Source organism: Pseudomonas syringae group sp. J248-6 (genome assembly GCF_032586995.1).
Taxonomy (GTDB): domain Bacteria; phylum Pseudomonadota; class Gammaproteobacteria; order Pseudomonadales; family Pseudomonadaceae; genus Aquipseudomonas; species Aquipseudomonas amygdali.
Genome location: NZ_JAWHOP010000016.1, coordinates 54,737 through 111,127, shown reverse-complemented (window position 1 = coordinate 111,127; position 56,391 = coordinate 54,737). Strand labels below are relative to the sequence as shown.

The following is a 56,391-nucleotide window of genomic DNA, read 5'->3' as shown; positions in this document are numbered from 1 at the left end:
TTTGTAAAGTCTGTTATGAGTGCACGGGTTGTGATCCACTCTGGCGGTCCGTAGAATTCGTGTCATCTGGCTTACCCCCCATATCCACAATAATCCACTTTGCACACTGCGCCCGATTCAGAAGGTCGAGCGGAGCGTTTTTGCGTTGGTTTTTCAGTGGGGCGAGCCGCGGTTTTCCATACAGGTGTCAGGCGTGCGTATTCACGCGTGGCGATCGGCCTTCGGGTCGGAACATTTTCAGGGCGTTGTGATTCTTGATAACTTCACCTCCAAACGAGCAGGCAGGTAGCTGGCTTGGCGTATTCGCGCTGGCCTTGGCGGCCTTCATTTTCAATACCACCGAGTTCGTGCCGATCGGTCTGCTGAGTAACATCGGCCAGAGCTTCGAGATGACCCCGGCCCAGGTCGGGCTGATGCTCACGATCTATGCCTGGGTCGTGTCGCTGATGTCGTTGCCGATGATGCTGGCGACGCGCAACATCGAGCGCCGCAAGTTGCTGATGTTCGTGTTCGGCCTGTTTGTGGTCAGCCATGTACTCTCCGCAATCTCCCCCAGCTTCGCAATCCTGCTGGTGAGCCGGGTCGGTATCGCCTTTGCACATGCGGTGTTCTGGTCGGTCACGGCGTCGCTGGCCGTGCGTATCGCACCGCCCGGCAAGCAGGTTCAGGCGCTTGGCCTGCTGGCAACCGGTACGTCGCTGGCGATGGTGCTGGGTATTCCGCTGGGCCGCGTGCTGGGTGAAGCCCTGGGCTGGCGGACTACCTTTCTGGGCATCGCCGGCATTGCTGCGCTGGTAGTCTTCCTGTTGGCTCGCGCTCTGCCTTTGCTGCCCAGCCAGAACTCCGGCTCGTTGCGCAGTCTGCCGATCCTGTTCAAACGCCCACGGTTAATGGCGATCTACCTGCTGACCGCGATTGTGGTGACCGCTCATTTCACCGCCTACAGCTATATCGAGCCGTTCACCCAGACTGTGTCCCGACTCAGCGGCGAAATGACCACGATTCTGCTGCTGGTCTTTGGCGGTGCAGGAATCATGGGCTCGATCATCTTCAGCCTGTTCAGCGACCGCTTTCCTAACGGGCTATTGATCACCGCCATTGGCACGCTGACCGTTTGCCTGCTGATGCTGTTGCCCCTTTCCGGTGACGCGGCGACGCTCGGCACGCTGACCATTATCTGGGGCATGGCGATCATGTGCTTCGGGCTGACCTTGCAGGCGCGCGTGCTCTCGCTGGCACCGGATGCGACCGACGTGGCGATGGCGCTGTTCTCGGGCATCTTCAATATCGGTATTGGTGGCGGTGCGCTGCTCGGCAGCGTGGTCAGCAGCCATCTCGGGGTTGCCAATGTCGGTATCGTCGGTGGCCTGTTGGCCCTTGGCGGGTTGGGGCTTTGCTGCTTTACAACGTACCACTTCGGCAAAATCCCGCCTGCTGCCGAGGTGCAGGCCGAGAGTAAATAGAGCACACATAAAAAAGCTCGCTGACCGTGCAAGGCGATCAGCGAGCTTTTTGTTCTGGCCTCGGCGTCAGGCTTTAAGCCGGCCCAGCCATTCCAGCGACGTTCTCCAGATACAAATTCCGAGAAAATACGCCGACATCGCCAGCCACAGGCCCATGACTACAGGGCCATTGTGCGGGTGGTTGATGATCAGCAGCGCGCTGGACAACAACCACACGGTGGTAACTGCGATGTTGATCGGCATGAAACGACGCACACGAAACGGGTGCAGAAACTTCATGCGGGTCAGGGTCAGCAATGCCAGGGCGATGATGGTGATGAACGTCAGCCACGGCGCGGGCGAAAGAATGTAGAGGCACAGGGCGACTACGTTCCATGCGGCGGGAAAGCCCTGAAAGTAGTTGTCCTTGCTTTTCATGTCGACGTTGCAGAAGCAGAACAGCGACGACACCAGGATCACCGATACGCTGAGCAGCAACGTGTAATCCGGCACCGGTATGTAGCGATAGATGAACAGTGCCGGAATGAACACGTAGGTCAGATAGTCGATGACCAGGTCTAGCACCGAGCCATCGAAGTGCGGCAGTACCGACGTGGTATTGACCTTGCGAGCCAGTGAGCCGTCTACGCCATCCACGATCAGGGCAGCGCCCAGCCACAGCAGGCAGGCTTTGGGTTCGTTGTTGAATAGTGCAATGGTAGCCAGGAACGCAAGGACGACGCCGGTGGCGGTGAAGCCATGCGCGCCCCAGGCGTTGAGTCTGGCTATGCGTTGATTGGTTATCACGGGGGCGCTCTCCAGGAAATAATGCTTGCCAGGGTGTGCCGCAAACCTGACCGGTAGCAACTATCGACCCGGCAATTGCCGATAAGTTTAGCGGTGACTATCCCTTGTTTCCCGGTTGCTTTCCAGAAAACCGCGATCTGTGTCAGACCGCTCGTCTCTGTAGTCTTGCGGTTTGACGAAACAGGTAGGCGCGTCACCGTTGGCATTGAGTTGGTTGATCAGGGTCGGCTGGCCTTGTTCATTGAACATTACCTGCCCGACACCTGCCGAGTTCCATAAGCGTTCACCGGCCTTGCTGTGCTCGGGCGTGCGCGGGACAACCTTCATCAGGCGGCGCTTGGTGAACCAGTTAAGAGGTGAGCGGGGAGAGTATAACCAGCGATTCAGTCGATCAAAAGTGTCCAGCAGACGACGGGGGAATTCATTCTTGATGCCACTGCTGGTTATTTGCCAGATGTGAGGCCCGCCACTGCGTTGACGGATCAGGATTTCGTAGACGAACGAGTAATGCACATCACCCGACAGAATCACGTAATTGCCCGGAGTTCTGGAGTGGCGAAAGATGTTCAGAATGACGTTGGCTGCGCCACGATGCGCCATCCAGTTTTCCGCGTCGACCAGCAACGGATAGCCGCACCAACTGAAGACACGCTGTATCGCCTCAATTAACTTGACGCCGAACACGGGGGCAGCTGACACGATAATCGCCGATTTGTGATCGATCAGCTCCTGTTGCAGTTCACTGAGTGCTTCCCAGTCCAGCAGGCCGGACGGGTGATTGAAATTCGATTCGCTGCGCCAGCGTCGGGTGCGCGTATCCAGTACCACCAGCGCCGGGCTGGTCGGCAGAACGTAATGCCACTGTTGAAACTTCAGCAACTGATCGATCAGCGCGTCCTGGGACGGGCTGTCTAGCCAGTTATCCTTGCGCACAGCCGCTGCACTCAGTTCATGTGCCTGCCGGACCAGGTCATTGAGTGCGTCAGGATTGTTGCCCCAGCCCTGACAGAGCAGATAGGCGAGCAGGGCATTGCCGATGATGCGTTTCGAGAAAGGATGGCCGTACGCGGTTTCTTCCCAGTTTGCCGACAGGTTCCAGTCATCGGTGATGTCATGGTCGTCAAAAATCATCATGCACGGCAGGTGAGCCATCGCACGCGCCACGCCTTCAAGCCCCGCAGTGAAATCCTCGACCAGTTGCTGCTCTCTGGCATAACGCTCGACTTCGTCGGTTTCCAGATGCGGCGTGCCGGGTTCGATCAGGGTCCAGGGCGTGGGTGACCAGACCAGCAGGTACATCGCCACCACTTCCGCCAGAGTGACCAGATGGTTATCCGCGGTGCTGCTGGTAAATACCGGCTTGCTGGTGCCACCAAAGAACCGCTCACGCAGCGTGTCGTTGCTTTTCAGGGCGGGTAGCAGGTCGGCACGCTGGTAATAGCTGGCCGGGTGCGCATAAAGGCTGGTGCTGTCGTCGACAACAGCACCGTCGAGTTGCTCATCGAACAACCCCAGCCGTTCGATCAGCACATGAATGGCGCGCAGCATCGGCCCGGCGACATCGTCGGCGTAGATCTGATCGCCGCTCATCATCAACAGCGCAGGGCGTTGCAACGGGTCCTGGTTGTCGGCCAACAGGCGATCCACGCAGAGCAGACCCTCGGCCGCGCTGTGATGTGGCTTGCGACACGAGCCATGCAAGAGCTGATCAATGCTGCTGCGCACTACGAAATTCGGATAACGGGCACCGTCGTACAGCAGGTGCGGCGCCCACTCGGCGATACCGCCCGGTTCGCCATCTACCAACAGGTCGTAATCGATCCAGGTGTCCAGGGGCAGCTCGGCCTCCAGTTGCAGGTCGATCAGATGAATGAATGCGTGGCGACCTACCGCGACGATCTGGCATTGCTGATCAGTCAGTGAATGGTCGTTGAAGTCATCTGCTGCATTCTCAACGTCATGACGCAGACGCAGTGTCAGCTTGAGCGGGCGCGAGCCCACCAGCCACAGTACCAGGCGGCCGGCTTCCTGGCGGCGTAACAGCGGACCGGCAAGGATGGACGGTAATGGACGTTTTTCGGCGGGCGAAGACGGCATCCTGATTCATGGCTCTGACTGATCGTAGGCGGGAAATACTAACGCAGTCAGTGCGGAAAGTTCTTGTTACACCGCTGGGCCGTTACCTTCAGCCTGTTTCAAAGCATTGCGCCAGTCGCCCTGAGCCCTTGGCGGCCAATCGGATGAGCGTCACTTCAGTGGTGCTTGATGCTGCCGATAGCCACTTTTATACAGAGCCTGAAGCTGCCGGTCCTCGAGCATCGCAGCTCAGCCTCAGCCAGCTGTTAAAACTAGAGATTTCTCCATGAACTGGTTCTACAACGCCAAGCTTTCCACCAAGCTGTTTATCTCATTTGCACTCTGCGCGGTTATCACCCTCGCGGTGGGCATGGTTGCCAGCCGGGGGATCGGTGAGCTCGCCAGCAACCTGAAACTTGCGTTCTCCAACAACCTGGTGTCGGTGTCGAAAACCAACGAGGCCACCATCAATGTTGTCGAGCAGAATCGTGATTTGTATCGCTTGCTTTCGGTCGCCGCCAGCGATGCGTCGCAAAGCGCGAAGGATGAAGTTCTCGCCAGCATGAAAAACAATCGCGCAGAAGCAGAAAAAGCTTACGCGACCTATCGTGCGACACCGCTTGAAGATGACGAGCGCGCTGCAGGTGATCAGATGGACAAGGACTGGCCCGTCTATCAGACGCTGGTCGATCGGGCTGTGGCTGTTGCCTTTTCCGGAGACGTTGCAGCCGCGAGGGCGCTGGTCGAAGGCGACGTTCGCAAGGCCTATCTGACCGTAATGGGTGAGCTGAACATCATAGTCGGCTCCAACAACCGTCAGATAGGCGAAGGTGCAATCGCCGCTGGAAAAACAGAATCATCGGCCAATCTCAATCTGTATATGGGTATCGGTATCGCCTTCGTAGCCGCCTTCCTTTTGGCACTGTTTATCAGTCGTGTGATCAGTTCGCCCATTTCCTCTGCCCTTGTCAGTGCGCAGCGCATTGCCGGTGGCGATCTGACCCAGCCGATCGTCAGCACTCACCGTGATGAAGCAGGCCTGATGCTTACGGCGCTCAGTGATATGCAGAACAGCCTGAAGAGCACCATCGGACAGATCTCCAGCGCCGCCGACCAGCTTGCTTCGGCTGCTGAAGAACTCAATGCCGTTACTGAAGAAGGCAGCCGTGGCCTGACGCGACAGAACGACGAGATTCAATTGGCTGCCACGGCGGTCACCGAAATGACCGCTGCGGTCGAAGAAGTGGCGCGTAACGCCATGTCTACCTCTGACGCCTCAAAGCGGACCAGTACCGAAGCGGCTACCGGGCGTGATCAGGCGCGTGATGCGGTCAGTGCGATCAACAACGTCAGCGCCGAGATCAGCAGCTCCACCTCAATGGTTGAAGAGCTTGCCGGGCGGGTTCGTGAGATTGGTCAGGTGCTGGACGTGATCCGTGGTATCGCCGAACAGACCAACCTGCTGGCCCTCAACGCCGCCATCGAGGCTGCGCGCGCCGGTGAACAGGGCCGCGGCTTTGCCGTGGTGGCCGACGAAGTACGTGCGCTTGCCGCTCGTACTCAGGCGTCCACAGGTGAAATCGAAACCATGATAGGCAGCGTGCAGGCCAGTGCCGATCAGGCTGTGCGAGCCATGGGCAACAGCCGTACCCTCGCCAGCAATACTCAATCCCTGGCTCAGGCCACTGGTCAGTCGCTGGAGCGCATTGCGCAGAGCATTGCCGAAATCAACGATCGCAACATGCTGATTGCTACCGCGTCCGAAGAGCAGTCCCACGTTGCGCGCGAGGTGGATCGCAACCTGATCAACATTCAGGACCTCTCCACCCAGACCGCTGCTGGCGCTCACCAGACCAGCGCTTCAAGTCAGGAGCTGTCTCGTCTGGCGATTTCCTTCAACAACCTGGTAGGCAAGTTCAAGGTCTGACGCAAGCGTCAGGACGCTGATACCGGCAGGCGCTTCTGGAAAAAGAAGCGCTTGCTGCCGGGCGGATAGTCGTCAATCTGCCCGAACTCGGTGTAACCGTGGCGGCGATAGAAATCCGGAGCCTGGAAGTCGAAGGTATCCAGCCAGATTCCCGCACAGCCTTTCTCGACCGCAAGGTCCTCAGCCATCTGCATCAAACGCGAGCCCATACCTTGCCCCCGGGTTTGCTCCGGCACCACCAGCAGCTCGATGAACAACCATTGATAGAGAATGCGTGCGTGCAGGCCACCGAGAATTTCCCGGGTCTGATCATCGCGAATGAACATCGCCACTTTCTCGGCCTTGCCGTCACCCGCCTGCTCGGCGTTAAAGCGCTTCAGGGGTTCCAGAATCGCCAGGCGATCTTCTTCTGTAGGGTTGTTATTGACATCAATGTGAACGCTCATGCGCTGGCTCCTAGCCTTGGTTTGCGCGACGAGCTTAAAGCGGCAAGGATGTGGGGTAAAGCCAGGCCCTGCAAAGCGTCATTTCACGCAAAGCACACGCAGTTACGCCCTGCGCGTTTAGCGGCGTAGAGGGCATTGTCAGCAGCGCTGATCAGATGGTCGGCAGTGGTCTGCGGCGCGGTTGCACAAGCGACCCCCAGGCTGACAGTCACGAACGCGCTTTCGCCCAGCACCGGATGCGGTAACTTGAGCGCCGCGACAGCGGTCTGCAGGGCGTCGGCCATTTCTCTGGCCTGTCCGGCATCGCCATTCATCAGAACCAGAACCTCTTCACCGCCGAAGCGAAACGCCACGGCTCCATTTTCATGCGCGCTTTGCTGGATTTTCTGACAGAGCAACTTGAGGCAGGTATCGCCTTGTGGGTGTCCATAGTTGTCGTTGTAGGATTTGAAGTGATCGATGTCCAGCAGGATGATGGCCACGTTCGCCGGTGTTTTACGCGCGCGTTCCCAGACCGAGGTCATCACTTCGTCCTGATAGCGTCGATTGAACAGGCGGGTCAAACCATCGGTGCGTGCGAACTCCATCAACTGCACTTGCAGCAGGCGTCCGCGAAGCGCGAACAGGTAGCTCATGCGGCTGGCGCGCTCCAGAAAATACGAAGCCATCAACAGCAGCGCTACCGTGGAGACGAACAGCACTGCATTGGCCTGCCAGATCACAAAGTCCGCGAAATTGGCAATGTAGGTTGTCACCAGCTGGATGATCAGCATGCATGACATCGCGACGGCTGCATGGCGCAGGGGCAATTGCTGGATCATGGTGCAATAGACCATGATCAACAGCATGCCCAGTTGATAAAAGATTTGATACGGGCTCTGGCTGTGAATCATCACCAGCATGGGCATGAGCGAGCACAGTACCGTCGCGGTCGCAGCTGTCGTTTCCATTGCCCAGCGAGTGGAAAAGCGCTGCGCCAGCACTAACAGCACAATAAACATCGGCGTGATCAGGCACAGACGCCCCAGCGCCACATAGACAAATACATCCCGCAGAATCAACCAGTCACTGATCAGAAACAGGTTGTAGATCAGGCTGCCACCAATCCCCACCGCCGTCAGAAATTCGCGCCGCTGTGGCCTGGTTTCCGCCTGGTAGCGTCGCTCAAGCACACGGCTGAAGCGCAGCGCACCCACACCTGAAGTAATCGTCTGCTCAACCTCCGCAAGGAGTTGTGCATCTTCAGGGCTGGGGCGTTCAAGGGCGGAAACGAGCATGTGACACCGGTACATTAACATCGAGAGATATTAGGACATCATGAATGATGTCTTAGTGCTATCAGTGTGTGGTGTGTGGGTCTTGAAGTCGACCGGCGGTTCCTGTTGTTGCTGACTGAGCGATGGCAGCAGGCTCAAGCCGCTTTAGGCATTCATTGGCAAGCCGCATGAGGGGGCCTGGAGGCGGGTATATGTGCTGGGCAACCCACATCAATTCAATCTGCCATCATCAGACGAAACGCATTAATCCCGTCTACGCTTATGCCGATACACAAGTACAACTCACTACTGGTGCCGCCATGTTCAACACTCGCTTGAAAAAGGAATTACAGGCACAACACGCCGAATTATCGATGTATCGGCAAATGCAGAAAGGGATGGACGCGCGTATGGTGTCGTTGAGTCTGGACGCCAACAATCGCATTGCCCATGCCAATGACAACTTCCTCAGGGCACTCGGCTACACTGCCGAGCAGTTGCTGGGCAAGGATCTGGACCAGATGGTGCCGTCCTACGTCAAACAACTCGATTGCTACCGTAACCTCAAGCTGGCGGTGCAGAAAGGCGAGTCGGTGATCGACAACTACCGTTTTCTGCACGCCAACGGCAGTCTGGTGTGGATTCGTGCCATGTGGCAGCCGGTTCTGGATGACCAGGGCAAATTGGTGACGTTGCAATGCTACGGGTCGGACATCACCCAGACCGTCGAGACCGCTGCCGAGAACTCTGCGTTCATTCAGGCATTGCTGCGCTCAACCGCAGTGATCGAGTTCGATCTTGGCGGCCACGTGCTCACGGCCAATGACCAGTTTCTGCGTGGCATGGGTTACAACCTGGCGCAGATCAAGGGCAAGCACCACAGCATGTTCTGTGATCCGGCAGAAACTTCACTGGCTCCGTACAGGGAGTTCTGGGCGATGCTCAACCGCGGCGAGTTCGTCGCAGGGCGCTTCAAGCGTATCGACAGCAGCGGGCGTGAGGTCTGGCTGGAGGCTACTTACAACCCGGTTCATGATGCTCAGGGCAAACTCTACAAGGTCGTCAAGTTCGCCACGCTGGTGACCGATCAAGTGGCCCGCGAAGATGAAGTCAGCCAGGCCGCGAGCGTGGCGTTCGAAATCTCCCAGCAGACCGACGTCAGCGCCCAGCGCGGCGCGGATGTGGTGCAGAACACTGTGCAGACCATGCGCAAGATATCCGAAGAGATGCAGTCGGCATCGTCGGGCATCGAAGCACTGGGCAAGCAGTCCCTGTTGATCAGCTCCATCGTGCAGACCATCGGCGGCATCGCCCAGCAGACCAATCTGCTGGCACTCAACGCCGCCATCGAGGCCGCACGTGCCGGTGAGCAGGGCAGGGGCTTTGCCGTGGTTGCTGATGAAGTCCGCCAACTGGCCGGCCGCACCAGCGCTGCGACCGAAGAGATCGTCAGCGTCGTGCAGCAAAACCAGTCGCTGGCCGATGAGGCGGTACGCGGCATGGCCAACAGCCGCACTCAAGCGGAACAGGGTCTTTTGCTGGCCAATGAGGCAGGCGCTGTGATCGTCGAGATTCAGGAGGGGGCCAAACAGGTGGTGGGCGCCGTGGGTCGGTTTGCCAATCAGTTGAAGTAGCGGCTGACGTCACTGGCGGTATTTCAGGTGTTGCAGGGCACGGACGACCGGCAACACCTGATAGCTCTGGCATCATTTTTGGACGGCAGGCAGAATGCCCCGCAGTTGGTCAGTGGTCACCTTCGCACTCAAGTGTTGTGAATCACTGGTTCCACTCTGACAAGGATTGGTTGGATGCTGCTTGCTGTACTTACGGTTCTCAATGCCCTTTGCCTGATCGGTGGCTTGCTGTTCAACGCAGAGTTGTTGAACAAGGCCGGCGCCGATATTCCCCTCAAAAACCTGCAGGCGCTGGAAATATACGGGCAGAGCCTTGCTGCTGTGAGCGTGTGCCTGGCCGCTTGGCGCCTGTGTATCTGGGCTCATGGGAAATGGGGACATCAGCAGCATCTCATGCGCTCCATCCTGCTCAGTACCCTGGTACTGGCCCCGCTGACCTGGTGGGTCCAGGGTGTGGTCCCGGACGCGATTGCTGAAGCGTTTCCAGCCGATCTGCGGGTTTACAGCCTTTACGCCTACGTGACGAAAAAAGGTCTGCTCTACGATTCGGTGCAGATACCCGGCATTCCCTATCAGGAATATCGCGACAAGGGCGAGGGCAAGGCCTTCATCGCCAACCTTGGCGTACTCATGAGTGTTCAGGGCTCGTACGTCGAGCAGATTGGCCACAATTTCCAGGGCTTCGCCCAAACCGTTTTCAAGGGCTATACCCGACGCAATGCCGATAGGCTCTACAGCCGTTTGCAAGCGGAAGTCATCCCGGTCTTTGACGATATCGCCCGAGAGTACGCAAAGGTAGAAGCTTTGCGGCGCTCTGGCGTAGCGGGCAATAAACGCAAGCCGCTTGCCGTCCCGAACGCAGCCCTGCAACAGGATCAGCCGAGCGCCGAAGACTACGCGTTGGCGATGCCTTCAGGCCTGCGTAGCCGTCAGGCGATGGCCAACACTGCGCAGGTGCGCGGCATGGCGCGTCAGGTCCTGGGCCCGCTCTACGTCGAGGGAATGGACCTGCTTGCCACGCCCAGTCAGTTCAACACGTACCTCAATGGCATCGCCAGCAACATGGCCAGCGACGTCGCGCGCACTGATGTGCATGGCGCTCAGAGCCTGAGCGTCCTCAAAAACATGTGGTTCGTACCCTGGTCGTTGCTGAGCGGTCTTTTCATGGGAGCGCTCAATATTGTCGGGCTGCTGTTGTCGACCGTCGAGCGGCGCGCCTTCATGCAGAAGAGGCTTTTCGCCGTCAGAGCAGCATCGGTGGTCCTGATCGTGGTGGTTCCACTGCTCGCCGGCAACGCAATCATTCAATCGCCAGGCTATCGCACTGCGTTCAAGGACATCGAGGCCGGCACGACACTTATGGCCGGTGTCTTTCATTGGGCAATGTCTGCAGAAGCCATGTTGTACAACTTGACCAGACCTCTGCTCAACGCCGAGTGAAACGTTTCAAAAGGGAGTAAGCCCCGTGCGCAAGAAGCTCGTTGCATCAATTCTGGCGGTAAGCATCGCCACCTCAGTCACCGGATGCGCGCAGATGGGCATCAGCAAGGAACAGGCGGGTACTGTGATCGGCGGTATTGCCGGTCTGGCGGTCGGTGCAACGATGGGCAAGGGCAACGGCCAGATCGCAGCCGCGCTGATCGTTGCAGGCATCGGCGGCTATATCGGTAACCGCATCGGTCAGTTACTCGATGACAGGGATAAGCAGGCACTGGCACTGCGCACTCAGGAAATTCTGAGTCAGCCCGCAACCCCTGTGGCACAGCCCACTGCCATCTGGCGTTCAGATCACTCCAATGCCAGCGCCCGGATCACGCCAGGCCCGGAGTTCAAGGCGGTCCGGACCATCGATGTCAAACGTACGCCCAACATTCAGGGCGTGCCGTCGATGAAGCTGATCAATCAACCCTATGTCACCCGGTCTACCCTCAACGTGCGCTCTGCACCGAACATGAACGCTGACAAGGTAGGCAGCCTGCCGGGCAATACGCAATTCACTGCCGTGGGCTCTACCGGTGACTGGATTCTGGTAGGGCGCAAGGGCGTGACCGTGGGCTACGTGCACAAGGACTACGTGATGACGCAGTCCGATGCCGACACCAGAAAGAGGCTTGCTGCAGTCAGGTTCGATGATATGAATGTGTCGGCCAGCAAAGAGACTGAAGCATTCGATCTGGGCTCAATCTCTTCCTTGCCCTCCGGCAAAACAGCGGCCGAGACTACTTGTCGACCGCTTTCTGTAAGCCTGGAAGCCAACGGTGGCACCACTGAAAAGCAGGAGAACACATTCTGCAGGCAGGCCAATGATACGTGGGAGTTGATTTGACGCAGGGCCTCTACCGAGCAGTCAGTGCCGAATAACTGTTCATCAGGTTACGGTAGTTCGGGATCCGCTCGGACAGCAGGTTGCCCAGCCCTTCGATATCGTTGCGCCAGTCACCTTGCAGCTCACAGGCCACCGAGAACCAGTTCATCAACTGCGCACCTGCCTGGGTCATACGCGACCAGGCGGCTTGCTGGACAGTGGTGTTGAAGGTGCCGGATGCATCGGTGACCACGAACACTTCAAAGCCTTCAGCCAGTGCCGACAGGGTCGGAAAGGTCACGCACACATCAGTCACGACCCCGGCGATGATCAACTGCTTGCGGCCGGTCGCCTTGATCGCCTTTACAAAATCTTCGTTATCCCAGGCGTTGATCTGGCCCGGACGGGCGATGTATGGCGCATCGGGGAACATGGCCTTGAGTTCCGGCACCAGAGGGCCGTTGGGGCCTTGTTCGAAACTGGTGGTGAGGATCGTCGGCAGTTCGAAGAAGCGGGCCAGGTCAGCCAGGGCCAGGACGTTATTCTTGAACTCGTTCGGCGAGAAGTCCTGTACCAGCGAGATCAGGCCTGTCTGATGATCGATCAGCAGCACGATGGCGTCATCTTTGTTCAGGCGGCTGTAAGGGGCGTTTTTCATGGTCAAGTCCTTTCGTTTGGGTAGGTAAGGTGTGGCGTTCAACGTGGGCTCAGATTAGTAGTTCACCGGAAACGGAAAAAGCGCCTGAAGTGCGTTTTACTGTCTCTTCACAGTGGACAATACTGTCCCAAGTGCTGCCCTCCCTACGAATCGCCTACCCAGAAACCGCCCCGGCCTTGCCAGCCTCCACCGCAAAGCGTTTGAGCGTCGACACACTGGCAGCGGGGTCGAGCACATCCGACACCACCTGGAAGCGGGTCAGCATCTGCTGCTCGCTGAGGTCCACCGCCACGTAGCCACGCTGGCGGCTGTCAAAGAACTTCACATGGGGGTTGAGCCCCAGAATGCTGTTGAAGGCGTCGAATGGCGGTCCGCCGGATGTCACCGAGGTGCCGACGAATTCAGTGGCGACGACGACGGAATCCGGATTGCCCGCATCGGCGTGCAGGTCGGTGGTCCAGAACGAATGGATATCGCCACCCCAGAACACCGGGTTGCGGGTCTGCTGGCGTTGCAGGGATGCCAGCATGCGCTCGCGGGTCGCCGCGTAGCCGTCCCAGCCGTCGGTCCAGTGGCCCAGCGCCTGAGTTTTGAGATTGCGCTGTTCCAGTGGAGCGACCAGCAAGTCCTGGGCAATGACATTCCATTGTCCAGGTGATTCAGCGAAGCTGCGGTCCAGCCAGGCTTCCTGTTCCCAGCCGAGCATGGTGCGTTTCGGGTCACTCAGATCCGGGCAATCGCTGGGCGCTACGTAGCCTCGACGGCTGCCGTTGGCCTGGATGCACGCCTGTTCGGAGCGGTATTGCCGACCGTCCAGCACATGAAAGCGTGCCAGGCGGCCATAATCCAGGTTCCGGTAAATACGCATGTCCGGTCCTTTGGGCAGGCTGCTGGCGCGCAAGGGCATGTGCTCGTAAAACGCCTGATAAGCGGCGGCTCTGCGACGTAGAAAGCTGTCCACCGGAACGTTCGGGTCCTGCGACCACTGCGCGGCGTAGTCATTCTGTACTTCGTGATCGTCCCAGGTGGCGACGCTCGGCGCGCAGGCATGCAGCGCTTGCAGGTCCGGGTCGGTCTTGTACTGCGCGTATCGGTTGCGATAGCCCGCCAGGTCCATCGGGTCTGAGGTGGCATGGCGGCGCGGGAACTGTATGTTTGTGGGAGAGACGTTCATTTCATAGATGTAGTCGCCGAGAAAGAACACCATGTCAGGTCGCTCTGCAGCCAGGTGCCTGTAAGCGCTGAAATATCCCGCCTCCCAATGCGAACATGACACGAAGCCGAACCGTGCCGAGACCATGGCGGTTGCCAGAGGCGCAGTGCAGGCCTGACCCACGGCGCTTTGCGCGCCCAGACCTTCGAACTGATACCAATAGGGGCGTCCAGGCTGCAAACCGCCTACTTCAACATGCACCGAATGGGCAAAGCGCGGTTGGGCGGTTACTTGTCCTGTACGTACTACACGAGTCATCGCTGCATCGCTGGCGATTTTCCAGCGCACTTCGACGGGTTTTTTCAGTCCGCCATCGCCCGTGGCTGTCATCACCTGTGGCGCCAGGCGTGTCCAGATCACGAAGCCGTCAGGTAGCGGGTCGCCGGATGCCACGCCCAGCGTGAACGGATAATCGACACCCGCGCTGCGGGCAAACGGGCTGAGGATCGATAACAGCGTGGCACCGGCTACGCCGGTAATGATGCGTCGGCGATCCGGGTTGAAGTCAGTCATTGCGCGGCCTCTGATCGTTCGTACTGCGAGCGCAACAGCCCGAACAGCAACATGTCTTTGAAAACACCGTTCTTCAAAAATGCTTCTTTCATACAGCCTTCATACGACAGTCCGCACTTCTCCAGCACCCTGGCGCTGGCCATGTTGTCGGCAAAGCACTGACCGGCGATGCGGTTGAGGTTCATGACGGTGAAGCCATGCATCAGCAAACCCTGCACCGCCTCGCTGGTGTAGCCCTGCTTTCGGTAATTGGCACCGATCCAGTAACCCAGGTTGCCGCTACGATGCGAGGTCGACAGGCGCAGTGAGACGACCCCGGTCAGTTCCCCGGTTTCCTGGGCATGAACCCCCAGGCTCAATGTTCGTCCGGCGGCGAATTGTTCCGGTGCATCGGCAATGAACGCCTGTGCATGCTCCAGGGTATAGGGCGAGGGGACTGTGGCCGTCATGTTCGCAATCACGGGGTCGTCAGCCAGTCGCGACAAGGCGCTGGCCTGTTCGGCTCGCAACGGGCAGAGCAATAGTCGTGAGGTGCGGATACTGGGTACATCGAGAAGCATCCCGGGTTTTCCGTTGAGTTGAATGCTCAAGAGTTGCCGCGTTTCCATGGCGGTTGTGTGACAGCCGCGAGAAACATTTTAGTGCCATCAAAAGTGCTTACAAAGGCCATGTAACAGTCATGTAAACCTAACTGATCGGTCATATTCGGTTGCTAGATTCTCGGCCTCTGACAAGAAGGGCGGACGGTATGAGAACGTGGGACGAACCTAAAAAACGCAAGGCGCACATCGAACTGATCCCGATGATCGACGTGATGATGTTCCTGCTGGTTTTTTTCGTACTGGTCAGCCTGAACGTGATTCCGGCTCTGGGGATGAAAACCCAGTTGCCGAGCGCCAGCAGTTCACAGCAGCTCAAGCCGCAGAACAAATCGATCCTGACCCTGGGCCTCAACGGCGAATTACAGCTTGATGGCAAGGCGACCACAGTCGAAGCTCTGGTGCCTGCCTTGAAGGCGCTGGAAAAGCCCGATACTAAAACCACCATTATCGTCAACAGTGACAAGGGCGTTGAGGTCGCACGTCTGGTCGAGATCATGGACACCTTGCGTCTGGGTGGCTTTACCTCGGTTTCCATTGCCACGCGTAAATCCTGACCATGTATGTCCTGTTTCGTGTACGTCAGTGGCTCGCAGGCCTGCCAGCGCTGGTGGCGCTCATCGTGATTGTGATGGGCGTGCAAACGCGGGCCCTGAAGGTCGAGCCGGTTTACGACGAGTCAGCCGTGGAGCTGGCGTTGATCGAGCCCGAGCCTCCAGCGCCAGAGCCCGTGGTGCCGCCCGAGCCGCTTCCGGTTCAGCCTGAAGAGCCGCCACCACCGCCGCCTGTGGTGGAAAGCGAAGACGCCGAGCCGGCTCCGCCACCGCCCAAGCCTGTGCCTAAACCTGTCCCCAAGCCCGTGCCCAAGCCCAAGCCGCGCCCGGAACCGGTGCCCAAGCCAGCCCCGGCGGTAGTAAAGCCCGCCGAGCCGGTCCAGGCCCCCAGTAAGCCTGTGGCCAGCGCTGCTGTCGCGCCGCCTCAGCCGCCGGCGCAGCCGAAAGTAGACACGCAGGGCCTCGAAGGCGGCTACCTCAAAGGGCTGCGTAACGATCTGGATGGCTACAAACAGTACCCGACCGGACGCCAGGCCTCACTGGAGCGTCCGAGCGGCGAAGTCGTGGTGTGGTTGTTGGTTGATCGCCAGGGGCGAGTGCTGGACTCCGGCATTCAGACCCAGGCTTCAAGCATGTTGCTCAACCGCGCGGCAGCCAACAGTCTGCGACGCATCAAGCAAGTCAAACCGTTTCCCGAACAAGCCTTCGGCGGGCGTAGCGAACAGCGCTTCACCGCCACCTTCAACTACAGCGTGCAATAGCACTGACAAGGAACAGAGTGATGAAGTTTTCCAGAATTCACCTTGCGTTGGTCGCCGCTGGCATGAGCCACGGCATGGCCATGGCTGATTCGAGTGCCAGTGACGTCGGCACCATTGGCGTACAAGGGAAGGCGACGGTTGGCGGTGGCTACATGGTGCAGGAGGAGAGCATCAAGGCGCGCTCCACGGTAACCAAGGAGGCGCTCGACAAGCAGACCGCAACAGGTAACGCGATCGATAAACTCAAGTACACGCCGGGCCTGAATATCTCCAGTGAAGATGCCACCGGCCTGTCGGGCTTTCGCTTTACCATGCGCGGCCTCAACTCCGACCAGGTCGGCATGTCGGTAGACGGTATGCCGATCAACGACTCCGGCAACTATGCACTGTATTCCAACCTGCTGGGCGACCCGGAAAACATCGATCAGATCTTCGTCACCCAGGGCTCTGCCGAAAGTGACGGCCCGCACATCGGTTCCAGCGGCGGCAACATCGGCATTGTGACCATTCGGCCCACCAAGGAAACCGGCGCATTCGTCAAACAAAGTGCAGGCAGCAATGGCACTTACAAGACCTTTGCGCGGCTCAATACCGGCGAAATCAACGGGCTGAGCAACTGGCTATCGATGTCCCACACCGAAGGCCAGAAATGGCGCGGCGACGGTGCCGTGCGCGCTGACAAGGTGGAGTGGAACAGCTTCTTCGACATGGGCTCGGGCAATACGGCTAACCTGATCCTCAAGTATCACGAGCAGGACAACAACAGCTACAGCCAGCTCACCAAGAGCCAGTTCCAGCAGAACGGGCGCAAGTTTGACCCTTATCCTTCGACGCCCACGCGGGGCAGCAACGGCAAATTGTCCAGCTACTACGAGCTGGCGCAAAACCCGTTCCAGACCTTCACCGCCGTGCTCAACACCCAATTCAAACTGGCCGACAATCTGGCACTTTCAGTCATCCCCTATTACTTCTGGGGTAACGGCAGCGGAGTAAACAGTTCTTCCTATGCGCTCAACCGCGGTTCGAACCAGAACGGTGTATTCGACCTGAGCAACTTGCCGACGGCTGCCGCTTATAACGCTGATGGTTCATCGACCACTGGCGTGTATTACCGGCCTTCGCGGACGCAGACCTGGCGTCCGGGGATTACCACCAAGCTCAATTGGGATGTCAATGACGAGCACAGCGTGCAAGTCGGCTACTGGTATGAGCGCGCGCGTCAGTTGCAGACTCAGCCTTTCATTCGCCTGAAGAGCAACGGCAAGCCGGAAAGCATCTGGCCAGACTCGGATTACATGGTCGATGCCAACGGCAATGAGATCCAGGGCCGTGATCGCTATACCGTGACGCCTGCACAAAAAGTATGGGCTCAGGACACCTGGTATTTCGCCCCGGACTGGACGCTGGTCGGCGGCCTGGCCTACATGAATGTCGAGCGTGAAGGCAATAACCACGGCAGCCTTACCGAGCGGCCGGAAAAACGTGACCAGACCTACAACAAACTGCTGCCGAACGTAGGCCTCAAGTATCAGCTGGATGAGCGTGACCAGTTGTTCTACAGCCTGTCGCGCAACATGCGCATACCGCAGAACTACGTCCTTTATGACCCAGGCACTGGTTCCATCAACAGCAAGCCGGAGACCAGCTGGAACCACGAACTGGGCTGGCGCTTTACCGAACAGGACATGACGCTGGCCGCCACCCTGTTCTACATGCAGTTCAAGGACCGTCAGGTGTCATCAAGAGACATCAATGGTGACTTTGCCGACATCAATGCCGGTGCAGTCGATAACAGCGGGCTGGAACTGGAGTGGAGCGGCCTGCTGCCGCACCATTTCAATTACTACACCTCGTACACCTACACCCGTGCCAAACAGAAGGATGACCTGACCGTTTTCAATAACGGTGCCGCCATCGAGCTGCCTACCAGCGGCAAGCAGTTTGCCAACGTGCCAAAGAACATGCTGGCCGCCAACATCGGCTACGACGACGGCAGTTATTACGGGACCTTTGGCGCCAAGCTCACCAGCAAGCTGTATGGCGACCTGACCAATGACGAAAGCATTCCGGGGCGCACCATCTTCAATCTGGGCGCGGGCATCTATCTGCCGGTGGACAAGAAAATCGTCAAGGACGCCACCTTGCGTCTGAACGTCGACAACCTGTTCGACAAGGAGTACCTGGACGGCGTGTACACCACCAAAACCAACGCGGGCACTTACAGCGGTTTCCGCGACGGCGACCCGGCCTACATCGTCGGCGTCGAGCGTACCGTTACCGTTTCTCTTGAAGCCAATTTCTAATCTTCATTGACCAGAGGTCTGTGCCATGGACATGAATCAGCTTCACGACATCACCTTCTATGTGATGTACGCCGCCATCGCGATAGCGATCTTTGTCGCGATCGAGCGGGGTATCTACTTTGCTTACGTACGCCGTCAGGCACGGGCGCTGCAAGCGGCACTCAGTGCTTCGGTGCACAGTGAAAAGGACCTGCCGGAGGCGCTGATACGCCGGGCCGGTTTGCCGCTGAGCATGGTCCTGCCGGTGCTTGCGCAAAAAAATGCTCAGGGCTCGCGCAGGGATCTGGACGATGTCATCGAAACCCAGTACCTGAGCACTCGCGCGCCGCTGGCCCGCAGCCTCTGGCTGATCGAGACCATCACTACCGCTGCACCTCTGTTGGGGTTGCTGGGCACCATTCTGGGCATCATCGACACGTTCAAGGCGCTGGCCAGTGCCGGGGTGTCCGATCCCGGGCAGATTTCTGCCGGTATCGGCACGGCGCTGTTCGCGACCGGGCTGGGTATTGCCATCGCCTTGTTCTGCGTGGTCTTCCACAACTACTTTCAGGACAGCCTGGAACGCATCAACGATCAACTCAAGATCCTGTTGATCCGCGCTTCCAGCGGCGCACGGGTGCAGGATGAAACCGAGCATTCGGCTGCCCCGGTCCAACCGAAATACCGCACTGCCTGATCAACCTGCCGGCGTGTGCCCTTGGCATGCGCCTTCCTGCCTGCGTCCAGCGATGAGGCCCGCATGTTCTTTAATCTTCCAGGTCGTAGGGTACTTGTACGCTCCCGTGCCGTGATCGTAGCGTTACTGCTGACGAGCTCGTTTGCTCAGGCCGACTTCGCTATTCCAGGTTTCGAGCTGGTACACACCGTTCCGCTCGGAACCGACCTGCAGACACCTGACCTGCGAGCGCCCGGCGAGGTCTGGCGCGAGCTGTTCGATGGTGCCCGCAAGGGTATCGATATCGAGCAGTTCTATGTCGCAGACCAGCCCGGCTCGGTGATGGACAAGGTGCTTGAAAGCCTGACTGCAGCGGGGCAGCGCGGCGTGAAAATCCGTTTTCTGCTGGAGGAAAAAGGCCTGAAAATGTCCGATCCGCAGACCCTTGAACGGTTGCGGGCGATACCCAACCTCACCTTGCGCGTACTGCCATACGCCAAACTCACGGGCAGCGGCATCATTCACGCCAAATTCATCGTCGTGGATGGCCGGCAGGCGTTCATAGGCAGTCAGAATTTCGATTGGCGCTCTCTGGAGCACATCCATGAAACCGGCCTGCGTATTGACGAGCCGAATGTCGTGCGCCAGACGCAGGCGGTGTTCGATCAGGACTGGCTTGCCCAGGCAGCCATCGCCGAAGGCAAGCCGATTCCAGTGCCACACTCGAACAAGAATGCTTTGCCCGCTGGCAACTATCTGGTCGCCAGTCCGCAGCGCTATAACCCGCCCGGCGTACTCGACTCCCAGGCCGAGCTGCCGCGTTTACTGGCGCAAGCCAGCCGCGAGGTTCGCGTCCAGTTACTGGATTACGCGCCCTTGTCCTACGGGCCTGACAAAACCCGGCCTTACTATGCGGTCATCGATAACGCCATCCGCAGCGCCGCCGCTCGTGGCGTTTCGATCAAGCTCATGGTGTCGGACTGGAACACAGGCATGCCCGAAGTTGCCTATTTGAAGAGTCTGGCCCTGGTGCCCAACGTGCAGGTGCGCATCGTCACACTGCCCGTAGCCGCCGAGGGGTTCATCCCGTATGCACGCGTGATCCATAGCAAGACCATGGACATTGATGATCAGGTCGCATGGGTTGGCACCAGCAACTGGCTCGGCGGTTATCTCGACAACTCGCGCAACCTGGAAGTGGTGATGCACGACAGCACAATGGCCAAGCGCATCGGCGCTCTGCATGAGCAGCTATGGGATGGGCCGTATGCCAAACCAATCGACATCAACCGCGACTATCCGGAACCGCATCCGGGCCGGCCTTGACAGTAAACAGACGGGCAGCCGGAAGGGCGACGCCGGGCGTTAAGCATGGCGGGTTGTATCGACAATCAGAATGCGTCTGGGTCTGGACGGAACAGGTCTGGCGAGGAGTCTGAAATGAGTTTGATCGTTCGTGCGATGGCAGACAGTGACTGGTCTTCGCTGGCTCAGATTTTTGAACAGCCGGTGTTCCGTTGGTGGACGCTTCGGATGCCATACCAGTCAGTCAACGACATAAAAAAACTTGTTGAAGGTCGCAGCGCTTCAGGCCTTTCCCTGGTTGCCGAGCGCGATGGCATCGTTGTCGGGTGCGCCATGCTCTATCGCTTTCAGGGACGAAGGCAGCACGTAGCTGATTTCTGGATGGGGGTCGCAGACGGTCATCATCGCCAGGGCATTGGCGACGAATTATTGAAAGAACTGACTGCAACCGCCTGCCGATGGATGAATGTAAAACGCCTGGAGCTTACAGTCTTCGTTGATAACGAGCCTGCTATTGCGCTTTATAAAAAGAATGGCTTCGTCATAGAGGGTACACACCGCAAGTTTGCCTATCGGGATGGTGAATACATAGATGCTTTCAGTATGGCGGCAGTCTACTGAGGTTTTCTGAATGGCGTGACAGGAGCTGCCTTCGATAGACCCGCTCTTGATGGCTCTATGCCCGGCTCTGCTGATGAATGAAGCTCCCCACTAGGCCCCTCTGTCCGCTTCAGCCACAATGACGCCTTTTACCCTCCAGCCTGCTGTGGGCTGTAAAAGGATTGCTGCTGATGATGCTCTCTTTCAAGCCATGGTTTCGGGGTCTGGCGCTGGCTTTGCCGCTGGCTGCCCTGCTGACCGCATGTGACAAGTCCGATAAACCGGTGACGCCGCCTGCACCGCCGCACACTACTTATAGCCAGGCTGGTTGGGACGCTCTGCCAGCCGTGTCGGACGCCGACTTGCAAGCCGGGTTTGCCTCATGGCGCAGTGCGTGTGTTCGTCTGAAGGCTGATGCCGTGTGGGGACCGACCTGTGCGGCGGCAGGCAGCCTCGTGGCGGCTCCGGATGCGGCGCAGATCCGCACGTTTTTGCAGAGTCAGTTGCAGGTCTACAGCCTGCGCGCTGACGGCGGCAGTGCCGATGGCCTCATCACCGGTTATTACGAGCCTGTCTACCCCGGCAGCCTGACTCAGACCGCCACGGCTAATGTGCCGGTTTACGGTATTCCGGACGATCTGATTGTGGTCAATCTGGACAGCATTTATCCCGAACTCAAGGGCAAGCGATTGCGCGGTCGGCTCGAAGGGCGGGTGCTCAAGCCTTACGACGATGCCGCGACGATCAACGCGCAGGGGTTGAATGCGCCGGTGATTGCCTGGCTGACCGACCCGATGGATGTGCAGTTCCTGCAGATTCAGGGCTCCGGGCGCGTGAGTCTGGAGGATGGCTCGCAGCTGCGTCTGGGCTATGCCGATCAGAACGGCCGCCCGTATCGCGCGATTGGTCGCTGGCTGGTGGAGCAGGGCCAGTTGAAGAAGGAAGACGTGACCATGGGCAGCATCGCTGCCTGGGCCAAAGCGCATCCGGAACGGGTCAGCGAGTTGCTGGCCAGCAACCCCAGCTATGTGTTTTTTGCCCGTAACCCCGACAGCAATGAAGGCCCGCGCGGCTCGCTCAACGTGCCGCTGACACCGGGCTACAGCGTAGCCATCGATCGCAAGGTGATTCCTCTGGGCAGCCTGCTCTGGCTCTCTACCACGCGGCCGGATGGCAGCAGCGTGGTGCGCCCGGTTGCTGCGCAGGACACGGGCGGTGCGATTGCCGGTGAAGTCCGCGCTGATCTGTTCTGGGGCACTGGCGATGAGGCCGGGAAGCTGGCAGGTGACATGAAACAGAAAGGCAATATCTGGTTGCTGTGGCCCAAGGGTATGGCGTTGCCGCAGACAGCAGAAACAACGCCTGCAACGACCACTGCGCCTGCCAGCCACTGACCCGGTCCGCACGCTCGTCCGGCATGTAACTGTGTATTCAACGAGCCGCTTTGCAGTTATCTGGCCCGTTTAACCAAGGCGCGGATCAACCACAAACTCCAGCTCCCTGGCCGTTGCCACAACGGCCAGGAATTCCGGGTGCTGGACGTTGAGCAGGTAGTTGGACTCACGCGGAATGATCACGCTGGGCACCGCCAGCGCCAGGCTTTGACCCGAGGCAAGCCAGTCGTCGCCGAACGAGGCGGTTGCCGGTGGTGCGGGCTCTTCTCGCCAGTCGGGGGGCAGGGTGTCCGGCCGTGCATTGAGGATGTGCTCTTCGCCAATCTGCAGCTCAAGCATCGCGTAATGCCGGGCCACGCCAGCGTTGCCCAGGTGCACCAGCACTTCCAGCAGCGCCAGCGATTCGCTGCCTGCGCAGTACACACAGGCGTTGCCTTTGCTGTTCCAGCGTCCGCCATAGAGCTTGGCGCCTTCACCGTCGAACGCCTGAGCCAGCCATTTGCGCTTTACCAGTCGATAGACTGCAATCACGCCACGACACCGTGTTCCAGCCGACCGATCAGGTCGAGCACTGCCTGCGCCTCGGCTGAGGTAGCGAGCATTTCCAGCGGCCTGCGATTGCCCAGCCCATAGACCGGGTTGGCCAGCCACAGACGGGTCGCTTCGGCATCGTCTTCGAACAGGTCCAGCGCCGCTTTGTAAACCGCTGCCAGGCGGAACAGACGATCGCTTTCCTCGGCATTGAAGCGGCGCACCTTGAGGCGTCGCTGCAAGGTGGCGGGAGCGATGCCCAGATGCTCGGCCAGGGTCGAGCGGTTCAGGTCGGTGTAATGCGCCAGACGCTCGAATACTTCATACGGCAAACCGTCGTGCAGCGCCGAGTACAGCCGCGTGCCACGGGCCGGAATACCCAGATGCTGCCAGAAATCGTCCTGCCGGGGCAGGGCCGGATGGTAGTCGCTTATAGGCAGAGACATGGACACACCTGTCTATCGAGTGATTGCTATTAAATCTATCACTTGATAATAGGCTGGTTTGGGTGGTCGCGGTAGTGATTTGCAGCAACAGAAAGCGACTTAAATTACAGAAACTGCAAACATCGCCGACTTAAGGCTATAGGTTTAGTTTGAATGTTGCTGATCGAGCGTTATAGGCTCAGTGTCAGTCGATTTCGATAGTGCTGTCGAACGTATACGTGCTGTCCGCCGTTGTCAGCCTGATTTTTTTGCAGTGAGAACCACACGATGTCCACGCTTGCACTATTGATATGCGATGACTCGAACATGGCGCGAAAGCAGCTGTTGCGCGCCCTGCCTGCTGATTGGGATGTATCGGTAACGCTCGCTACCCAGGGGCAGGAAGGTCTTGAGGCCATCCGTAAAGGCCAGGGCCAGGTGGTGCTGCTCGACCTGACCATGCCGGTGATGGACGGTTACCAGACCTTGACGGCGATTCGTGCCGAAAACCTCGACACCAAGGTCATTGTGGTGTCGGGCGACGTGCAGGACGAAGCGGTGCGCCGGGTCATGGAACTGGGCGCACTGGCATTTCTGAAAAAACCTGCCGACCCGGACGAACTCAAGAGCACGCTGGAACGCTTGGGCCTGCTGGGCAAGCCGGCGGTGTCACCTGTTGCGCTGCCGGCCCTCAACAACAAGGGCGGGGTGATCAGCTTTCAGGATGCCTTCCGCGAAACCATCAACGTTGCCATGGGCCGCGCTGCGGCGTTGCTGGCCAAGGTGCTGGGCGTGTTCGTGCAGTTGCCGGTGCCCAACGTCAACATGCTTGAGGTCGGCGAATTGCACATGGCGCTGGCCGATGCCCATGCTGATCAGCGTCTGACGGCGGTGTGTCAGGGCTACATCGGTGGTGGTATTGCAGGTGAAGCGCTGCTGATTTTCCATGACTCGGAAATCTCCGGCATGTCGAAACTGATGGGCGACGATAACTCCGACAGCTCCAACATGGAGATGCTTCTGGACCTGTCCACGATCCTGATCGGTGCCTGCCTGAGCGGTATCGCCGAGCAGATCGACATCGCGTTTTCGCAAGGTCACCCACAGTTGCTGGGCGCGCAGGGTGGCATCGACGAGCTTATCCGCATCAATCAGCAGCGCTGGAAAAAGACCCTGGCGGTTGAAATCAGTTACAGCGTGGAAGGCCACAACATTCATTTCGATCTGTTGATGCTGTTCACCGAAGATTCGGTCGAGCTGCTTACCAAAAAACTCGCCTACATGATGAGCTGACCCATGAGCAACGCTATCGAAATCAACGAGCTTCATTGGTTGCTGGCCGTCACGCAGAACATTGACGTAGGCATTGTGGTGCTGGACCTGAACTACCGGGTAACGGTCTGGAATACCTTCATGGAAAACCGTTCTGGCGTGGTGCCCTATGTGGCCATCGACAAGACCTTCTTCGAGTTGTTTCCGGAGGTTAACCGCCAATGGCTGAGCAAGAAAATCGATAACGTCGTGACCCTTGGCACACCGGCGTTCACCATCTGGGAACAGCGGCCGTATCTGGTGCGCTTCAAGAATTACCAGCCGATCACCGGGCACGAAGAGTTCATGTACCAGAACACCACGCTGTTTCCGCTGCGTTCAACCACCGGAGCGATCAGCCATGTGTGCCTGGTGATCTATGACGTCACCGACGTGGCAGCCAACCGCAATCAATTGCAGGCAGCCAATGACAAGCTGCAGCAACTGTCGGGTGCTGAACAAAAGTAAACGGCTGTCTGGCTCGTCGGGGCAGCAAAACCGCACTGCGGGCTTGATCCCGCTCGTGCTAGGATCGCGATTTTTCCGCTGACGCTCAGGGACATCATGCGACCTCAAGCCACCCTCACTGTTTTGCCTGTCGAGCGCCCGCTGGTCGGGCGCGTCAGCCCGCCGGGCTCCAAGTCGATCACCAACCGCGCATTGTTGCTCGCCGGGCTGGCCAAAGGCACCAGCCGCCTGACCGGCGCGCTGAAGAGTGACGACACCCGCGTGATGTCCGAAGCACTGCGTCTGATGGGCGTGCAGGTCGACGAGCCGGATGACAGCACCTTTGTGGTCACCAGCAGCGGGCACTGGCAGGCACCGCAGCAGGCTCTGTTTCTCGGCAACGCCGGGACCGCAACGCGCTTTCTGACCGCTGCACTGGCCAACTTCGAAGGCGACTTTGTGGTCGACGGCGACGAGTACATGCGCAAGCGCCCGATCGGCCCGCTGGTCGATGCCTTGCAGCGCATGGGTGTGGAAGTCAGTGCGCCCAGCGGCTGCCCGCCGGTGGCGATCAAGGGCAAGGGCGGCCTGGAAGCCGGACGTATTGAAATCGATGGCAATCTGTCCAGCCAGTACGTGTCGGCATTGCTGATGGCCGGAGCCTGCGGCAAGGGCCCGGTCGAAGTCGCCTTGACCGGCAGCGAGATTGGCGCACGTGGTTACGTCGACCTGACTCTGGCGGCCATGCAGGCGTTCGGTGCCGAGGTTCAGGCCATCGGCGAAACCGCCTGGAAAGTCTCGGCCACTGGTTATCGCGCTACGGACTTCCATATCGAGCCGGATGCATCGGCGGCCACCTACCTGTGGGCCGCGCAAGCATTGACCGAGGGCGATATCGACCTCGGCGTGGCCAGCGACGCATTCACTCAGCCTGATGCCCTGGCCAGTCAGATCATCGCTAGCTTCCCGAACATGCCTGCCGTGATCGACGGTTCGCAAATGCAGGACGCGATTCCGACCCTGGCGGTACTCGCCGCCTTCAACCGTCAGCCAGTGCGCTTTGTCGGCATCGCCAACCTGCGGGTCAAGGAATGTGACCGTATTTCAGCACTGTCCCACGGCCTGTGCGCCATCGCACCGGGCCTTGCGGTAGAAGAGGGCGACGATCTGCTGGTGCACGCCAACCCGGCGCTGGCAGGTACTACGGTAGATGCATTGATCGACACCCACTCCGACCATCGCATCGCCATGTGTTTTGCGCTGGCAGGCTTGAAGATCGCCGGTATCCGCATTCTCGACCCCGATTGCGTCGGCAAGACCTACCCGGGTTACTGGGATGCACTGGCTTCGCTGGGGGTGAGTGTCCAGCGCTGAGAGCAGCTATGGAGCCGTTTTTCAGATCCCGAAGAACGGCTGCATCATCCGCGCCAGCAGCCCGTGAAAGCGCAGCCTTGATTCCGTCGCCAGTACGCAGATGCATTCCCGGTCAGGGTAGGCGACGGGCTGGTGCTGGATGTGGCTGTCCAGATCGGCTACGTCATTGAGCCCGAACGCTCCCTGTATGTCGTGGTACGCGCCCTTGAGCACCATGGTCATCTCGCCGCTGTCGTGGCTGTGCACCGGCATGCTGACGCCGGGGGCGATTTTCAGCAGCATCAACTTGCCTTGTTCAATACCTTGCGCACGTACTCGTTGCACGCCAGGAACCAGTGTCTTCCATTTCAGTGTGCTCAGCTGTCGACCGAAATGCGCGTGCAGGCAGGCAGGTAGCAAGTCCGGGTCCTGATTGGCTGCCGGCATCGAATACATTGACGGTTCAGCGCCCGTTTGCTGTTCATCGAGACGCGCGAGCATTGCCGACCTGCCCTTGAGTGGCACCACGCTGCTGATGTGCTGCTGCATCAACACACCGCCAATCTCTTCGGCCTGCCTGAGTCGCGCACGGCACTCGGCACAGCGTTCAAGGTGCGCCGCAGTCACCACTGCGAGGACCTGCGACAGCGCTCCCGCTGCATAGCTGACCAGAGTCGCGTCATCCGGATGATGTCGTGGGCTCATCATTATTCCTCTATCCGCGAACGCAATTTTTGAAACGCCAGGCGCAGGCACGATTTCACCGTGCCCAGTGGCATACCAAGGCGTTCGGAAATTTCCCGATGGCTGAGCGCTTCGAAATACGACATGCGCAACACCCGGGCCTGATCGGGAGGCAGGTTCTGAATGGCAATGTTCAGTTGTTGCTCCTGACGCTGGCTATAATCGAGCGTTCGATCTACCGGGGCCTCCAGGCGCTCGAGTTGTTCCAGCGAATTCTGCACCTGCACCCAGCCGCGGTCCTTGCGCACGCTGTCGATGTACAGATTGCGGGCAATGCGAAACAGCCATGTTCCCAGGCTGGCCTTGGTCGGGTCGAAGGAGTCGGCCTTGTGCCACAGCTTGAGCAGCACTTCCTGCACCAATTCTTCAGCCTGCCCCTCCGGCACATTCAGCCCGGTCAGATAACGCAATAAGCGCGGCGCAAAGTAATCGTAGATGCGCATGAAGCTTTCGCGGTCCCTCTGGCGGGCCACGGCGGTGACTTCATCAATCCAAAGTCGGGTTATTGTCGGTTCGCTGTGAGGGGGGGACAAGTGACAGAAGATCCTGAGACTGGCAGTAGTGCGCATGATCCACCTTCTGATCACCATTGTCTGGTTTTGGTTCGCAATGCAGAGGTGTTACGCAACGGGATGGGGAGTGGATCACAGGATATGACGAGCGGCGTGGAGGAATTTTACAGGTGCGGCCATGACAATGACCACGGGCCAGTCATGCAGACAGTCGCTGTCATTTCTGCCAGTAGCGCTATGAGCAGCTGGCTGCTTAACCTGTGATCTGGATGCTATCAAGGTCAGGGAGACCATTATGGACACTCACGTTGCACGTGCTTCATCTACGCTGGCCAAGCTGGCCTGTGTACTGCTGGTTATCATTTGTATGGGGCTTCTTTTTGCACCTTGGCGAGCTCAGGCTGAGGCTGTAAATCTGGTTACCTGTAAAGGAACCCATACTACAAACTGGTCGCCAGGATTGACCAACACCAGTCAGACGATTGTTGTATCGACGACGAGCAGTTGGAACCCGTGTGTTTCGCTCTCATTCCCTTTGGCTGCCAGCGCTTCGTCCAGCGAAAGCTTCCAGTCTACGTTTTCCTGCGAGTCGTTACTGCTACCAACATCCAGCAGAACATGGGTCATTAGCTGGAGCGATGGAGTCACCAGCACTTACAAGTTCAACGCGACGATCAATAATATTGGTACTTTGAACACGACCATTGTTGGTGTCGGGGCAATTGTGGATGGCCGTTATAAAGGCGCCAATGCGACAAGTACATTTTTACTTGGCAATCTTCAGTCAACGTTGAACGACAGCTGCGACACCGCCACCGGCGTTACCCGCGTCAGCGGTCTTTCAACACTGTTGATTACCCCGTAACGAAAGGCATGGAGCATGCACGCATAAAGCCTGCTACAAGGGCTTGTAATGCAGACTGATCGTCAACTCCATCGACTCCCCCTGACGTAATAGGCTCAATCCCGGCCGCCCGGGCAAATGATGTGCGTTGACTGGGTGGCTGACCGGCTCGAAGCAGAAGAAATCCAACCCTGGCGGGCAGAACACCAGAAAGTAGTCGCTGCCGGTAGCCTGGCAGTGCAGTTCATAGCCCAGGTCCGGCTGGCTGATGATGCTGCCGCCATCCCAACCGGTGAAACCGTTGTCCAGACGTGTGTCGGGCAGCGCGTTGCCGTGTCGGAAATCCCATTCTGCTGGCAGGTCCTGCAAGGCGCTGGGCAAACCGGCTTCGTCGCACAGCCATACCTGCGCAGCCTTGGCCTGCAGGCGTGTGTGGGGCGTGCGCGGCAGGTAAGGGTGCAAGCCCAGCCCGTGCCAGGCGGCACGACTGTCCAGGTGGGTAGTGGTCAGTTCGATGCCCAGCTTGCCGTCTTGCAGGGTGTAGCGCAGTTGCGCGCGGTAGGCGAACGGCTTCTGGCTGTCGAGTTGCAGGCAGACCTGCTCTGCGGTCTGCTCGGTAACACTCCAGACTTGTTGCCAGGCGCTGCCATGAATCGGTAATGGGTCGTTGGCGCTGTTGGGGGCCAGTGCGAGCCAGCCATCCGGGGTGTCGAAACCGCCGTTGCCTATCCGGTTCGACCAGGGCGCCAGCGGGTAGCAGGCCAGTCGGCGAGGTGTACCGGCAGCCAGTGCCTGTTCGTCGCTCGGGCGCAGCAAGGGGTGCCCGCTGGCCAATATGGTCCAGTTGACGATACTGCCGCCGATGTCGGGGGCCAGAGTGAGGCGGGTCAGACCATCTTCAAGGGTCAGTACGTTCGCGGGCATGATGCAAAACCTTCGTGGATGACGGGCCGGATGATTGAGAGGCAGGTGGCGTGGCGCGCCGCCAGGTCAACAGGACGATACCGCTGACGACGATCAGCCCGCCGATGACCTGGCCGCTGCTGAGCAACTGATCGAGAATCAGCCAGCCGAACAGCAGGCTCGCCACCGGCTCGATGTTCATTACCGGCGCATTGCGGGCGATGTCCAGCCGCGCCATACAGATGAACAGCAGCGAAAAGCCCAACCCGTACAGCACCACCAGACTGGCCAGCGCAGTCCAGCCGATGCGACTTGACGGCAGATCCACGCCACCGGGCAACAGGCCACTGGCACCGGCCAGCGCAGCCGCCGCGAACACCACGACCATGGTCAGCATACTGCGCACCGTGCCGCGCATGCTGGCCAGTTTGTTGTCGGTGATCCATAGCGCAAAGGCGAACACCACCGCTGCGGTAAACGCATAGGCGATACCTTCCAGCCACTGCGGTTCGCTGCTGCCAGGGTTTGACAGCCGATGCGGCACATCCAGCGCCAGCGTCAGGCCGAACAGAATCAACGCCATCAGGCCTGCGGCACGTCGTGTGGGCCTTGCGCCGCCCAGTGCCCAGGTCAACAGCGCCAGCAGAATCGGCGAGACGTTGACCACCAGCAATGCCAGCGCCACCGGAATACGGGCTACCGCCGAATAAATGCAAAAACTCTGAGTCGCGATCAGCAAGCCCAGAAGCAATTGCCAGCGCCAGGTGCTGGCAGGAAGACTGAGCTTTTCACGTTGCCAGAGCACCAGGCTGACCAGCACCAGCAGGGTGACGCCGGAGCGGCAAAGAATGGCCAGCAGCAAGCCGGTGTCATGATCGAAAGCGATGCGTGCCGCAATGTGGTTGCCGGCAAACGAGCAGGCCAGCAATGCCAGGATAAGCACGGCAATGTGGCGGGGAAACAGGGCAGGGGCAGACATATGCAACCAGCCTCCTTGGCTGGACAACAGAGGTGCATACCGGAGCGGTTTGAGCGCTCCGGTAGCGTTGCAACGGATGACGTTAGAGCACGACGCTCGGCAGCCACAGCGAGATGGCGGGAATGTAGGTGACCAGCATCAGCACCACAAACAGCGCGACATAGAACGGCAGCAAGGCTTTCACGGTGGCTTCAATGGTGACTTTGCCCACCGCGGCACCGACGAACAGCACCGCACCCACCGGCGGCGTTATGAGCCCGATCCCCAGATTCACCAGCATGATCATGCCGAAGTGCACCGGGTCGACGCCGACACCGACGATGACCGGCAACAGGATCGGAGTCAGGATCAGAATCAGCGGGGCCATGTCCATCACGGTGCCCAGTAGCAGCAACATGACGTTGATGCACATCAGGATCACGTAGCGGTTATCTGACAGGGTCAGGAATGCCGTGGTGATCTTCATCGGGATTTCCATCAGCGTCAGGATGTAACCGAAGCTGGCGGCAAAACCGATCAGAATCATCACGATGGAAATGGTCCGTGCAGCCCGGTGCATCAGTTTGGGCAGATCGCGCCATTTGTAGTCGCGGTAGATGAACATGGTGACGAAGAATGACCAGAGCACAGCAATGGCAGCCGACTCGGTGGCGGTGAAGATCCCCGACAGAATGCCGCCGAGAATGATGACCATGGCCATCATGCCCCAGAGCGCTTCCCCGGCAATTTTCAGTGCCTTGCGCAGCGGAATCACTTCACCCTTGGGGTAATTGCGCTTGCGCGCGAAGATCATGCACAGGCCCATCATCACTGCGCTGAGTAACAGCCCCGGCATGATCCCGGCCATGAACAGCGAAGCAATCGATACCGTGCCGCCCGCCGCCAGGGAATAGAGCACCGAGTTATGACTGGGTGGCGTCAGCAGGGCCTGAACCGAACCGCTGACGGTCACTGCCGTCGAGAAGTCCCGAGGATAGCCGTTGCGTTCCATTTCCGGGATCAGCACCGAGCCTACCGACGCGGTATCGGCCACCGAAGAGCCCGAAATCGCGCCGAAGAAGGTCGAGGCCACAATGTTGACCAGCGACAGCCCGCCGCGCACGAAACCCACCAGCACAGCGGCAAAGGCGACCAGCCGTCGGGACATGCCGCCTTCGGCCATGATTGCCCCGGCCAGCACGAAGAATGGAATTGCCAGCAGCGAAAACTTGTTCACGCCGCCCGCAATCTGGATCATCAGCGCATCGGCCGGAATATCGATCCACCAGGCGCCTATCAGGGCCGAAAGCCCCAGCGCATAGGCGACAGGCATGCCGATGAGGATCAATGCGATGAAGCTGCCCAGCAGTATAAAAGCGTCCATTTATGCGGCACCTTCGCTTTCTTCAATGACATCGAAGCGCATCACCGCGCGATGACTCTGGTCGCCCAGAAACAGTCTTTCCAACACGAAAATCAGGGTTACGATGCCGCCAATGGGGATTGGCAAGTAAGTGATGCCGACCCTCAGAAACGGCAGCTCACCGACAAACTGATTCCACGTGGTGGCGCACAGCTTGAAACCCTTGAAGATCATGAACAGGGCGACGATCGCCATCAGGATCTGCACGAGCAATGAAGCGCTGCGGCGTACCTGTTGCGGCATACGGTCCACGGCCATAGAAACGGCCATGTGCGCACCGGCGCGATAGCTGGCTGCGGCTCCGAAGAAGGTAAATACCACCATCAGCAGAATGGCCGTGGGTTCCGGCCAACTGGAGCCGCTGCCGAGTATGTAACGGGCAAAGATGCCCCAGGGGATGATCAGGGTCATGATCAGCACGGACAGACCGGCAATGCCGATGCAGACCCGATAGATCGTGTCGTTGATGCGCAATAGCGTATTTTTCATGGGCTCACCACTGCGGCGGCGAACGAGCTTTCACTCATTCGCGCAGCATAATCGGACAGGCTTATTGGGCCGCTTGGGTGCTCGGTGCAGCCAGTGCCGGATTGGTCTGGACCGCTTCGATACGGCTGATCAAATCCTTGTAGGGCGCACCGAATTTGTCACGCACCGGCTGGGTGGCGTCGTAGAAGGCTTTCTTCTGCTCCGGCGTCAGGGTGATGAACTCCACGCCAGCAGCCTTGAGCTTGGTTTCCGCGTCGGCTGACGACTTGTCCCACAGCGCGCGCTCCTCCATTTGCGCTTCACGCGCGAGCTTTTTCACCAGAGCCTGTTGCTCCGGCTTGAGCTTCTCCCAGGTGGCTTTCGCCATCACGATGGGCTCGGGCAGAATCAAGTGCTCGGTAATCGTGAAGAACTTCGCGTTCTGGTAGTGGTTATGCTGGTAATAGGTCGGCGGATTGTTTTCCGCGCCATCGATCACGCCGGTCTGCAGCGCGCTGAAGATTTCGCCGGTGGCCATGGCGATGCCGTTGCCGCCCATGTCGTTGATGGTTTCGATGAATACCGGGTTGCCCTGTACGCGGATTTTCATGCCTTTGAGGTCGGAAATCTGGCGTACCGGTTTCTTCGTGTACAGGTTGCGTGTGCCGCCATCCATCCAGGCCAGCGCGACCATGTTGAATTGCGAGTTGGTGATCTTGTCGAGAATTTCCTGGCCGATCTCGCCGTCGATAATCGTGCGCATGTGCGCTTGATCACGGAACACGAACGGCAGGTTGAAGACGTTGACGTCCGGTACGACCGGGCCGACGATGCCCAGGCTGACGCGAGTCATCTGCACGGCACCACTCTGGACCTGTTCAACGACTTCCTTCTCGGAACCGAGCACGCCACCCGCGTACATCTTGAAACTGATCTCGCCCTTGGACTGTTCTTTGAGTTTCTTGCCCATGTTCTGCTCCGCCACGACCGGCGCGTAGCCTGCGGGGTGAACCTCGGCGAACTTGATTTTGACTTCTGCCTGGGCCATGCCTGACACGCAGAAGGCCAACGGAAGTGCAGCGATGAGAAGCTTGCGTTTGAAATCCATGGATATCTCCGATGTTGTTATTTTTGGTCGAGCTATGGGATTTTCGGTGGGCACTGTCAGCCCTGAAACACGGGTTCCTCCAGGCCTTTGACACCAGGGCGCAAAGCGAACAGACCACCGGCGAATGGCTGGTCGCTGATATCGCCACCCGGGCGAATGGACGTTACGAACAAGGTCTCGAGATCGAGGCCGCCAAAGGCGCACATGGCCGGTTTTTTGACCGGCACGACCAGCGAGCGGTCGAGTTTGCCGTTGGGCGTAAAACGGTGGATCAGGCCCGCGTCGTTGCCGCAGATCCAGTAGCAGCCATCGGTGTCGATTGCTGCACCGTCGGGGCGGCCCAGGTGGTGGTTCATGTCCACGAACAGGCGACGGTTGTGCGGCGTACCGCTATCAGTGTCGTAATCGAAAGCCCAGATCTTCTGCACGCTGGGATGCGAGTCGGACAGGTACATGGTCTTGCCGTCCGGGCTGAACGCCAGGCCGTTGGGGACAATGAAGTCCTTTAAATGGGCATCGAGTGTCTTCTGCCCGGCGCTGTAGCGATACATCGCACCTACCACTGCGCCTGCTGCCATGTCCATCAGCATGGTGCCGGCCCAGAAGCGTCCTTGCCGGTCGCATCGGCCATCGTTGAAGCGCATGCCTGTCTGTGCGTGTTCGACGCTAGCCAGAAGAGTACTGATCAGGCTGCCGTTTTTCTGGTTGCCGTCTTCTATGGGCTGCAGATGATAAATGCCGTCTTCCATCCCGGCTATCCAGCCGCCGCGGCTGTCGGCCGCGATGCAGGCCAGCATCTGCGGCGCTTTCCAGGTGCGTATGCTGCCGTCGGCGAAACTCCAGCGCTGCAGCGTGCCTTTCGGAATATCTACCCAGTACAACGCCTGGTCACGTGCGCTCCAGACCGGGCTTTCGCCTGTGGCGTTTTGTGCATCGACAATCAGTTCGGCATCCATGACAGGTCGTATCTCCAACGTCTGCAAGCAGAGTTCTTCAACAGGTAGGGGCTGTTTATTGATCGCCGAAGGGGCCTGAGGCCACAAACGCACCGCCCTGATAAACCATCGCCGGGTCGTCGGCCGCAGGCTCCGGCTGGGCTTCAACCTTGGCGCGGAAAACTTCCGAGCTGTCCTTGGGGGCGTAGTCCAGTTTGCTGGCGAAGCGGTTGTCCCACCATACGGTTTTGTTGTCCGAAACACCGTAGACCACGGTATGGCCAACGTCTGGCGCGTACAGGGAGCGCTCGATCAACTGGGTCAGGTCGCCATAGCTCAGCCAGGTGCTCATCATTCGACGGTTCTGCGGTTCAGGAAACGACGAGCCGATGCGGATGCTGACGGTTTCGATGCCGTAGCGATCGAAGTAGAAGCTGGCCATGTCTTCGCCGTATGACTTGGACAGACCGTAGTAGCTGTCCGGGCGGCGAGGGGAGTGTGCGTCGATGGTCTCGGTCTGCTTGTAGAAACCGATTACGTGGTTGGAGCTGGCGAAGATCACGCGTTTTACGCCATGACGACGGGCCGCTTCGTAAATGTGGAACACACCGCAGATGTTGGCACCGAGGATCTCCTCGAAGGGGCGTTCGACTGACACACCGCCGAAGTGCACGATCGCGTCGACGCCTTCGACCAGTTGGTGCACGGCGTTCTTGTCGGCCAGATCGCAGGCCTGAACTTCTTCACTGTCGTCGACTGCCGGTACCATCTCGACAATGTCGGACAGTCGCAGCACTTTTGTGTAAGGGCGCAGTGTTTCGCGCAATACCTTGCCCAGGCCACCTGCCGCGCCGGTCAGCAGGAGGCGATTGAAGGGAATTTGAGTGGTATGAGCCGATGCCATGAGAAAAGTCCCGATTGTTATTTTTGTCATCTGTTGTCGTATGACTTGCCGAATTATCGGCACCGCATACGCTGATTGTCAACGCGGCCAAAGTATAAAAACGACCTGTATGCCCGCCTGTGCGAACACATTTGTAACAAGGCAAAACCTGCCCCTGCAGACGAGCTTTCAGGCAGGCTTTGCCACAGGTTTCACAGCAGCGAAATAGGGTAGCTGATGAACACGCGGTTCTCGTCGAACTCGTTGGTGCTGAAGTCGCGACGCAGGCTGGAGTTGCGCCATTTGACGTTCAGGTTCTTGAGCGCACCGCTTTGTACGGTATACGCCAGTTCAGACTCCCGTCCCCATTCCTTGCCGTCGGTGATGTTGCCGGTATGCACATTGTCGCCGCTGATATAGCGGTTCATCAGGGTCAGGCCGGGTACGCCGAGCACCGCGAAGTTATAGTCATGGCGCAACTGCCAGGACTTTTCCCTGGCATTGTCGTAGCTGGAGTTATAACTGTCGTTGGCCAGCGTGCCACCGCTGGTGCCGTTGACGCGCATCCATGCGGTATCGCCGGTGAGCTTTTGCAGGCCGACATAGAACGTGCTGCCGCCATAGCGGGCCGAGAGCAGTGCGTAGGCGGTCTTGTTGTCGAGGTCGCCGGCCAGTTTGTTTCCGTCTTCCTTGCCGATGAAGTAACCCAGGTTAGCCCCCAGGGTCCAGTCGCCGAGCGGTTGGCTATGCAGCAGGTTGAAAAACTGCTGCTGATAGATGTCCTGCAGCTCCGAGTACCAGACACCGACCTGAGTGCGCTTGTCGTTGAAGACATACTCGCCACCGCCGAAGTTGAAGCGATCGGACGTGAACGCGCCTCGTCCGTTCATCGACATGTCTTCCATGCTGGCATCGTTGCGCGGGCTATTGCCACGGAATTGCCCGCCATACAGCGTCAGGCCGTCGATCTCCTTGGACGTCACCTGACCACCGCGGAACGTCTGCGGCAACGAACGACCGTCATCGGAGCGCAGAATCGGCAGCACCGGCATCCATTCGCCGACTTTCAGTTCGGTTTTGGAAACCCGCGCTTTGCCTGCAACGCCCAGACGGCCGAAATCATCGGCCGGGCGACCGTCGCTGTGGATCGGTAGCAACTGAGTGCCCCCGGTGCCTTTGCCGCCATCGAGCTTGAGCGAATACAGGCCCAGCACGTCAACCCCGAAACCGACCACGCCCTGGGTGAAGCCCGACTTGGCGTCGAGAATGAAGCTTTGTGTCCATTCCTCGGCTTTGTTCTGCGGCGCTGCGCTGTTGGGAAAGGCCGGGTTGGTGAAGTTGCGGTTGAAGTACGCATTACGCAGCGTAAGTGTGGCTTTGGTATCGTCGACGAACCCTTCTGCCATGCCGAGCATCGGGAAAATCAGTGCCATGCCGCCAACACCCAGCAGGATGCGTGAGCGGGAAGTGTGAGATGTCATTATTGTTTTGCTCCCTCGTTTATCGAAACCGTCCTCTTTTCTGGCCGCGCGCAAGCAGCAGCCGACACCTTTGAGGATTACGTGATGCCTGTTGCCAGGCATGGCCTCGACCGACAGACGGCCGAGTACCGTTCGCCATGTATCAGCGAATGTTGTGAATCTGAAAGGATGTCGGGTGCTGCGAAACGGCCGGAATAGATGAGGCTTTGATAATCGGTGGCGCAGACGTACAGACGAGAGTTTTCATGGTTGGCCCAGTCTTGTTTTTATTTTTGGCGTTATAGGTTGTCGTACAACCGCAGTGATATTTGCAGCGCAGTCTCGATTTGTCAACGCGCTGTTAGTCGAGGTTTACCGATTCACCTGATTTTAACCCCTCATAAAGCAGTGAATGATTTTGACTGAACGCTGCGTGCAACCGGGCAGTCCACCTCATAACCCCATTATTTTTTTGGAGCTGCTGCATGAATCGTTTTACCCAGAAAGTTGTTGTCGTGACCGGGGCCGGTTCCGGGATCGGCGAAGCTACCGCCAAGCGTTTTGGCCAGGAAGGTGCAAGCGTTGTACTGGTAGGCCGTAATCGCGACAAGCTGGACAAAGTCGCCGCGCAACTGTCGGGCGAAGGTCATTTGGTCCGTGCTACCGATGTGGCGGACCCAAGCGATGTGGAAGCGCTGTTCAAGGAAGTCGCCACGCACTTTGGGCGTCTGGATGTGCTGGTAAATAACGCCGGTATCGTCAAGTCCGGCAAAGTCACCGAGTTGGGCGTAGACGACTGGAAAGAACTGATGTCAGTGGACCTGGATGGCGTGTTCTATTGCACCCGTACCGCCATGCCGGCGCTGATCGCCAGTAAAGGCAACATCATCAACGTCTCGTCGGTTTCCGGCCTGGGCGGCGACTGGGGCATGAGCTTCTACAACGCGGCCAAAGGCGCAATCACCAATTTCACCCGCGCGCTGGCGATGGACCACGGTGCCGACGGTGTGCGCGTCAACGCCGTCTGCCCGTCACTGACTCGCAGCGAGCTGACTGAAGACATGCTCGGCGACAAGGCACTGATGGCCAAATTCATGGAGCGCATCCCGCTGGGACGTCCAGGCGAAGCTGAAGATGTCGGCGATGTCATCGCCTTTCTGGCAAGTGAAGACGCACGCTTCGTGACTGGCGTGAATTTGCCGGTGGATGGCGGATTGTCAGCGTCCAACGGACAGCCGCCGCAGGCTTGATGCCGTCGACGAAGGTCATATGCCCGCAGCCCGGAAACGTTCCGGGCTGCTTCGCTACGTTGAATGCAAACCTGTTTTTACACCTGCCTGAAACAAACAAGCCCGGCAAAAGCCAGGCTTGAAGGTTGTTGCGGAATATCAGATCCGGAAGTGGCTGACCATCGTCTGCAACTGCCCGCCAAGGCGTGCCAGTTCGACGCTGGAGGCAGCGGTTTCTTCGCTGGCCGAGGCGGTTTGCTCGGACACATCGCGGACATTGATGATGCTGCGGCTGATTTCCTCGGCTACAGCACTCTGCTCCTCGGCTGCGGCAGCGATCTGCTGGTTCATTGCCTGAATGTTGGAGACTGTCTCGGTGATGCTGCCCAGCGATGTACCTGCCTGACGGCTGAGCTGTACGCTGCTGACGGTCAGTTCGCGGCTGCTCAGCATGATGCTGGAAACCTGACGCGTACCGCTTTGCAGGGCTGCAACCAGCGTTTCAATCTCGACTGTGGACTGCTGCGTGCGTTGTGCCAGGCCGCGGACTTCGTCGGCAACTACGGCAAAACCACGTCCGGCTTCCCCGGCGCGGGCCGCTTCGATGGCTGCGTTAAGGGCCAGCAGGTTGGTTTGTTCGGCCACAGCCTTGATGACGTCCATGACCTTGCCGATCTTGTCGCTTTCCTGCTCCAGCTGGTTCATGGCATCGGCCGAGCGACCCACTTCGTTGGCCAGACGCTCGATCTGCACAATCGCTTCGCCCACGACCTTGTCACCGTCGCGCGCTTCGCGGTCGGCGTTGGACGCTGCCTGCGAAGCCTGTTCGGCGTTACGCGCCACTTCTGCAACCGTGGCCGACATCTCATGCATGGCGGTCGCCACCTGGTCGGTTTCGACTTTCTGGCTGTTGACGCCGGCGCTGGTCTGCTCGGTAACCGCTGACAGCTCTTCGGCAGCACTGGCGATCTGCACAACGCTGTCGCGGATACCGCCAATCAGCTCGCGCAAGGTGCTGCCCATGCGTTGAATGCCTTGCTGCAGAACGCCCAACTCGTCACGACGAGTGACTGCCAGTGTCTGGGTCAGGTCGCCGGATGCAATACGGTCGACCACTGCCAGGGTTTCCTGCAGGGGGCGGGTAATCTGCCGGGTGATGATCACTGCTGCAATCATGCCCAGAATAATTGCCAGCAGCGTACAGGTGATCTGCGTGGTGCGAGCCTGTGCGCTTTCTTGATCGCGACGATCCAGTTGCAGTTGGTACATGGCTTCGCTGATCTTGACGATATCCTGGCCCTGTACGGTCATCTCCTTGCGAGCCTGAGCGATGTCGGCAGTTGCGGCCTTGAAGCTTTGCAGGGCTTTTCGGTACGCGGCCAGCGAGGTTTCCAGCTGCTTGAGCTGATCAGCCTGGGTGCCGCTGAACGTCGTTTTCAGCGTATCCAGATCCTTGATGGCAGAATCCAGCCTTGCAACGGCGGTCTGTTCAGTTTCGGCCGTAGGGTTGGTGGTGTAGCCACGCACCTCATAACGCGCGAGCCTGAGGTTTTCCTTTGCGTCGGTGACGATCTGGTATTGCTCGAACCGATTGGCATCGGCAGGGTCCATTTTTTTCACTTCAGCCTGAAGCAGCTCAAACACATCAATGCTTTTGCCGGCATACGTGGCCAGCTCATCACGCGCCACAATGCTTGCCTTGTACCCGCCGCGCATGTTGTTCAGGGACTTCTGGTAGTCAGCAATCACCACTCCCAGTTGCTCGAGCATTTTTACGTTTTCGGGGCTTTTGAACGAGGTCAGCAGCTTTTGCTGATAGTTCTTGAAGCCGTCCAGCGAGACCTGAACGGTTTCGGCGACTTTCTCGTCACCGTCAGCGACCATGTATTGCAGACGGGTAACACGCAGCTTGGTCAACTGGGAGTTGAGCGAAGTAATGTCACTCATCCAGTTGCTGCGATTGATCAGTCCGCTCATGCTGGTCCAGCCAGTCAGCGCAAGAATCGCAGTAAAAACAAGTACTAGACCGAAACCGAGGGCCAGTTTCATATTGACGCTGATGTTTGCAAACCAGCTACTCATTGAATTCTCCAACAACAGCCATTTAAAAGCAGTAGAGCCCCTGAAAGGCATGGCATACAGGTCAGGGGCGGGGTGTGTTATACAGACACTATCGGCAGGTGGTGGCCAAGCTGAAATAAAAAAAAGAGAAAGTTTCAAGACGCTTGAAATACGTTTTCAAGCCCTATCGTCTGCGGAGACGAACCGCTATAAAGAACCGCTGAAAAGACTGAAATAGAGCGCCGCCTTTCATAGGGTGCGGCAAAATATTGTCTATGCTCGCGACAGTGGAAACCTTATCCGCTTCAGGTTCATTGCTTTTTGCAGTGCGTGACATTTTTATGTCGCAAGTTGCTCTGGCCTCTGAACCTTCTTCCCGTCACGTTGAGATGCCTTGTCATGAATTTGAAGTTTCGTCATAAAATTCTTCTGGCTGCGGCCGGTGTTGTGGTGTTGGCCTTTGCCTTGTTCACCCTGTACAACGACTACCTGCAACGCACCACCATCAATCAGAACCTTGAGTCCTCGGTGAGCCAGGCGGGTCAGTTGACAGCCAGCAGCGTGCAGAACTGGCTGAGCGGACGCATTCTGGTGCTGGAAAACCTCACCCAGAACGTAGCCTTCCAGGGCGTCAATTCCGATCTGAGCGGGCTGGTTTCGCAGTCTTCGCTGGTGTCGACCTTTCAGTTCACCTACGTCGGTGACAGCAAAGGTGCGTTCACCCAGCGGCCCAATGTCGATATGCCGGCGGGTTACGATCCGCGTCAGCGGCCCTGGTACAAGTCCACCGTCGACGCCGGTAAAACCATTCTCAGTCCGCCTTATCTGGCTTCCGTGGGCGGCCTGGTGGTGACTATCGCCAGCCCGGTCAAGACTGCAGGCCAGATAACTGGCGTGGCTGGCGGTGACCTGAGCCTGGACACGCTGGTCAAGATCATCAACTCGGTGGAGTTCGGCGGGCTCGGTTACGCCTTTCTGGTCAGCGGGGACGGGCAGATCATTGTCAGCCCGGACAAGGAGCAGGTGATGAAAAACCTCAAGGACGTCTACCCAGGCCAGACCCTCAGCCTGGACGCGCGCCTGCGTGAGGTTACGCTCAATGGCCAGCAGAGGCTGCTGTCGTTTACCCCGATCACCGGGCTGCCTTCGGCCGACTGGTACATTGGACTGTCGATCGACAAGGACAAGGCTTACGCACCGTTGAGCCAGTTCCGCAGCTCGGCGATGGTCGCCGTGCTGATTGCGGTGGCCGTGATTGCCTTGCTGTTGAGCCTGTTGATCCGTGCGCTGATGCGGCCGTTGACCGACATGGGCCGTGCGATGCAGGACATCGCCCAGGGCGAGGGTGATCTGACCCGCCGTCTGCGCATTCAGGGCAAGGACGAGTTCGCCGAGCTGGGTGGCTCGTTCAATCAGTTCGTGGAGCGCGTGCACGCGTCCATTGCGGAAGTCTCCTCCGCAACGCTGCAGGTGCATGACCTGTCGCAGCGAGTGGTCAACTCCTCCAACTCTTCAATCGTCGGCTTTGACGAGCAGAGCGCCCGTACCAACAGCGTTGCCGCTGCGATCAACGAACTGGGTGCGGCCACTCAGGAGATTGCTCGCAACGCCTCGGACGCTTCGATTCAGGCCAGTGAGGCCCGCACCCAGGCTGAAGACGGTCAGGTGGTGGTCGAAAAAACCATCCACGCCATGAGTACGTTGTCCGCCAAAATCAGTGACTCGTGCACACAGATCGAGCAGCTCAACGCCAGTACCGACAACATCGGCCACATTCTGGATGTGATCAAAGGCATCTCCCAGCAAACCAACCTGCTGGCGCTCAACGCTGCCATCGAAGCGGCCCGCGCGGGTGAAGCCGGACGCGGTTTTGCCGTGGTGGCCGACGAAGTGCGCAACCTTGCGCATCGCACGCAGACATCGGCCGATGAAATTCACAAGATGATCGGCGGCCTGCAGACAGGGTCTCAGCATGCCGTGCTCAACATGAACGAAAGCCAGGTGTCGAGTCAGGAAAGTGTCGAAGTTGCCAATCAGGCGGGCAGTCGTCTGCGCGATGTAACGCGCCGCATCGGTGATATCGATGGCATGAACCAGTCAGTTGCCGCGGCCACGGAAGAGCAGACCGCGGTTGTGGAAACACTCAATATCGATATCAACCAGATCAACACACTTAATCAGCAAGGTGTGGCCAATCTTAATGAAACCCTCAAGGATTGTGCTGCGCTTTCGCAACAAGCAGGTCGTTTGAAGCAACTGGTCGACAGCTTCAAGATCTGACCGTACATCCAGTGACAGAGGCCGGGCCCTTTATACGGGGCCCGGCTTTTGCGGCAGGTAATCTGCAAGCGATAGTGTGAGTGTTTTAGCGGGTTCGCTGAACAGCCCCACATCGTCCGACTATAAAAGCCTGCTCAGTGGCAGGCTTTTTTACAGATCTTTTTTAACCTCTTTATCGACGTGCTTGTCAGCCTTGTGACGCTCCTTGTCATCATGCTTTGCACCTTTGTCGACCTCGTCAGCATCGTGCTTGACGCCCTTGTCCACTTGTTTGGCGTCATGATCAACACCTTTATCCAGCTCACGGTTATCGTGTCGGACGCCCTTTTCCAGCTCACTCTCTGCAAAGGCCGCGGGCACCACAGCGCCAGCGAGGAAGAGAGCGGCAGTCATTGAGAGTACGAGTTTGCGCATGCTTTGCTCCTTGTGAAAAATGCTGGCCCCTCATGAACCATCATTTTCGAGCATAGACCAGGCAGACGACGTTGAAGGCGCTGATTCAGCTTTCCAGCTTAAGCACCGACAGTGCGAATAAACTGCGGAATATAGCGTCATTGCATATTCACGAGAGCTATCGATTTTAATTGACGAAATCTTTTTTCGCTTAAAGTTCAATTTATTTTGAAAAAGGTTCATCTGCCAATGGCGCAGCTTTGAGGGGAGCCCCATACTGCAGGGCCTGCACGTGCTCTCACATTATTCCTTGAGGCTAAAATGAAGCTACCTCGCCCGATTGTCTCAACTGGCAATGCCGGATTTGACTCGATCCTTAAAGGTGGTCTGCCAAACAACAGGCTTTATTTACTCGAGGGCACGCCTGGAGCAGGCAAGACGACGCTGGGTCTCCAGTTCTTGCTCGATGGGGTCAAGGCCGGCGAGCCTGTCTTGTACATCACGCTTTCAGAAACCAGCGAAGAGCTTGAAAGCGTCGCTCACTCACATGGCTGGTCATTAAACGGCATTGATTTGTTCGAGTTTTCCTCAACGGAGGAAGTGCTGGGCGATGAGTACGAGCAGTCTATCCTGCATCCGTGGGAGGCGGAGCTGGGCGATACCATCAAGCTTATTCAGCAGCGAGTCGATAAGCTTCAGCCCAGGCGGCTAGTCTTCGACAGCCTTTCCGAGATGCGGCTTCTGGCTCAGGATCCTCTGCGCTATCGTCGCCAGGTGTTGGCGCTCAAGCAATATTTTGCAGGTCGGGATATCACGGTCCTGCTTGTGGACGATCTCACGAGTTCCACAGGTGAACGAGATAACCATCTTCACAGCTTATGCCACGGTGTGATCACGCTTGAGAGACTGACGCTGGATTTCGGTGCTGCCCGCAGACGACTTCAGGTGCAAAAACTACGAGGCGTTGATTTCGTTGCAGGCTTTCACGACTTCACGATTCGCAGAGGCGGGTTGGAGGTGTATCCGAGGTTGATTGCGGCCACTCACCATGTCCCATTCAAAGCGGAGCCTGTGCCTAGCGGTGTGAAGGAACTGGATGACTTGTTGGTCGGTGGCCCGCTCAGGGGAACCAGTACCTTGGTCACAGGGCCTGCTGGCTCTGGAAAGACCACCGTAACCCTTGCCTATCTGGCGGCAGCCTGCGCACGAGGTGAAAAATGCACCATCTACGAATTCGATGAGCGCATCGCTACGTTGATCTCCCGGGCGGACAGCATGGGCATGGAGCTAAGTCGCCACGTATCGAGCGGTCAGTTGCTCATTCAACAAATCGATCCTGCCGAGATTTCTCCCGGGGAATTTGCGTGGCGGGTTCGCACAGAGGTCGAAGAGCGCGGCAGTACCATGATCGTTGTTGATAGCCTTAACGGCTACATGGCGGCGATGCCGCAGGAACAGCAACTGATCTTGCAGATGCACGAGTTGCTTTCATACCTGAGCCAACTGGGTGTCGTTACTTTCTTGATCAACCCTCAGCATGGTCTGGTAGGGTCGATGTCAACCAACCTGAATATTTCCTATGTCGCGGACTCTGTCATCCTCATTCGCTTCTTCGAGGCGCAAGGGCGTCTGCGCAAAGCCATCTCTGTTCTGAAACACCGTACCGGAGCCCATGAGGACGCGATTCGCGAACTCCGGATTGACTCCAAGGGTATTCGTGTCGGTGCACCATTAGTCGATTTTCGCGGCGTCTTGACGGGTACTCCAGAGTATTTCGGTGCCAACCTTCCGCTGATGGAAGAGCGAAAGCGTGGCGACTGAACAATTATCTGAAAGCAAGACCCTGATGGTTGTGGCGCCGTTCAAGGGCGATGCGATCAGCCTTGGTAAACTGCTCGGCGATATTTACCCCGTTCAAGCCCACCACGACCTGACCTCGCTTTCAATTGCCCTGGGTGAAAGCACCGGCCTGGTGATACTCACGGAAGAGAGCCTTTCCGGGGATGTGCTGAGTTTCGGAAACGCTTTGGACCTGCAACCGGGATGGTCGGAGATCCCTGTCATCTTGCTCGCGTCGAATAAAGGGCGTTCTGGGCGAGACACCGAGATGGCCAGGCGCAGGCTGCCAAAATCGGCAGGACATGTAATCGTTCTGGAGCGCCCTCTCAGCTCGGCCTCGTTATTGAGCGCGATCGCCGCAGCCTGGCGAGCACGTGAGCGTCAGTTCGAGATGCGCCAAAGTCTCATTCAATTGGCTGAAGAACGAACCCGGTTGCAGATCCTGCTCGAAAACATCCCGGTTGGAGTGTGCTTCATGGACACTCAAGGGACCTCCCTGGTGAGCAATCCTTTGTATCGCCAATATGTGCCAGAGAATGTGATCCCTTCCAGGCAGCCAGATGGTGCCGCACGGTGGGTAGGGCTCGATGCGCAAGGTCAGCGTCTGGAGCCCGTCATGTTCCCAGGCGCCAGAGCATTGAGAGGGGATGCGGCAACCGGCGTGGACTTTTATCATCGCCAGGATGGAGGTGGGGAGTCATGGATGCGTGTCAGTGCTGTGCCTCTGTATGACGAAAAGCACCACATAATTGGTGCGGCCTCCGTCATCGTCGATATCAACGATGAAAAACAGGCTGAGCTGAATTTACGCAGGTTCAATGAAGAACTAGAGGTTCAAGTCAAAGCCAGAACGCAAGAGCTGAACGCTGCGGTTGAGCAGCTCAAGGCCGAGAGTGAAGAGCGAGCCCGCGCCGAAGAGCAGTTACGACAGTCCTTGAAGATGGAAGCCGTAGGTCAATTGACCGGCGGAATCGCTCACGACTTCAATAATATGCTGACCGGGGTGATCGGCTCGCTTGATCTGATCAAGCTCCGAATGGCCCGGGGGCGATTTGAGGGCGTTGAGCGATTCATGGACGCCGCACTCGTTTCAGCCCAAAGGGCCGCGTCACTCACTCATAGATTGCTGGCGTTCTCCCGACGCCAGTCCCTTGATGAAAAAGCGGTGTCGGTCAATAAACTCATCAACGCTCTTGCCGACCTGCTGCAGAAAACAGTCAATGAAAAAATCATTATCAGGTTCGATTTGAGTCGCGAAGATCCCTGGATTTTTGCAGACGCCAACCAATTGGAAAACGCCGTACTCAATTTGGTGATCAACGCGCGAGACGCCATGCCGCATGGCGGTGAGTTAACCATTGCTACGTGCGTGGAACAGGACGATCAGGACGACCCTTTACGGCATGTGTGCGTGCAGGTGCGCGATACAGGGCATGGTATTCCCAAGGATATGCTGGATAAGGTAACCGAGCCTTTCTTCACAACCAAGCCTATTGGTCAAGGCACAGGCTTGGGACTATCGATGGTTTATGGGTTTACCAATCAAAGCAATGGACGTCTTTCAATCGAAAGCACAGTCGGAGTCGGAACGACTGTTTCAATCTGTTTGCCCAAACATAAGCAAGTTGAATCGGACCCACCGTTTACTTCCCCGGAATTCAGCACGGGGCAGGGCCAGGTTATTCTTCTGGTCGAAGATGACGACTCTGTGCGTTTGATCAACCAAGAGGTTCTGGAGGAGCTTGGATACCGGGTTCACGTCGCACGTGACGGCGAAGAGGCCTTGAGGGTTTTCAACGACCTGGAAAAAGTTGACTTTCTGCTCACGGATGTCGGGTTGCCAGGAATGAACGGTCGTCAACTGGCCGAAATTCTCCAACAATTCAGGCCGCGCCTGCCGGTTTTATTTCTGACAGGGTATGCGGAGGGCGCGTTGACCAGGGCTGACTTTCTCGGCCCCTATATGCAGCTCCTGACGAAGCCCTTCACACTGGAGTCGCTTGCCATCAGGGTGGCGAGCATGCTGGAAGGCGATGTGAGTGCGGTTCTGGAGTAGGCGTTCCGGCAGAGGTCTGTAGTCAGTCGGTGAACATGCCTCGTGTGGGCCTGAATATCGGACCTTGCTGGCTGATACTTTCTACACGCTCTCCAATCTATCACCTCCAGGAGGGGCTGTCGGCGCGCCCAGCCTACGGCTTGAAATACAGCGCCAATAACCATAGCGGCAGTCCAAGCACTACGGAGGCTGCGATCAGCAGAATAAGACCCTGAACAACATATCTCCACCGATGCAGCGTCGTCCCTTCGGGCGCGTCCCTGGCATCCTTCCAAAAGTCCAGAAGCTCGAAAATTCTGAGGAGCTCAAGAAGATCAAAGATATTCACCATCATTGCCGAGCGTCCTTAAGACTACCTATTTGTATGTCACGCCAGATGCCCCGGGCTATCTATCATGCGCTCGGACAATTGGCCCGACTTTAACCCTGTCTGCGTGCCGGTCAGTCGATGCCGGATCGAAAAATAATCCCGTCATAGACCTCATTCGCATGGCTGCAAGCTAAATCCCGCCAGGATTATTTCTCAAGCGGAGGCCCTAAACGCTTTAGTGGCCATTTGATTACCGTAGTCGGCGGCGGCATCATATCGTCCGCCCCCATTTCCACGCTCATGATCGTATAGCTCTTGATCGTCAGTTCAAGCGTGTCACCATCAAAGCGACCAGAAAACTTCTGAATGAATGTATTAGCCAGCATGCTGGCGCTAGCAGGGGTTACGAATTTTCGTTCACCCGTTAGCTCATTGCCCTGACGGCTATATGCAGTCGGATGATCCCAGCCCGGGTGTTCATGTTTGTAGTAATCTATTCGTTTCAAGACTGTTTCCATGTCCTCTCTGGTGCGCCACCACTGGAAGTGGGCGTCATCCTGAAACAACACGTAAACACTGTAGTGAAATTGATCGGGCACCTCGCGTTCGGCATACCACAGGCCGGGCGGGGCGGAGGTGGTGGTAGTTGTACCGCAACCAGTTAGGGCGAGGATAAGAATCGCTATTGCATGGATTATTTTCATTTTTTCCATCCTTGGTGGAAGGGTATTCCAATTACTGAGCAGCTCGCATCAGGAGCCTTCAGGAACAGGGAGGCTGACGTTTCATTTCGGTATGGCAGCTGGCTACTCTGTTACGCGCCACGAAACGTGAGCAAGCCAAATCGTGGCGTGGATGGTTGAAAGCGATTTTTTGCTGGGTGATATCATATTGCCTGCATTAATATTGCAATTCAATCTTGGATGATGGGCAGCGAAACTACATGAAGACGGAACAGGTTGGTGAAGTGGCTGCTGTGGGTGTAGGCGCTGCAGCTGGTGCAGGTCTTGGAGCCGCTTATGGCGTAGGTGTAATAGGCGTTGCGGCAGCAGAAGCAGCAGCGGCCGCAGCTGTAGCTGCCGGGGCATCAGCAGCAGCGACAACGGCAACTATTGCGGCGGCGGGGGGAGGCGCGATCGCTGCGGGCGGGACAGGAATGGCCGGTGGCGTGGTGGCCATAGCAGGCACGGCGGCGGGCACTGCGGTACTCCCTATTGTTGCTTGCGCTGTTGGCGGTGCAGCTATTCTCGGTGGAATCGGCTGGGGCAGTTACAAGCTTGGCAGAAAGCTCCTGAAAAAATAAGAACACTGCGATGTTTGCTTGCTGCGGTTCGCATGCGTAGCTCGGACGACGATTGTCTCCGAGATGCGTCCAGCTCTGAGCGCATCTCAGTTGCAAATGATGCTGCACCTGACATCCCATTTTGGTACGGCAGAAACAAGAAAGCCCGCACGAGGCGGGCTTCTTGTTGAATGACAGGCTTCAGTTGAAATCTGTCATTCGGTACTTGGTGGTACACAGTCATTTGTATTCGAGCCTTTAGGCCTTTATTTTGACGGGCTTTATGGTTCGCTGACCCAGTACGCACCATCAGATTTTGCAGTCGCTCCCAGCTAGCCCCGGGGTGGGTAAGTCATGGTCGCCAGCAGCCCGCAGATCAAGCGATGATCATCTACATGAAAAATCGATGGGTCCCCCTCATCCTGATGGCCTAGGAAAAAGATGTAAGGCCGGTCCTTGCTACCGTCTTTCTTGGCATCTATACCCTCCTGCCGAACTACCTCAAGTTCATTTGTCACCATAGTACGCTTTGCGTTCGACCAATCGGCCCAGGAAATCTGGACTTTATATGGTTGAACGTACCGTTTAGCATCCGTTCCCCATTCCCCGGCTGATAGGGTTATTAGAAGGTTGTCCTCATCATCTTCAGCCCTGGCCCAACTGAGCTCGCCGTAGAAGATTTTTTGTGAAGGTAGGTGCTCGATACCTTTGCCTCTAAGTTTTTTGAACACGTGCTGGTAGGTCGTTGCCTCGACCCCAGGTATTTCCAGCGAGAGGTCCCGGTCGTATGGGAAGTTGATGAAAGCGCGGCAGATCCGTCTAATGCTTTGCGCGGATCTACGTCCCTGAGGACGCGCCTCTCCATTGCCTGATGAGCCCGTCCCGCCAGACCTGGTCGCCCCCGATGACAGCGGTGAAGCAATGGGATCAACAATCGGTCGCTCATCCCTAAGGACCAGGCGCGCCGGAGACAAAGCGGAGCTTGTCTCTAGCTTGTTGCGCACAGAGCCTTTTTTTCCACTTGCGACGGCTTTTTCATCACCTTCAATATCGCAGCCCTGCATGTGCTTCTTGCCGTGGGGGCTTCGAAAATGGGGGCGCTGCAAATTTGTCTTCAGATAGGAGGCCGGGTAAACCGTCAGCTCACAACCTCGACAGATGTAGCCGTACTTGTCGACCTCCGTCAAAAGCCACAAGTCTTCAGCGTCTACGACATCCATGGTAATTCTGTTCCGCGCAGACTCCATTATCTCTCCTTGCCCTGTCTTTTCTAAGATTATCGTCGTCAGCCGTTCCGCAAGACCAGATGGCTAATACACGAAATCGAACACATTGCGGGCTTACATGTCCAGTGTCCAAACTGATGCACAGTTCGCTCCTGTCCACTTGGTGCATCAGTTCACCAAACCGTTGAACCGATCTCTGCCAGTCTCTCGGCGGCTGCGTCCCACTCATCTTGAAGGCGCTCTGTTGCGAGTGATGCTGTCGAACACGATATGTTCGTCGACTGTATCAAGCTCGTTTGCAAGGGCCGCCATCATCGATACGTGGCGCTCTAGGGCGCCCCTAACACGCTTTGCAGTTACGGCATCCCACGACGCAATGCGTAAGGTATGCCATTCCCTAGCGAGCGCTTCAAAGGTGTTATTGTTCGCTTCCAGTTCAGTCGCTTGCCGGGCCTGCTGGGTGGCCGTCATGTTTTACGCGGAAATAAAGGCTATTACCGTCCTGCTACCTGTATTGCTTGGTGTCCGGTTCAAGGCCGGCCAGGATGGTATCAGGCAGGAGCGGCGCTTTATCTCGGAGCGCTTCATCGCTCTGGTTCTGTTTTTCACAGGGAGTACACGGTGGGAAGGTATAAGGGGAGACAGGGGTGGACAGCCAGAAACAAGAAAGCCCGCACGAGGCGGGCTTCTTGTTGAATGACAGATTTCAGTTGAAATCTGTCATTCGGTACTTGGTGGCTACACAGGGACTTGAACCCCGGACCCCAGCATTATGAATGCTATGCTCTAACCAACTGAGCTATGTAGCCAAGTGGCGCGCATTATTCGCGGAGAACGCATATGTGTCAAGCGTTGTTGTGAAAAATAATTGCGTGCGATCAACCGGTTAGCTGGCTGCCCTCGCGTAAGGCACGTTTTTCGGGCTTTTACCGGAACAGGGTGTCCAGCAGCTCCAGATCATCGAATTCTTCTACCCGCTCCAGCATCTCTGCCATGTCGCGCTGATCCCTGAGCCAGGCTTTAAGGCTTTTCGGGTCAGTCAGTGCGTCCAGTTCATCCTGCGCGTCGTCGAGGTGTTCACGTATGGCCTTGAGCTGCTTCGCACATTTTGCATTGACCGTCTTGGGCCTGATGTCCTCATAGGGATCCATCAGGAATTGTTCCCTGATCAGCATTTTGCGGTCGTGGATCTCGTCTTCCAGCTCTCTGAGTTGTTCGCTCAGGATACGGTTGAAGTGCTTCAGGCGTTTGTCGGTGATGTTATCGATATGCGTCTGGTCGATCTGCTCGATCTCCATTTGCATCTGCAGCAGCGCCAGCAGGTTGTCATTTTCGTACGCTTCGTTGACCCGTTGCATGAGCGCCGTTTTCCGCTCGCGCTCATCGGCATCCTGCTCGCGGTCCGGGTGCAGTGCGCTGGCCAGTTTGCGGTAGATTTCGCGCAATGACTGGCTGCCTTCTGCCTCTTCCTGTTCACGGCGTATCTCGCTGGCAGTGGGTTTCCTCGGCTTTTGGGTGCTTTGCGCCTGTTCGGCCTGCTCGCGCAGTTTCTCTTCAATGTGCTGGGTCACATCATCTATGGAGTTCAGGTCGACATCGTCTCCCAGTTCCACGCCTAGCTCTTCTTCCAGTGAGGACTTGAGCAACTGGTTTTGCAGGCGCTCATCCTCGTCGTAATCGCTGCCGGTGTATTTGAAGTAGAGCTGCTTCAGTTCTTCATCGTGTTCGCCGCCCATGAGCGACATGGTCATGACACAGATGATCTCCAGTAACGTGGCTCTGTCTTTCTTGCTCAGGCGGAACTGATCGAAGGCCACGTCGAGCAAGCGCAGCTTGGTAATTTCGTTTTCGGCCTGCTCGCTGAGCATCGGGACCAGCTCTTCGACCCAGAGCTTTTCGCATGTTGTTGAAATAACGAGCCATTGCTGCAGAAGTTTGCGCCTGGCTTCGAGCTTTTCCATCAACGTGTTGAATTTCTTCTGACCGGCGCTCAGTTGAGGCCTGGACGGTTGCGCGACGATACGCGGTGAGGCGGGCGGTGTGGTCATGGCAAGACCTCCTTGACGAGGGGACCGCTAGGACAGGTTCAATCGGTTTGCCGAAGTTTACGTTTCCAGTGCCCTGTTCGGGATGAATATTGTGCTGCCCTGAAAGAACCTTTCCAGCCTCGTGTACGGTCCGGTTCTTGCTTCAGTGTCGGTGATACGTCAATTGCTGCGCCATATGGTACGAAAACCCATCATCGGCCGTGCTTTTCGTACCAATGTGAGGCGACACGTATCGCCATTGAAACAAGAACATGGCATTTTGCTGTTAGCGTTTTTTTAAAAAAAGCATCGCCTCTGTTTGCTCAGATCCGGCAGGTGTTCACGGGGAGTCGCAGGACATGAACAGTCTTCTGTCACCAGGCATGCGCCTGATGGGACATTTTGGTTTTGCTCGCAAGTTTCAGGTCTTGTTCCTGCTGTTCATGTTGCCGCTGGCGGGCAGCGCATGGGTCATCACCAAGGAGTACAGCAACAAGCTCGATGTCATTTCCGGAGAGCAATCGGGCGTGCGTCAGTTGCTGGCGCTTGATGATCTGAACATTGAACTGGCTGCCCAGCGCGACCATGCCGCACGCTGGAAAGCTGCCGACATTCTGCGCGAGCCGACCCCGGCTGCGAAGGCTGCGATGGCCAACGTCGATGCAGGCATCCCGCGTATCACCAAAGCCCTGGAGGGCGTTGATGCCGCATTGAAGCGGGAAAACGCGCCTGCCGACACGATGAACCGTTTCAAGGCGCTTCAGGCGGCAGTCACCGGTCTGGACACTGCGTCATTGCGTACGGTGGGCTGGTGGCCCGATGGTTACGAGCGCTTCACGACGGTGCTGAACCTGGTTCAGGCGCTGCGCGAGCAAATCGCAATGGACAGCGGGTTGATTCTCGACCCGTGGCTTGAAACCTACATGCTCATGCAGCTTTCCACCCAGCAAGTACCGGATCTGATCGAGCGTATCGGCCGCCTGTCGAGTGTGGGCCAGACGTCGGTGGCGTCGGGTCAGTTCAGCCTGCAGAGCCGCTTGCAGATGCGCGATCTGCGCGGTCGTATCGATGACTCCAAGGATCAGATGCAGAAGGCTGCCAGCCTGCTGTTATCCAAACTCCCCGAGCAGTTGCAGCCTTGGGCCGACAAGTACGCTGCGGTCAAGCAAGTGCTGGAAACCGAACTGAAGGTCATTGATGACGGGGTTTTTGGCGGCAGCATCAAGCTCAAGCCGGAAGAGTTTGAAAAGAGCATCGACACCTTGACCGGCAGTACGGCGGATCTGCGCAGGCAGTCGCTTGATGCGCTCAATGGTCGCCTCGATTACTACCATGAAACCTCCAATATGGAGTTCATCCCGATGGCGGTGATCTTCTGTGTTCTGGTGATCATGGCTATCTATCTGTTCGCCTGCCTGCAATCCTCGATTCGTAACAGCGCCAGCGGCATTACCACGCTGGCTGAATCCATGCGTGACGGCAATCTGTGTGTCGAAGTGGCTGTGCAGGGGCGTGACGAGCTTGCCGCTATCAGCAGGGCGCTCAATGTCGCGGTTGTGCAGCTGCGTACCAGCCTGCTGGGCGTCAATCAGGAGACCGTACGCGTCGGCGATGCAGTGCTAACGCTGAATGCCCAGTCCAGCGGGACGCTGACCGAGGTCGAAGACCAGCAACAGCAGATCAGCCAGATCGCTGCGGCAGCAACCGAGCTGGCCGCTACTTCTCAAGGTGTGGCCAGAAGCTGTGAGCAGGCATCTGAAAGCGCAAGGCATACCCGGCGTATCGCCGAGCAAAGCAGCCAGGACAGCCAGCGCACCACCGACAGCATCCAGCAGCTCAATCAGCGCCTGACCGAAACCGCCGCTGCCCTGGGCCGGGTCAGCGAGCAGGGTCAACAGATTCAATCGGTGGTGGACGCCATTCGCGGTATCGCTGAGCAGACCAACTTGCTGGCGCTCAACGCTGCGATCGAAGCGGCGCGGGCAGGTGAGCAAGGGCGCGGGTTCGCGGTGGTTGCTGATGAAGTGCGCAGCCTGTCGCAACGTACGCAGGCCTCGACCGCTCAGATCGCCGGGACGGTCGACAGCTTGCGCTCCACCGTGACTCAGGCGGTGAACCTGATGGAAGCCGCCTGCGGACAAGCCGTCAACGATGCGCAATCGGTAACCGGCCTGGGTGTTCGTCTGGGCGAAATCGCCACGGCAGTGCAGGGCGTTGCCGATACGCTGGCGCAAATATCGACGGCCGTGGAAGAACAAGCCTCGACCGCCGACGAGGTCAGCAGCAACATCCAGCAGGTCGATCAGGCAGCCGGGCGTTTGCTCGAAGGTGCGCGAGCGGTCAATCAGGCGGCGGATACCCTGAGCCAGGGCAGCCGGGCGTTGAATGACAATACGGCGCGGTTCCGGTTGGGGTGATGCATCGCGCTATCATTGAAAGGCCCCGATGATGGGGCCTTTTCATTGAATGGCGCGAGAGGCATTCACTTCAGCAGGTCTTGATAAACCTGCACGGTTGACGCGCACATTCGCTCGGCAGTGAATAGCTGCTGGAACCGTGCAAAAGCGTTTTTCCCGAAACCTGAAGCTTCGTCCGGGGCTTCCCACAAGCGACGCATCGCTTCGCGCAAGGCCAGCGGATTTTCTGGTGGTACTGCCAGGCCGGTTTCTTCGTCAATGTTCACGTAGGTAGTGCCCGTGCCAATCTCGCAGGAGATCATCGGCTTGCCATACATCGACGCTTCAAGCAGCGAGATACCGAACGCTTCCGAGCGCAAGTGGGAAGGGAAGACCAGCGCGTAACACATCTGTAGCAGGCACGCCTTGTCTTCATCATCCAGTCGGCCGAGAAACAGCACATTGCGTAGCTGCAGCTTCTCGGCCTGCGCTTTGAGCTCTGCCTCCTGAGGCCCGCCACCCAGAATAACCACCGGGTAATCAACGCCCTCCAGAGCACTGAGCAAGGTATGGAGGCCTTTGTAATAACGCAGCACACCGACGAACAGGAAGAACCTGGCGGGCACACGCTGCTGCCATTCTACTCGCTTCTGACTCGGGACCAGCGGATACGCCGACTGATCAAGCCCGTAAGGAACGACCACCGTCTTGTCAGCGAAAGGCTTCAGGGTTTCGCTGGTCCGCAAGTAATTGGGCGAGGCCACCAGAATGCGGTCCATGCGCTTGAGAAACTGGTTCATCAGCGGGCCGTACAGCTTCAGCAATGTGCGCTGCTTGATGATGTCCGAGTGATAACTGAGCACCGTCGGTCTGCCATGACCAGTGGCGAAATGCACAAGATCCATCAATGGCCACGGAAAATGAAAGTGAACCAGATCAGCCTCTGCGGCCATTTCCCTAAATTGACTGAAGACCCTGGCGGAAAAGCCGGTAGACGCCAGATTGAAGTTCTCCTTCACCCGCGTGACCTGATGGTCGCCGACCTGGAGGCGAGCGGGGGAGGGAGACGGACTTAGCGTCAGCACCTGACTTTCCACATCGAAAGCCCGGCAGCCTTGTGCGAGCTGGAAAATGACCTGTTCTATCCCGCCTGTCGTGTCCGGGTAGTAGGTTTTGAAGAAGTGAAGAACCTTGATCATCGTCTGCCTGATTCAGCCATGCGTGCTGAGTCTTTCACCACGGGCTTTAAGGGTGTTTAAAAAGGAAAGGCCTGTCTACCGGGTAGACAGGCCTTATTTTGTAACTGCCAACGATTCAATCGGCACGCAACATCCAGCCAAGGGTTTCGCGAAGCGGCGGGGTCTCCCAGTCGTGGACCAGCGCTCGCAGGCGAGCGTTGTTACCACACAGGGTTTTGACCTCGTTGGCCCGGACAAACGCAGGGTTTACCTGAACGTCTATATGCTGACCAGTGATCTCTCTGCACATGTCGATCACCTCACGTAGCGAGTGCGTCACACCGGAACTGACGTTGATCGTCTGTCCCACCGGGCAGGCTTCCAGCAGGCCACGGTAGGCACTGACAACCGCACGCACATCGCTGAAGTCACGCCACACATCAAGGTTGCCCAGCTCGATAGTGCTGGCCTTGCGTGTGAAGTGCGAAACGATCTTGGGCAGCAGAAAGTTTTCTGCCTGCCCGACGCCGGTGTAATTGAACGGCCTGGCAATGACGATGGGCAGTTTGGCATGCCAAAGGCTGGCCATATATTCCATCGCCAGTTTGCTCACGGCGTAGTCATTGGCCGGCGCAGGCTGAGTTGTTTCATCCAGCATGCCGGATGAAGCATTGCCATAGACATTGGCGCTGCTCGCCAGCAACACGCAGTCAGGCACCTTGCCGCAGGCATCAATGGCGTCAAGCAGGTTGCGGGTGCCTATCAGGTTGACCTGATAGAACGCGTCCGCTGCGCCATGCCCGACGAATGCCAGCGCCGCAAGGTGCACAACGATATCCGGCTGAGTGTCTGCCAGCAGCGTGCGAAGACCGGCCACGTCTGCCAGATCCACTTGATAGTAGCCAGGGCTGTCGGAAGGCTGGCTGCCGACACCCAGGACTTCACAGCCCTGGGCGGCAAGCTCGGCCGCCATGAAGCGGCCCGTGAAGCCGTTGATTCCGGTGATCAGGGCGCGCTTGCCGGCAATACTCATCAGAACGAAAAGCCTTTTTCATTTCGACGCAGATCCGCTTCAACCATCATGCGGCACAGTTCTTCCAGGTTGGTCTTGGGCTCCCAGCCCAGAACGTCCTTGGCTTTCGCAGGGTTACCGATCAGCAGTTCCACCTCGGTAGGGCGGTAGAACTTCGGATTGACCGAAACCAGCACTTTGCCAGTCGCTTCACAAATACCTTTTTCCGACTCGGCTTCGCCTTCCCACTTGATGGTCACGCCAGTGGCCTTGAACGCCATGCTGACGAAGTCACGTACGGTTTCAGTGCGGTTGGTCGCCAGTACAAAGGTATCCGGCTCGTCAGCCT

Annotated in this window: 50 protein-coding genes, 1 tRNA gene and 5 pseudogenes (1 of these 56 running past the window's edge); 25 read left to right on the top strand and 31 right to left on the bottom strand. The window is 57.8% G+C overall.

From position 1 onward, the window contains the following. The first annotated feature begins 254 nt into the window (after positions 1 to 254). Positions 255 to 1,463 carry a sugar transporter gene (locus RYC17_RS19800; protein WP_058400511.1) on the top strand — a complete coding sequence of 403 codons (1,209 nt, stop codon included), beginning with the start codon at positions 255 to 257 and terminating at the stop codon, positions 1,461 to 1,463. Between the two features lie 66 nt (positions 1,464 to 1,529). Here RYC17_RS19800 and pcsA read toward each other — a convergent pair whose 3' ends face one another. Together pcsA and RYC17_RS19790 are read right to left on the bottom strand one after the other, a co-directional pair. Continuing rightward, complete coding sequence (gene pcsA, locus RYC17_RS19795) at positions 1,530 to 2,249, bottom strand: phosphatidylcholine synthase (RefSeq protein WP_003433808.1); 720 nt, start codon at positions 2,247 to 2,249, stop codon at positions 1,530 to 1,532. 87 nt (positions 2,250 to 2,336) lie between these two features. Beyond that, entirely contained in the window at positions 2,337 to 4,346 is a 2,010-nt protein-coding gene (locus tag RYC17_RS19790; protein ID WP_058400512.1) for an alkaline phosphatase D family protein, read from the bottom strand. Positions 4,347 to 4,611: 265 nt separating this feature from the next. On the opposite strand from RYC17_RS19790, the pseudogene RYC17_RS27070 reads away from it, so the two are divergent. Continuing rightward, positions 4,612 to 5,394, top strand: a pseudogene (locus tag RYC17_RS27070) (MCP four helix bundle domain-containing protein); the annotation flags it as partial. Further along, positions 5,368 to 6,252 (top strand): methyl-accepting chemotaxis protein, encoded by an 885-nt coding sequence (locus RYC17_RS27065; protein WP_404944462.1) that lies wholly within the window; start codon positions 5,368 to 5,370, stop codon positions 6,250 to 6,252. The pseudogene RYC17_RS27070 and the gene RYC17_RS27065, both read left to right, overlap by 27 nt. Before the next feature lie 8 nt (positions 6,253 to 6,260). On the opposite strand, the gene RYC17_RS19780 is transcribed toward RYC17_RS27065, so the two are convergent. Continuing rightward, positions 6,261 to 6,698, bottom strand: a complete 438-nt coding sequence (locus RYC17_RS19780) for a GNAT family N-acetyltransferase (RefSeq protein ID WP_058400514.1) — start codon at positions 6,696 to 6,698, stop codon at positions 6,261 to 6,263. A gap of 83 nt (positions 6,699 to 6,781) precedes the next feature. Further along, the gene (locus RYC17_RS19775; RefSeq protein ID WP_058400515.1) at positions 6,782 to 7,975 is read right to left on the bottom strand and encodes a sensor domain-containing diguanylate cyclase; all 1,194 of its coding nucleotides are present in this window, start codon (positions 7,973 to 7,975) and stop codon (positions 6,782 to 6,784) included. A gap of 122 nt (positions 7,976 to 8,097) precedes the next feature. Between RYC17_RS19775 and RYC17_RS27060 the strand changes: the two are divergent. From RYC17_RS27060 to RYC17_RS19760, 4 genes and pseudogenes are all read left to right on the top strand, one after another. Next, positions 8,098 to 8,991 (top strand): annotated as a pseudogene (locus tag RYC17_RS27060) (PAS domain-containing protein); the annotation flags it as partial. Positions 8,992 to 9,033: 42 nt separating this feature from the next. Then, positions 9,034 to 9,588, top strand: coding sequence for a methyl-accepting chemotaxis protein (locus RYC17_RS27055; protein WP_369812071.1), 555 nt, complete (start codon positions 9,034 to 9,036; stop codon positions 9,586 to 9,588). 174 nt (positions 9,589 to 9,762) lie between these two features. After that, positions 9,763 to 11,028 (top strand): hypothetical protein, encoded by a 1,266-nt coding sequence (locus tag RYC17_RS19765; RefSeq protein WP_122259008.1) that lies wholly within the window; start codon positions 9,763 to 9,765, stop codon positions 11,026 to 11,028. A gap of 25 nt (positions 11,029 to 11,053) precedes the next feature. Beyond that, positions 11,054 to 11,914, top strand: coding sequence for an SH3 domain-containing protein (locus RYC17_RS19760; protein WP_058400519.1), 861 nt, complete (start codon positions 11,054 to 11,056; stop codon positions 11,912 to 11,914). Positions 11,915 to 11,924: 10 nt separating this feature from the next. On the opposite strand, the gene ycaC is transcribed toward RYC17_RS19760, so the two are convergent. The 3 genes from ycaC to RYC17_RS19745 form a co-directional block, all read right to left on the bottom strand. Beyond that, on the bottom strand, positions 11,925 to 12,551 hold the full coding sequence (ycaC, locus tag RYC17_RS19755; protein WP_005746486.1) for an isochorismate family cysteine hydrolase YcaC: 627 nt from the start codon (positions 12,549 to 12,551) through the stop codon (positions 11,925 to 11,927). Between the two features lie 154 nt (positions 12,552 to 12,705). Further along, entirely contained in the window at positions 12,706 to 14,277 is a 1,572-nt protein-coding gene (locus RYC17_RS19750) for an alkaline phosphatase D family protein (RefSeq protein WP_058400520.1), read from the bottom strand. Continuing rightward, positions 14,274 to 14,837, bottom strand: coding sequence for a GNAT family N-acetyltransferase (locus tag RYC17_RS19745; protein WP_058400521.1), 564 nt, complete (start codon positions 14,835 to 14,837; stop codon positions 14,274 to 14,276). The genes RYC17_RS19750 and RYC17_RS19745 overlap by 4 nt, the downstream gene beginning before the upstream one ends. A gap of 188 nt (positions 14,838 to 15,025) precedes the next feature. Between RYC17_RS19745 and RYC17_RS19740 the strand changes: the two genes are divergently transcribed. From RYC17_RS19740 to RYC17_RS19710, 7 genes are all read left to right on the top strand, one after another. Further along, positions 15,026 to 15,433, top strand: a complete 408-nt coding sequence (locus tag RYC17_RS19740) for an ExbD/TolR family protein (protein ID WP_002552107.1) — start codon at positions 15,026 to 15,028, stop codon at positions 15,431 to 15,433. Positions 15,434 to 15,435: 2 nt separating this feature from the next. Next, on the top strand, positions 15,436 to 16,191 hold the full coding sequence (locus tag RYC17_RS19735; protein WP_058400522.1) for an energy transducer TonB: 756 nt from the start codon (positions 15,436 to 15,438) through the stop codon (positions 16,189 to 16,191). A 20-nt stretch (positions 16,192 to 16,211) separates the two neighbouring features. After that, complete coding sequence (locus RYC17_RS19730) at positions 16,212 to 18,494, top strand: TonB-dependent receptor (RefSeq protein ID WP_316904192.1); 2,283 nt, start codon at positions 16,212 to 16,214, stop codon at positions 18,492 to 18,494. A 25-nt stretch (positions 18,495 to 18,519) separates the two neighbouring features. Next, entirely contained in the window at positions 18,520 to 19,170 is a 651-nt protein-coding gene (locus tag RYC17_RS19725; protein WP_316904190.1) for a MotA/TolQ/ExbB proton channel family protein, read from the top strand. 63 nt (positions 19,171 to 19,233) lie between these two features. After that, a complete protein-coding gene (locus RYC17_RS19720; RefSeq protein ID WP_219170967.1) occupies positions 19,234 to 20,475 on the top strand; it encodes a phospholipase D-like domain-containing protein in 1,242 nt (413 codons plus the stop codon). Positions 20,476 to 20,589: 114 nt separating this feature from the next. Then, positions 20,590 to 21,075 (top strand): GNAT family N-acetyltransferase, encoded by a 486-nt coding sequence (locus RYC17_RS19715; protein ID WP_058400526.1) that lies wholly within the window; start codon positions 20,590 to 20,592, stop codon positions 21,073 to 21,075. Positions 21,076 to 21,245: 170 nt separating this feature from the next. Beyond that, positions 21,246 to 22,448 (top strand): murein transglycosylase A, encoded by a 1,203-nt coding sequence (locus RYC17_RS19710; RefSeq protein ID WP_058400527.1) that lies wholly within the window; start codon positions 21,246 to 21,248, stop codon positions 22,446 to 22,448. A 69-nt stretch (positions 22,449 to 22,517) separates the two neighbouring features. On the opposite strand, the gene RYC17_RS19705 is transcribed toward RYC17_RS19710, so the two are convergent. Both RYC17_RS19705 and RYC17_RS19700 read right to left on the bottom strand, forming a co-directional pair. Continuing rightward, complete coding sequence (locus RYC17_RS19705) at positions 22,518 to 22,979, bottom strand: RES family NAD+ phosphorylase (protein ID WP_004655447.1); 462 nt, start codon at positions 22,977 to 22,979, stop codon at positions 22,518 to 22,520. Next, positions 22,976 to 23,425 (bottom strand): DUF2384 domain-containing protein, encoded by a 450-nt coding sequence (locus RYC17_RS19700; RefSeq protein WP_004663867.1) that lies wholly within the window; start codon positions 23,423 to 23,425, stop codon positions 22,976 to 22,978. The genes RYC17_RS19705 and RYC17_RS19700 overlap by 4 nt, the downstream gene beginning before the upstream one ends. 267 nt (positions 23,426 to 23,692) lie before the next feature. Between RYC17_RS19700 and RYC17_RS19695 the strand changes: the two genes are divergently transcribed. The 3 genes from RYC17_RS19695 (at position 23,693) to aroA (ending at position 26,536) form a co-directional block, all read left to right on the top strand. Next, positions 23,693 to 24,697: a response regulator gene (locus RYC17_RS19695; protein ID WP_011167792.1), complete on the top strand. Its 1,005-nt coding sequence runs from the start codon at positions 23,693 to 23,695 to the stop codon at positions 24,695 to 24,697. Between the two features lie 3 nt (positions 24,698 to 24,700). Then, positions 24,701 to 25,183 carry a PAS domain-containing protein gene (locus tag RYC17_RS19690; protein WP_002556144.1) on the top strand — a complete coding sequence of 161 codons (483 nt, stop codon included), beginning with the start codon at positions 24,701 to 24,703 and terminating at the stop codon, positions 25,181 to 25,183. A 96-nt stretch (positions 25,184 to 25,279) separates the two neighbouring features. Further along, positions 25,280 to 26,536, top strand: a complete 1,257-nt coding sequence (gene aroA / locus RYC17_RS19685; RefSeq protein WP_004663868.1) for a 3-phosphoshikimate 1-carboxyvinyltransferase — start codon at positions 25,280 to 25,282, stop codon at positions 26,534 to 26,536. 21 nt (positions 26,537 to 26,557) lie between these two features. Here aroA and RYC17_RS19680 read toward each other — a convergent pair whose 3' ends face one another. Continuing rightward, a complete protein-coding gene (locus RYC17_RS19680; RefSeq protein ID WP_058400528.1) occupies positions 26,558 to 27,220 on the bottom strand; it encodes a ChrR family anti-sigma-E factor in 663 nt (220 codons plus the stop codon). A 2-nt stretch (positions 27,221 to 27,222) separates the two neighbouring features. Further along, positions 27,223 to 27,732 carry a sigma-70 family RNA polymerase sigma factor gene (locus RYC17_RS19675; protein ID WP_031595881.1) on the bottom strand — a complete coding sequence of 170 codons (510 nt, stop codon included), beginning with the start codon at positions 27,730 to 27,732 and terminating at the stop codon, positions 27,223 to 27,225. A 334-nt stretch (positions 27,733 to 28,066) separates the two neighbouring features. Here RYC17_RS19675 and RYC17_RS19670 point away from each other — a divergent pair, with 334 nt between their 5' ends. Then, positions 28,067 to 28,636 (top strand): hypothetical protein, encoded by a 570-nt coding sequence (locus RYC17_RS19670; protein WP_161936578.1) that lies wholly within the window; start codon positions 28,067 to 28,069, stop codon positions 28,634 to 28,636. Between the two features lie 33 nt (positions 28,637 to 28,669). Here RYC17_RS19670 and RYC17_RS19665 read toward each other — a convergent pair whose 3' ends face one another. The 8 genes from RYC17_RS19665 to RYC17_RS19630 all read right to left on the bottom strand — a co-directional run bounded on the left by RYC17_RS19665 (position 28,670) and on the right by RYC17_RS19630 (position 36,774). Continuing rightward, a complete protein-coding gene (locus RYC17_RS19665) occupies positions 28,670 to 29,539 on the bottom strand; it encodes an aldose 1-epimerase (protein ID WP_316904186.1) in 870 nt (289 codons plus the stop codon). Then, on the bottom strand, positions 29,514 to 30,497 hold the full coding sequence (locus RYC17_RS19660; RefSeq protein WP_230017517.1) for an EamA family transporter: 984 nt from the start codon (positions 30,495 to 30,497) through the stop codon (positions 29,514 to 29,516). The genes RYC17_RS19665 and RYC17_RS19660 overlap by 26 nt, the downstream gene beginning before the upstream one ends. An 82-nt stretch (positions 30,498 to 30,579) precedes the next feature. Further along, the gene (locus tag RYC17_RS19655) at positions 30,580 to 31,860 is read right to left on the bottom strand and encodes a TRAP transporter large permease (protein WP_122281286.1); all 1,281 of its coding nucleotides are present in this window, start codon (positions 31,858 to 31,860) and stop codon (positions 30,580 to 30,582) included. Next, the gene (locus RYC17_RS19650; RefSeq protein ID WP_058400533.1) at positions 31,861 to 32,388 is read right to left on the bottom strand and encodes a TRAP transporter small permease; all 528 of its coding nucleotides are present in this window, start codon (positions 32,386 to 32,388) and stop codon (positions 31,861 to 31,863) included. Between the two features lie 61 nt (positions 32,389 to 32,449). Further along, a complete protein-coding gene (locus RYC17_RS19645; protein ID WP_316904184.1) occupies positions 32,450 to 33,475 on the bottom strand; it encodes a TRAP transporter substrate-binding protein in 1,026 nt (341 codons plus the stop codon). A gap of 56 nt (positions 33,476 to 33,531) precedes the next feature. After that, positions 33,532 to 34,431, bottom strand: coding sequence for a glucurono-1,5-lactonase (locus RYC17_RS19640; RefSeq protein ID WP_316904182.1), 900 nt, complete (start codon positions 34,429 to 34,431; stop codon positions 33,532 to 33,534). Positions 34,432 to 34,486: 55 nt separating this feature from the next. After that, a complete protein-coding gene (locus tag RYC17_RS19635) occupies positions 34,487 to 35,314 on the bottom strand; it encodes an NAD-dependent epimerase/dehydratase family protein (RefSeq protein WP_122281288.1) in 828 nt (275 codons plus the stop codon). A 191-nt stretch (positions 35,315 to 35,505) separates the two neighbouring features. After that, entirely contained in the window at positions 35,506 to 36,774 is a 1,269-nt protein-coding gene (locus RYC17_RS19630; protein WP_058400537.1) for an OprD family porin, read from the bottom strand. A 464-nt stretch (positions 36,775 to 37,238) separates the two neighbouring features. Between RYC17_RS19630 and RYC17_RS19625 the strand changes: the two genes are divergently transcribed. Then, positions 37,239 to 38,003 (top strand): SDR family oxidoreductase, encoded by a 765-nt coding sequence (locus RYC17_RS19625; protein WP_316904180.1) that lies wholly within the window; start codon positions 37,239 to 37,241, stop codon positions 38,001 to 38,003. A 138-nt stretch (positions 38,004 to 38,141) separates the two neighbouring features. Here RYC17_RS19625 and RYC17_RS27050 read toward each other — a convergent pair whose 3' ends face one another. Both RYC17_RS27050 and RYC17_RS27045 read right to left on the bottom strand, forming a co-directional pair. Further along, positions 38,142 to 38,846: a methyl-accepting chemotaxis protein gene (locus tag RYC17_RS27050; RefSeq protein WP_404944461.1), complete on the bottom strand. Its 705-nt coding sequence runs from the start codon at positions 38,844 to 38,846 to the stop codon at positions 38,142 to 38,144. Between the two features lie 198 nt (positions 38,847 to 39,044). Then, positions 39,045 to 39,929: pseudogene (locus RYC17_RS27045) on the bottom strand (methyl-accepting chemotaxis protein); the annotation flags it as partial. Between the two features lie 513 nt (positions 39,930 to 40,442). On the opposite strand from RYC17_RS27045, the pseudogene RYC17_RS27040 reads away from it, so the two are divergent. Further along, positions 40,443 to 41,417, top strand: a pseudogene (locus RYC17_RS27040) (cache domain-containing protein); the annotation flags it as partial. A gap of 45 nt (positions 41,418 to 41,462) precedes the next feature. Next, on the top strand, positions 41,463 to 42,323 hold the full coding sequence (locus tag RYC17_RS27035) for a methyl-accepting chemotaxis protein (protein ID WP_369812069.1): 861 nt from the start codon (positions 41,463 to 41,465) through the stop codon (positions 42,321 to 42,323). Between the two features lie 150 nt (positions 42,324 to 42,473). Here RYC17_RS27035 and RYC17_RS19610 read toward each other — a convergent pair whose 3' ends face one another. After that, a complete protein-coding gene (locus RYC17_RS19610; protein WP_058400541.1) occupies positions 42,474 to 42,737 on the bottom strand; it encodes a hypothetical protein in 264 nt (87 codons plus the stop codon). A 300-nt stretch (positions 42,738 to 43,037) separates the two neighbouring features. Here RYC17_RS19610 and RYC17_RS19605 point away from each other — a divergent pair, with 300 nt between their 5' ends. Beyond that, complete coding sequence (locus tag RYC17_RS19605) at positions 43,038 to 44,537, top strand: ATPase domain-containing protein (protein ID WP_058400542.1); 1,500 nt, start codon at positions 43,038 to 43,040, stop codon at positions 44,535 to 44,537. After that, a complete protein-coding gene (locus RYC17_RS19600) occupies positions 44,527 to 46,611 on the top strand; it encodes an ATP-binding protein (RefSeq protein ID WP_316904176.1) in 2,085 nt (694 codons plus the stop codon). The genes RYC17_RS19605 and RYC17_RS19600 overlap by 11 nt, the downstream gene beginning before the upstream one ends. Positions 46,612 to 46,744: 133 nt before the next feature. Here the strand turns inward: RYC17_RS19600 and RYC17_RS19595 are convergent, their stop codons facing one another. Beyond that, positions 46,745 to 46,945 carry a hypothetical protein gene (locus RYC17_RS19595; RefSeq protein WP_058400544.1) on the bottom strand — a complete coding sequence of 67 codons (201 nt, stop codon included), beginning with the start codon at positions 46,943 to 46,945 and terminating at the stop codon, positions 46,745 to 46,747. A 182-nt stretch (positions 46,946 to 47,127) separates the two neighbouring features. Next, complete coding sequence (locus RYC17_RS19590; RefSeq protein ID WP_058400545.1) at positions 47,128 to 47,625, bottom strand: hypothetical protein; 498 nt, start codon at positions 47,623 to 47,625, stop codon at positions 47,128 to 47,130. A 239-nt stretch (positions 47,626 to 47,864) separates the two neighbouring features. Between RYC17_RS19590 and RYC17_RS19585 the strand changes: the two genes are divergently transcribed. Further along, positions 47,865 to 48,224: a hypothetical protein gene (locus tag RYC17_RS19585; protein ID WP_058400546.1), complete on the top strand. Its 360-nt coding sequence runs from the start codon at positions 47,865 to 47,867 to the stop codon at positions 48,222 to 48,224. Between the two features lie 311 nt (positions 48,225 to 48,535). On the opposite strand, the gene RYC17_RS19580 is transcribed toward RYC17_RS19585, so the two are convergent. From RYC17_RS19580 to RYC17_RS19565, 4 genes and pseudogenes are all read right to left on the bottom strand, one after another. Continuing rightward, on the bottom strand, positions 48,536 to 49,423 hold the full coding sequence (locus tag RYC17_RS19580) for a hypothetical protein (RefSeq protein ID WP_144439779.1): 888 nt from the start codon (positions 49,421 to 49,423) through the stop codon (positions 48,536 to 48,538). 324 nt (positions 49,424 to 49,747) lie between these two features. After that, positions 49,748 to 50,017, bottom strand: a pseudogene (locus RYC17_RS19575) (integrase); the annotation flags it as partial. Positions 50,018 to 50,161: 144 nt separating this feature from the next. Then, a tRNA-Met gene (locus tag RYC17_RS19570) sits at positions 50,162 to 50,238 on the bottom strand. Positions 50,239 to 50,355: 117 nt separating this feature from the next. After that, on the bottom strand, positions 50,356 to 51,477 hold the full coding sequence (locus RYC17_RS19565; protein ID WP_316904174.1) for a J domain-containing protein: 1,122 nt from the start codon (positions 51,475 to 51,477) through the stop codon (positions 50,356 to 50,358). A gap of 338 nt (positions 51,478 to 51,815) precedes the next feature. Here RYC17_RS19565 and RYC17_RS19560 point away from each other — a divergent pair, with 338 nt between their 5' ends. Then, a complete protein-coding gene (locus RYC17_RS19560; RefSeq protein ID WP_058400551.1) occupies positions 51,816 to 53,873 on the top strand; it encodes a methyl-accepting chemotaxis protein in 2,058 nt (685 codons plus the stop codon). Between the two features lie 65 nt (positions 53,874 to 53,938). Here the strand turns inward: RYC17_RS19560 and RYC17_RS19555 are convergent, their stop codons facing one another. From RYC17_RS19555 to gmd, 3 genes are all read right to left on the bottom strand, one after another. Beyond that, positions 53,939 to 55,051: a glycosyltransferase family 4 protein gene (locus RYC17_RS19555; protein ID WP_316904172.1), complete on the bottom strand. Its 1,113-nt coding sequence runs from the start codon at positions 55,049 to 55,051 to the stop codon at positions 53,939 to 53,941. 115 nt (positions 55,052 to 55,166) lie between these two features. Then, positions 55,167 to 56,063 carry a GDP-mannose 4,6-dehydratase gene (locus RYC17_RS19550; protein ID WP_316904170.1) on the bottom strand — a complete coding sequence of 299 codons (897 nt, stop codon included), beginning with the start codon at positions 56,061 to 56,063 and terminating at the stop codon, positions 55,167 to 55,169. Next, on the bottom strand, positions 56,063 to 56,391 hold the 3' portion of the coding sequence (gene gmd / locus RYC17_RS19545; protein WP_122281293.1) for a GDP-mannose 4,6-dehydratase. It continues 703 nt past the right edge of the window; only the last 329 of its 1,032 coding nucleotides appear in the window; its start codon lies beyond the right edge, outside the window — the gene reads right to left on this strand; it ends in the stop codon at positions 56,063 to 56,065. The genes RYC17_RS19550 and gmd overlap by 1 nt, the downstream gene beginning before the upstream one ends.

What these genes read in the sequence shown, in the direction of transcription:
- RYC17_RS19550 (WP_316904170.1), bottom strand. Translation starts at nt 56,063, where the DNA reads ATGAGTATTGCCGGCAAGCGCGCCCTGATCACCGGAATCAACGGCTTC.
- RYC17_RS19650 (WP_058400533.1), bottom strand. Translation starts at nt 32,388, where the DNA reads ATGAAAAATACGCTATTGCGCATCAACGACACGATCTATCGGGTCTGC.
- RYC17_RS19580 (WP_144439779.1), bottom strand. Translation starts at nt 49,423, where the DNA reads ATGGATGTCGTAGACGCTGAAGACTTGTGGCTTTTGACGGAGGTCGAC.
- RYC17_RS19715 (WP_058400526.1), top strand. Translation starts at nt 20,590, where the DNA reads ATGAGTTTGATCGTTCGTGCGATGGCAGACAGTGACTGGTCTTCGCTG.
- RYC17_RS19740 (WP_002552107.1), top strand. Translation starts at nt 15,026, where the DNA reads ATGAGAACGTGGGACGAACCTAAAAAACGCAAGGCGCACATCGAACTG.
- RYC17_RS19690 (WP_002556144.1), top strand. Translation starts at nt 24,701, where the DNA reads ATGAGCAACGCTATCGAAATCAACGAGCTTCATTGGTTGCTGGCCGTC.
- RYC17_RS19730 (WP_316904192.1), top strand. Translation starts at nt 16,212, where the DNA reads ATGAAGTTTTCCAGAATTCACCTTGCGTTGGTCGCCGCTGGCATGAGC.
- RYC17_RS19665 (WP_316904186.1), bottom strand. Translation starts at nt 29,539, where the DNA reads ATGCCCGCGAACGTACTGACCCTTGAAGATGGTCTGACCCGCCTCACT.
- RYC17_RS19775 (WP_058400515.1), bottom strand. Translation starts at nt 7,975, where the DNA reads ATGCTCGTTTCCGCCCTTGAACGCCCCAGCCCTGAAGATGCACAACTC.
- RYC17_RS19595 (WP_058400544.1), bottom strand. Translation starts at nt 46,945, where the DNA reads ATGATGGTGAATATCTTTGATCTTCTTGAGCTCCTCAGAATTTTCGAG.
- RYC17_RS19590 (WP_058400545.1), bottom strand. Translation starts at nt 47,625, where the DNA reads ATGAAAATAATCCATGCAATAGCGATTCTTATCCTCGCCCTAACTGGT.
- RYC17_RS19725 (WP_316904190.1), top strand. Translation starts at nt 18,520, where the DNA reads ATGGACATGAATCAGCTTCACGACATCACCTTCTATGTGATGTACGCC.
- RYC17_RS19565 (WP_316904174.1), bottom strand. Translation starts at nt 51,477, where the DNA reads ATGACCACACCGCCCGCCTCACCGCGTATCGTCGCGCAACCGTCCAGG.
- RYC17_RS19630 (WP_058400537.1), bottom strand. Translation starts at nt 36,774, where the DNA reads ATGACATCTCACACTTCCCGCTCACGCATCCTGCTGGGTGTTGGCGGC.
- ycaC (WP_005746486.1), bottom strand. Translation starts at nt 12,551, where the DNA reads ATGAAAAACGCCCCTTACAGCCGCCTGAACAAAGATGACGCCATCGTG.
- RYC17_RS19790 (WP_058400512.1), bottom strand. Translation starts at nt 4,346, where the DNA reads ATGCCGTCTTCGCCCGCCGAAAAACGTCCATTACCGTCCATCCTTGCC.
- RYC17_RS19660 (WP_230017517.1), bottom strand. Translation starts at nt 30,497, where the DNA reads ATGTCTGCCCCTGCCCTGTTTCCCCGCCACATTGCCGTGCTTATCCTG.
- RYC17_RS19625 (WP_316904180.1), top strand. Translation starts at nt 37,239, where the DNA reads ATGAATCGTTTTACCCAGAAAGTTGTTGTCGTGACCGGGGCCGGTTCC.
- RYC17_RS19670 (WP_161936578.1), top strand. Translation starts at nt 28,067, where the DNA reads ATGGACACTCACGTTGCACGTGCTTCATCTACGCTGGCCAAGCTGGCC.
- RYC17_RS19585 (WP_058400546.1), top strand. Translation starts at nt 47,865, where the DNA reads ATGAAGACGGAACAGGTTGGTGAAGTGGCTGCTGTGGGTGTAGGCGCT.
- RYC17_RS19560 (WP_058400551.1), top strand. Translation starts at nt 51,816, where the DNA reads ATGAACAGTCTTCTGTCACCAGGCATGCGCCTGATGGGACATTTTGGT.
- RYC17_RS19735 (WP_058400522.1), top strand. Translation starts at nt 15,436, where the DNA reads ATGTATGTCCTGTTTCGTGTACGTCAGTGGCTCGCAGGCCTGCCAGCG.
- RYC17_RS19745 (WP_058400521.1), bottom strand. Translation starts at nt 14,837, where the DNA reads ATGCTTCTCGATGTACCCAGTATCCGCACCTCACGACTATTGCTCTGC.
- RYC17_RS27065 (WP_404944462.1), top strand. Translation starts at nt 5,368, where the DNA reads ATGCTTACGGCGCTCAGTGATATGCAGAACAGCCTGAAGAGCACCATC.
- aroA (WP_004663868.1), top strand. Translation starts at nt 25,280, where the DNA reads ATGCGACCTCAAGCCACCCTCACTGTTTTGCCTGTCGAGCGCCCGCTG.
- RYC17_RS19680 (WP_058400528.1), bottom strand. Translation starts at nt 27,220, where the DNA reads ATGAGCCCACGACATCATCCGGATGACGCGACTCTGGTCAGCTATGCA.
- RYC17_RS19655 (WP_122281286.1), bottom strand. Translation starts at nt 31,860, where the DNA reads ATGGACGCTTTTATACTGCTGGGCAGCTTCATCGCATTGATCCTCATC.
- RYC17_RS19640 (WP_316904182.1), bottom strand. Translation starts at nt 34,431, where the DNA reads ATGGATGCCGAACTGATTGTCGATGCACAAAACGCCACAGGCGAAAGC.
- RYC17_RS19635 (WP_122281288.1), bottom strand. Translation starts at nt 35,314, where the DNA reads ATGGCATCGGCTCATACCACTCAAATTCCCTTCAATCGCCTCCTGCTG.
- RYC17_RS19605 (WP_058400542.1), top strand. Translation starts at nt 43,038, where the DNA reads ATGAAGCTACCTCGCCCGATTGTCTCAACTGGCAATGCCGGATTTGAC.
- RYC17_RS19710 (WP_058400527.1), top strand. Translation starts at nt 21,246, where the DNA reads ATGATGCTCTCTTTCAAGCCATGGTTTCGGGGTCTGGCGCTGGCTTTG.
- RYC17_RS19765 (WP_122259008.1), top strand. Translation starts at nt 9,763, where the DNA reads ATGCTGCTTGCTGTACTTACGGTTCTCAATGCCCTTTGCCTGATCGGT.
- RYC17_RS27050 (WP_404944461.1), bottom strand. Translation starts at nt 38,846, where the DNA reads ATGTCGGCCACGGTTGCAGAAGTGGCGCGTAACGCCGAACAGGCTTCG.
- RYC17_RS19695 (WP_011167792.1), top strand. Translation starts at nt 23,693, where the DNA reads ATGTCCACGCTTGCACTATTGATATGCGATGACTCGAACATGGCGCGA.
- RYC17_RS19610 (WP_058400541.1), bottom strand. Translation starts at nt 42,737, where the DNA reads ATGCGCAAACTCGTACTCTCAATGACTGCCGCTCTCTTCCTCGCTGGC.
- RYC17_RS19645 (WP_316904184.1), bottom strand. Translation starts at nt 33,475, where the DNA reads ATGGATTTCAAACGCAAGCTTCTCATCGCTGCACTTCCGTTGGCCTTC.
- RYC17_RS19700 (WP_004663867.1), bottom strand. Translation starts at nt 23,425, where the DNA reads ATGTCTCTGCCTATAAGCGACTACCATCCGGCCCTGCCCCGGCAGGAC.
- RYC17_RS19555 (WP_316904172.1), bottom strand. Translation starts at nt 55,051, where the DNA reads ATGATCAAGGTTCTTCACTTCTTCAAAACCTACTACCCGGACACGACA.
- RYC17_RS19720 (WP_219170967.1), top strand. Translation starts at nt 19,234, where the DNA reads ATGTTCTTTAATCTTCCAGGTCGTAGGGTACTTGTACGCTCCCGTGCC.
- RYC17_RS19750 (WP_058400520.1), bottom strand. Translation starts at nt 14,277, where the DNA reads ATGACTGACTTCAACCCGGATCGCCGACGCATCATTACCGGCGTAGCC.
- RYC17_RS19780 (WP_058400514.1), bottom strand. Translation starts at nt 6,698, where the DNA reads ATGAGCGTTCACATTGATGTCAATAACAACCCTACAGAAGAAGATCGC.